The 57,671-nt window shown below is 39.1% G+C and carries 57 protein-coding genes, 1 tRNA gene and 1 pseudogene (1 of these 59 running past the window's edge); 8 read left to right on the top strand and 51 right to left on the bottom strand.

Annotation, left to right across the window (positions count from 1 at the left end):
* The 7 genes and pseudogenes from pnp to EUBDOL_RS05080 all read right to left on the bottom strand — a co-directional run.
* Window positions 1–1,481, bottom strand: partial view of a polyribonucleotide nucleotidyltransferase gene (gene pnp, locus EUBDOL_RS05105; protein ID WP_040463214.1) — the 5' portion only. 694 nt of this gene lie to the left of the window's left edge; 1,481 of the gene's 2,175 nt are visible here — the first part of the coding sequence; the start codon lies at window positions 1,479–1,481; its stop codon lies off the left edge, out of view.
* 281 nt (window positions 1,482–1,762) lie between these two features.
* The gene (gene rpsO, locus EUBDOL_RS05100) at window positions 1,763–2,029 is read right to left on the bottom strand and encodes a 30S ribosomal protein S15 (protein WP_004799265.1); all 267 of its coding nucleotides are present in this window, start codon (window positions 2,027–2,029) and stop codon (window positions 1,763–1,765) included.
* Between the two features lie 117 nt (window positions 2,030–2,146).
* The gene (locus EUBDOL_RS05095; protein ID WP_004799264.1) at window positions 2,147–3,301 is read right to left on the bottom strand and encodes an MFS transporter; all 1,155 of its coding nucleotides are present in this window, start codon (window positions 3,299–3,301) and stop codon (window positions 2,147–2,149) included.
* A gap of 79 nt (window positions 3,302–3,380) precedes the next feature.
* Window positions 3,381–3,992 (bottom strand): MBL fold metallo-hydrolase, encoded by a 612-nt coding sequence (locus EUBDOL_RS05090; RefSeq protein ID WP_004799263.1) that lies wholly within the window; start codon window positions 3,990–3,992, stop codon window positions 3,381–3,383.
* Window positions 3,993–4,028: 36 nt separating this feature from the next.
* Window positions 4,029–4,178, bottom strand: a complete 150-nt coding sequence (gene rpmG / locus EUBDOL_RS05085; RefSeq protein WP_002609076.1) for a 50S ribosomal protein L33 — start codon at window positions 4,176–4,178, stop codon at window positions 4,029–4,031.
* 53 nt (window positions 4,179–4,231) lie between these two features.
* A pseudogene (locus tag EUBDOL_RS11805) lies at window positions 4,232–4,462 on the bottom strand (penicillin-binding transpeptidase domain-containing protein); the annotation flags it as partial.
* A gap of 44 nt (window positions 4,463–4,506) precedes the next feature.
* Window positions 4,507–6,300, bottom strand: a complete 1,794-nt coding sequence (locus EUBDOL_RS05080; protein WP_004799252.1) for a penicillin-binding transpeptidase domain-containing protein — start codon at window positions 6,298–6,300, stop codon at window positions 4,507–4,509.
* A gap of 105 nt (window positions 6,301–6,405) precedes the next feature.
* On the opposite strand from EUBDOL_RS05080, the gene ispG reads away from it, so the two are divergent.
* The gene (gene ispG / locus EUBDOL_RS05075; protein WP_004799250.1) at window positions 6,406–7,473 is read left to right on the top strand and encodes a flavodoxin-dependent (E)-4-hydroxy-3-methylbut-2-enyl-diphosphate synthase; all 1,068 of its coding nucleotides are present in this window, start codon (window positions 6,406–6,408) and stop codon (window positions 7,471–7,473) included.
* A 44-nt stretch (window positions 7,474–7,517) separates the two neighbouring features.
* Here the strand turns inward: ispG and EUBDOL_RS05070 are convergent, their stop codons facing one another.
* The 3 genes from EUBDOL_RS05070 to EUBDOL_RS05060 all read right to left on the bottom strand — a co-directional run bounded on the left by EUBDOL_RS05070 (window position 7,518) and on the right by EUBDOL_RS05060 (window position 11,029).
* Window positions 7,518–8,585, bottom strand: a complete 1,068-nt coding sequence (locus EUBDOL_RS05070) for a hypothetical protein (protein WP_004799248.1) — start codon at window positions 8,583–8,585, stop codon at window positions 7,518–7,520.
* A gap of 201 nt (window positions 8,586–8,786) precedes the next feature.
* Window positions 8,787–9,668: a deoxyribonuclease IV gene (locus EUBDOL_RS05065; RefSeq protein WP_004799247.1), complete on the bottom strand. Its 882-nt coding sequence runs from the start codon at window positions 9,666–9,668 to the stop codon at window positions 8,787–8,789.
* Entirely contained in the window at window positions 9,665–11,029 is a 1,365-nt protein-coding gene (locus EUBDOL_RS05060; protein ID WP_040463210.1) for a DEAD/DEAH box helicase, read from the bottom strand. Before EUBDOL_RS05060 ends, EUBDOL_RS05065 begins: the two co-directional genes overlap by 4 nt.
* Window positions 11,030–11,178: 149 nt before the next feature.
* Between EUBDOL_RS05060 and ispH the strand changes: the two genes are divergently transcribed.
* Window positions 11,179–12,090: a 4-hydroxy-3-methylbut-2-enyl diphosphate reductase gene (gene ispH / locus EUBDOL_RS05055; RefSeq protein WP_004799240.1), complete on the top strand. Its 912-nt coding sequence runs from the start codon at window positions 11,179–11,181 to the stop codon at window positions 12,088–12,090.
* A 150-nt stretch (window positions 12,091–12,240) separates the two neighbouring features.
* Here ispH and EUBDOL_RS05050 read toward each other — a convergent pair whose 3' ends face one another.
* From EUBDOL_RS05050 to EUBDOL_RS04985, 14 genes are all read right to left on the bottom strand, one after another.
* Window positions 12,241–12,921, bottom strand: a complete 681-nt coding sequence (locus tag EUBDOL_RS05050) for a tRNA (adenine(22)-N(1))-methyltransferase (RefSeq protein WP_004799239.1) — start codon at window positions 12,919–12,921, stop codon at window positions 12,241–12,243.
* Window positions 12,921–14,117, bottom strand: a complete 1,197-nt coding sequence (rpoD, locus tag EUBDOL_RS05045; protein WP_004799238.1) for an RNA polymerase sigma factor RpoD — start codon at window positions 14,115–14,117, stop codon at window positions 12,921–12,923. Before rpoD ends, EUBDOL_RS05050 begins: the two co-directional genes overlap by 1 nt.
* Before the next feature lie 2 nt (window positions 14,118–14,119).
* Window positions 14,120–15,880, bottom strand: coding sequence for a DNA primase (gene dnaG, locus EUBDOL_RS05040; RefSeq protein WP_004799237.1), 1,761 nt, complete (start codon window positions 15,878–15,880; stop codon window positions 14,120–14,122).
* Window positions 15,881–15,902: 22 nt separating this feature from the next.
* Window positions 15,903–17,285 carry a glycine--tRNA ligase gene (locus EUBDOL_RS05035; RefSeq protein ID WP_022420649.1) on the bottom strand — a complete coding sequence of 461 codons (1,383 nt, stop codon included), beginning with the start codon at window positions 17,283–17,285 and terminating at the stop codon, window positions 15,903–15,905.
* A gap of 419 nt (window positions 17,286–17,704) precedes the next feature.
* Window positions 17,705–18,448, bottom strand: coding sequence for a DNA repair protein RecO (gene recO, locus EUBDOL_RS05030; RefSeq protein WP_004799229.1), 744 nt, complete (start codon window positions 18,446–18,448; stop codon window positions 17,705–17,707).
* Window positions 18,441–19,337: a GTPase Era gene (gene era, locus EUBDOL_RS05025; protein WP_004799227.1), complete on the bottom strand. Its 897-nt coding sequence runs from the start codon at window positions 19,335–19,337 to the stop codon at window positions 18,441–18,443. The genes recO and era overlap by 8 nt, the downstream gene beginning before the upstream one ends.
* On the bottom strand, window positions 19,334–19,732 hold the full coding sequence (gene cdd, locus EUBDOL_RS05020; RefSeq protein ID WP_040463205.1) for a cytidine deaminase: 399 nt from the start codon (window positions 19,730–19,732) through the stop codon (window positions 19,334–19,336). The genes era and cdd overlap by 4 nt, the downstream gene beginning before the upstream one ends.
* Window positions 19,714–20,085 (bottom strand): diacylglycerol kinase, encoded by a 372-nt coding sequence (locus tag EUBDOL_RS05015; RefSeq protein WP_004799224.1) that lies wholly within the window; start codon window positions 20,083–20,085, stop codon window positions 19,714–19,716. Before EUBDOL_RS05015 ends, cdd begins: the two co-directional genes overlap by 19 nt.
* Window positions 20,054–20,521 (bottom strand): rRNA maturation RNase YbeY, encoded by a 468-nt coding sequence (gene ybeY, locus EUBDOL_RS05010; protein ID WP_004799222.1) that lies wholly within the window; start codon window positions 20,519–20,521, stop codon window positions 20,054–20,056. Before ybeY ends, EUBDOL_RS05015 begins: the two co-directional genes overlap by 32 nt.
* 151 nt (window positions 20,522–20,672) lie before the next feature.
* A complete protein-coding gene (gene phoU, locus EUBDOL_RS05005; RefSeq protein ID WP_004799221.1) occupies window positions 20,673–21,305 on the bottom strand; it encodes a phosphate signaling complex protein PhoU in 633 nt (210 codons plus the stop codon).
* 11 nt (window positions 21,306–21,316) lie between these two features.
* Window positions 21,317–22,078, bottom strand: coding sequence for a phosphate ABC transporter ATP-binding protein PstB (gene pstB / locus EUBDOL_RS05000; protein WP_004799219.1), 762 nt, complete (start codon window positions 22,076–22,078; stop codon window positions 21,317–21,319).
* Between the two features lie 12 nt (window positions 22,079–22,090).
* Window positions 22,091–23,338, bottom strand: coding sequence for a phosphate ABC transporter permease PstA (gene pstA, locus EUBDOL_RS04995; RefSeq protein WP_004799218.1), 1,248 nt, complete (start codon window positions 23,336–23,338; stop codon window positions 22,091–22,093).
* Window positions 23,335–24,273 carry a phosphate ABC transporter permease subunit PstC gene (gene pstC / locus EUBDOL_RS04990; protein WP_004799216.1) on the bottom strand — a complete coding sequence of 313 codons (939 nt, stop codon included), beginning with the start codon at window positions 24,271–24,273 and terminating at the stop codon, window positions 23,335–23,337. The genes pstA and pstC overlap by 4 nt, the downstream gene beginning before the upstream one ends.
* A 64-nt stretch (window positions 24,274–24,337) precedes the next feature.
* Complete coding sequence (locus EUBDOL_RS04985; protein WP_004799215.1) at window positions 24,338–25,273, bottom strand: substrate-binding domain-containing protein; 936 nt, start codon at window positions 25,271–25,273, stop codon at window positions 24,338–24,340.
* A gap of 171 nt (window positions 25,274–25,444) precedes the next feature.
* On the opposite strand from EUBDOL_RS04985, the gene EUBDOL_RS04980 reads away from it, so the two are divergent.
* Complete coding sequence (locus EUBDOL_RS04980; protein WP_040463201.1) at window positions 25,445–26,644, top strand: M15 family metallopeptidase; 1,200 nt, start codon at window positions 25,445–25,447, stop codon at window positions 26,642–26,644.
* Between the two features lie 184 nt (window positions 26,645–26,828).
* On the opposite strand, the gene EUBDOL_RS04975 is transcribed toward EUBDOL_RS04980, so the two are convergent.
* The 22 genes from EUBDOL_RS04975 to EUBDOL_RS04870 form a co-directional block, all read right to left on the bottom strand.
* Window positions 26,829–26,903: transfer RNA gene (locus EUBDOL_RS04975), tRNA-Glu, on the bottom strand.
* Window positions 26,904–26,980: 77 nt separating this feature from the next.
* Complete coding sequence (locus tag EUBDOL_RS04970; RefSeq protein ID WP_004799210.1) at window positions 26,981–28,198, bottom strand: sensor histidine kinase; 1,218 nt, start codon at window positions 28,196–28,198, stop codon at window positions 26,981–26,983.
* Window positions 28,188–28,865, bottom strand: coding sequence for a response regulator transcription factor (locus tag EUBDOL_RS04965; protein WP_040463198.1), 678 nt, complete (start codon window positions 28,863–28,865; stop codon window positions 28,188–28,190). Before EUBDOL_RS04965 ends, EUBDOL_RS04970 begins: the two co-directional genes overlap by 11 nt.
* Window positions 28,843–29,829 (bottom strand): PhoH family protein, encoded by a 987-nt coding sequence (locus tag EUBDOL_RS04960; RefSeq protein ID WP_040463195.1) that lies wholly within the window; start codon window positions 29,827–29,829, stop codon window positions 28,843–28,845. Before EUBDOL_RS04960 ends, EUBDOL_RS04965 begins: the two co-directional genes overlap by 23 nt.
* Window positions 29,830–29,840: 11 nt before the next feature.
* Window positions 29,841–30,770: a sporulation protein YqfD gene (locus tag EUBDOL_RS04955; protein ID WP_004799203.1), complete on the bottom strand. Its 930-nt coding sequence runs from the start codon at window positions 30,768–30,770 to the stop codon at window positions 29,841–29,843.
* Window positions 30,760–31,014, bottom strand: a complete 255-nt coding sequence (locus tag EUBDOL_RS04950) for a YabP/YqfC family sporulation protein (RefSeq protein ID WP_004799200.1) — start codon at window positions 31,012–31,014, stop codon at window positions 30,760–30,762. Before EUBDOL_RS04950 ends, EUBDOL_RS04955 begins: the two co-directional genes overlap by 11 nt.
* Before the next feature lie 108 nt (window positions 31,015–31,122).
* The gene (gene rpsU / locus EUBDOL_RS04945; protein WP_002609166.1) at window positions 31,123–31,302 is read right to left on the bottom strand and encodes a 30S ribosomal protein S21; all 180 of its coding nucleotides are present in this window, start codon (window positions 31,300–31,302) and stop codon (window positions 31,123–31,125) included.
* 106 nt (window positions 31,303–31,408) lie between these two features.
* Complete coding sequence (locus EUBDOL_RS04940; RefSeq protein ID WP_040463186.1) at window positions 31,409–32,869, bottom strand: UDP-N-acetylmuramoyl-L-alanyl-D-glutamate--2,6-diaminopimelate ligase; 1,461 nt, start codon at window positions 32,867–32,869, stop codon at window positions 31,409–31,411.
* On the bottom strand, window positions 32,866–34,173 hold the full coding sequence (gene mtaB / locus EUBDOL_RS04935) for a tRNA (N(6)-L-threonylcarbamoyladenosine(37)-C(2))-methylthiotransferase MtaB (RefSeq protein ID WP_004799194.1): 1,308 nt from the start codon (window positions 34,171–34,173) through the stop codon (window positions 32,866–32,868). Before mtaB ends, EUBDOL_RS04940 begins: the two co-directional genes overlap by 4 nt.
* A 4-nt stretch (window positions 34,174–34,177) precedes the next feature.
* Window positions 34,178–34,966, bottom strand: coding sequence for a hypothetical protein (locus tag EUBDOL_RS04930; protein WP_004799193.1), 789 nt, complete (start codon window positions 34,964–34,966; stop codon window positions 34,178–34,180).
* Window positions 34,963–35,709, bottom strand: coding sequence for a 16S rRNA (uracil(1498)-N(3))-methyltransferase (locus EUBDOL_RS04925; RefSeq protein ID WP_040463328.1), 747 nt, complete (start codon window positions 35,707–35,709; stop codon window positions 34,963–34,965). The genes EUBDOL_RS04930 and EUBDOL_RS04925 overlap by 4 nt, the downstream gene beginning before the upstream one ends.
* 78 nt (window positions 35,710–35,787) lie before the next feature.
* Window positions 35,788–36,522: a pseudouridine synthase gene (locus EUBDOL_RS04920; protein WP_004799189.1), complete on the bottom strand. Its 735-nt coding sequence runs from the start codon at window positions 36,520–36,522 to the stop codon at window positions 35,788–35,790.
* 58 nt (window positions 36,523–36,580) lie between these two features.
* Entirely contained in the window at window positions 36,581–37,120 is a 540-nt protein-coding gene (locus EUBDOL_RS04915; protein WP_235713696.1) for a spore maturation protein, read from the bottom strand.
* Entirely contained in the window at window positions 37,089–37,661 is a 573-nt protein-coding gene (locus tag EUBDOL_RS04910) for a nucleoside recognition domain-containing protein (protein ID WP_004799186.1), read from the bottom strand. The genes EUBDOL_RS04915 and EUBDOL_RS04910 overlap by 32 nt, the downstream gene beginning before the upstream one ends.
* The gene (locus EUBDOL_RS04905; protein ID WP_004799184.1) at window positions 37,658–38,650 is read right to left on the bottom strand and encodes a D-alanyl-D-alanine carboxypeptidase family protein; all 993 of its coding nucleotides are present in this window, start codon (window positions 38,648–38,650) and stop codon (window positions 37,658–37,660) included. Before EUBDOL_RS04905 ends, EUBDOL_RS04910 begins: the two co-directional genes overlap by 4 nt.
* 93 nt (window positions 38,651–38,743) lie before the next feature.
* Window positions 38,744–39,325 carry an SMC-Scp complex subunit ScpB gene (gene scpB / locus EUBDOL_RS04900; RefSeq protein ID WP_004799181.1) on the bottom strand — a complete coding sequence of 194 codons (582 nt, stop codon included), beginning with the start codon at window positions 39,323–39,325 and terminating at the stop codon, window positions 38,744–38,746.
* Window positions 39,318–40,064, bottom strand: a complete 747-nt coding sequence (locus EUBDOL_RS04895; RefSeq protein ID WP_420482115.1) for a segregation and condensation protein A — start codon at window positions 40,062–40,064, stop codon at window positions 39,318–39,320. The genes scpB and EUBDOL_RS04895 overlap by 8 nt, the downstream gene beginning before the upstream one ends.
* A 254-nt stretch (window positions 40,065–40,318) precedes the next feature.
* Window positions 40,319–40,762, bottom strand: a complete 444-nt coding sequence (locus tag EUBDOL_RS04890) for a GNAT family N-acetyltransferase (RefSeq protein WP_004799177.1) — start codon at window positions 40,760–40,762, stop codon at window positions 40,319–40,321.
* 23 nt (window positions 40,763–40,785) lie between these two features.
* Window positions 40,786–42,132, bottom strand: a complete 1,347-nt coding sequence (locus EUBDOL_RS04885; protein ID WP_235713695.1) for a spore germination protein — start codon at window positions 42,130–42,132, stop codon at window positions 40,786–40,788.
* 8 nt (window positions 42,133–42,140) lie between these two features.
* Window positions 42,141–42,491, bottom strand: a complete 351-nt coding sequence (gene spoVAE, locus EUBDOL_RS04880; RefSeq protein ID WP_022420920.1) for a stage V sporulation protein AE — start codon at window positions 42,489–42,491, stop codon at window positions 42,141–42,143.
* 4 nt (window positions 42,492–42,495) lie between these two features.
* Entirely contained in the window at window positions 42,496–43,485 is a 990-nt protein-coding gene (locus tag EUBDOL_RS04875; protein ID WP_004799173.1) for a stage V sporulation protein AD, read from the bottom strand.
* Window positions 43,486–43,488: 3 nt separating this feature from the next.
* Window positions 43,489–43,929 (bottom strand): SpoVA/SpoVAEb family sporulation membrane protein, encoded by a 441-nt coding sequence (locus EUBDOL_RS04870; protein WP_040463180.1) that lies wholly within the window; start codon window positions 43,927–43,929, stop codon window positions 43,489–43,491.
* A gap of 113 nt (window positions 43,930–44,042) precedes the next feature.
* Between EUBDOL_RS04870 and EUBDOL_RS04865 the strand changes: the two genes are divergently transcribed.
* Window positions 44,043–44,597, top strand: coding sequence for an NUDIX hydrolase (locus EUBDOL_RS04865; RefSeq protein ID WP_004799169.1), 555 nt, complete (start codon window positions 44,043–44,045; stop codon window positions 44,595–44,597).
* Window positions 44,598–44,634: 37 nt separating this feature from the next.
* Here the strand turns inward: EUBDOL_RS04865 and EUBDOL_RS04860 are convergent, their stop codons facing one another.
* The 3 genes from EUBDOL_RS04860 to parE all read right to left on the bottom strand — a co-directional run bounded on the left by EUBDOL_RS04860 (window position 44,635) and on the right by parE (window position 49,999).
* A complete protein-coding gene (locus EUBDOL_RS04860) occupies window positions 44,635–45,315 on the bottom strand; it encodes a hypothetical protein (RefSeq protein WP_022420171.1) in 681 nt (226 codons plus the stop codon).
* A 248-nt stretch (window positions 45,316–45,563) separates the two neighbouring features.
* Window positions 45,564–48,071: a DNA topoisomerase IV subunit A gene (gene parC, locus EUBDOL_RS04855; RefSeq protein WP_004799163.1), complete on the bottom strand. Its 2,508-nt coding sequence runs from the start codon at window positions 48,069–48,071 to the stop codon at window positions 45,564–45,566.
* Window positions 48,068–49,999 (bottom strand): DNA topoisomerase IV subunit B, encoded by a 1,932-nt coding sequence (gene parE / locus EUBDOL_RS04850; RefSeq protein ID WP_004799162.1) that lies wholly within the window; start codon window positions 49,997–49,999, stop codon window positions 48,068–48,070. The genes parC and parE overlap by 4 nt, the downstream gene beginning before the upstream one ends.
* Window positions 50,000–50,193: 194 nt before the next feature.
* Between parE and plsY the strand changes: the two genes are divergently transcribed.
* Both plsY and EUBDOL_RS04840 read left to right on the top strand, forming a co-directional pair.
* Entirely contained in the window at window positions 50,194–50,805 is a 612-nt protein-coding gene (gene plsY / locus EUBDOL_RS04845; protein WP_004799158.1) for a glycerol-3-phosphate 1-O-acyltransferase PlsY, read from the top strand.
* Window positions 50,806–50,949: 144 nt separating this feature from the next.
* Window positions 50,950–52,134, top strand: coding sequence for a glycosyltransferase family 2 protein (locus EUBDOL_RS04840; RefSeq protein ID WP_004799156.1), 1,185 nt, complete (start codon window positions 50,950–50,952; stop codon window positions 52,132–52,134).
* A gap of 83 nt (window positions 52,135–52,217) precedes the next feature.
* Here EUBDOL_RS04840 and EUBDOL_RS04835 read toward each other — a convergent pair whose 3' ends face one another.
* The gene (locus tag EUBDOL_RS04835; RefSeq protein ID WP_004799155.1) at window positions 52,218–52,607 is read right to left on the bottom strand and encodes a hypothetical protein; all 390 of its coding nucleotides are present in this window, start codon (window positions 52,605–52,607) and stop codon (window positions 52,218–52,220) included.
* 225 nt (window positions 52,608–52,832) lie between these two features.
* Window positions 52,833–54,386: an ABC-F family ATP-binding cassette domain-containing protein gene (locus EUBDOL_RS04830; protein ID WP_040463175.1), complete on the bottom strand. Its 1,554-nt coding sequence runs from the start codon at window positions 54,384–54,386 to the stop codon at window positions 52,833–52,835.
* 148 nt (window positions 54,387–54,534) lie between these two features.
* Here EUBDOL_RS04830 and EUBDOL_RS04825 point away from each other — a divergent pair, with 148 nt between their 5' ends.
* Window positions 54,535–56,895: an HAD-IC family P-type ATPase gene (locus tag EUBDOL_RS04825; protein ID WP_004799152.1), complete on the top strand. Its 2,361-nt coding sequence runs from the start codon at window positions 54,535–54,537 to the stop codon at window positions 56,893–56,895.
* A gap of 86 nt (window positions 56,896–56,981) precedes the next feature.
* Window positions 56,982–57,590 (top strand): stage II sporulation protein M, encoded by a 609-nt coding sequence (locus EUBDOL_RS10950; protein WP_050750076.1) that lies wholly within the window; start codon window positions 56,982–56,984, stop codon window positions 57,588–57,590.
* Window positions 57,591–57,671 lie beyond the last annotated feature (81 nt).

Here is a 57,671-nt window from a genome sequence, read left to right as displayed (position 1 = left end):
TGATCTTCCATACCTTGAATATCTGTTAATACCGTATAGTTGCTGCTAGATTCGTCCATGATAAGTCCCATTGCAATACCTGCCACCGGAGCCTTAATCGGCACACCAGCTGCCATCAAAGACATCGTGCCGGCGCAAATAGATGCTTGAGAGCTAGAACCATTGGATTCCAACACTTCTGCTACGGTACGAATGGTATATGGGAATTCCTCTACACTAGGTAATACCTGTGCTAATGCTCTTTCACCTAATGCCCCATGACCGATTTCACGGCGACCCGGGCTTCCCATACGACCAGTTTCACCAACGGAATACGGTGGGAAATTGTAGTGATGCATGAAACGTTTGGATTCCACCTCGGTTACATCGTCAATAATTTGATTATCATTCATAGCACCGAGTGTAGTAACACTTAATACCTGTGTTTCTCCACGTGTAAACATTGCACTGCCATGAACACGAGGAAGTAAATCTACTTGTGAATCCAACGGACGAATTTCATCGATCTTACGTCCGTCCGGACGAACCTTATCCTCAATAATCAAGCGGCGAACCTCATCTGCCTCAATACCATGACAGATTTCTTTTACCTGCTTAATTGCTTTATTTTTATCTGCTTCGCTAGCGTATTCCTTCGCTTCGAATTGCGCTACCGCTGTCTCTGTCAGCTCATCGATTTTCCCATAGCGCTCCAGTTTCTTTTCAATCGAAACCGCTTCACGAATTGCCTTTTCGTAATCCTTACGTACCTCTGTATCAATTGCTTCATCAACAGTATACAGCTTTACTTCCATTTTTTCTTTTCCAACGGCAGCAGCAATTTCCTCTTGGAAAGCAACCAACTGTTTAATATGCTCATGACCAAACATGATAGCTCCCAGCATTGCTTCCTCGTTTACTTCTTTTGCGCCTGCTTCTACCATATTAACCGCATATTTGGTACCGGCAACAGTTAAATGAATATCACTTTCTTCCATCTGTGCAGGTGTTGGATTGATAACATATTCTCCGTTAATACGTCCGACGATTACACCGGCAATTGGTCCGTTAAATGGAATATCGGACACACATAAAGCAAGTGAAGCACCGAACATAGCTGCCATTTCCGTTGAACAGTCCTGATCTACGGAAAGTACGGTATTGACTACTTGTACTTCATTACGAAAACCATCAGCAAACAACGGACGAATCGGACGGTCAATCATACGCGCCGTCAAAGTCGCATGCTCACTTGGTCTACCTTCTCTTCTTAAAAAACCCCCGGGAATCTTTCCAACAGAATAAAGCTTTTCTTCAAAAGAAACTGTTAATGGAAAGAAATCAATTCCCTCCTTTGCCTGCTTACTGGCAGTTGCCGCAGACAATACAACGGTATCGCCATATCGAACAAGAACAGAGCCACCTGCCTGTTTAGCGATTTCACCGGTTTCTACTGTGATCCCACGACCACAGAAATCTAAACGAAATTCTTGTTTAGCCATTTTTTCACCTCTTATTTTTCTTCTATCTTTCAAATAATACCATATTTTCAAAAGTTATAAAAGAAAAATAACGCTTTTTACCCGTTATATCAAAATCTATTTGCTTAAAATTGATGTTCTCTTTATTTTTCGATATAGCAAGTCTTACTTTTTAAATGGATTACTCCTATTTTATTTTCATTTTGCTTTCGTGTATGCTATTTGTCTTTCTATTCATGTCCACAATCCCATAAATATTAAAAAAGCGCATGAATTATCATACGCTTTCCACAACAAGACGATTACTTTCTTAGACCTAAACGTTCAATTAGTGATTTATAACGATTAAGATCCTTATCCTTTAAGTAAGCAAGCAAATTTCTACGACGACCTACCATTTTCATAAGACCTCTTTGAGAATGATAATCATGCTTGTGTTCTTTGAAGTGTTCAGTCAACTGATTGATACGTGCAGTTAATACTGCAATCTGAACCTCAGGAGAACCTGTATCTCCTTCGAAACGAGCATACTCTTGCATAATTCTTGTTTTTTCTGATTTTAATAACATGTGTTTTCCTCCTAAATCTGTTATCCATTCTACACTGAGTAAATCGTTGAGGAAACGTATAAACCAAGTGTAAAACCTTGTTTATAATAGCATACCTAAGCCTATATGACAAGCTTTTTAGCCTTTTTTATCAGAGTTTTGGCGACGATGATAATATCCGATCAATACAAGTGGCAAGATACCAAAGGCAGCGGTAAGATATAGAGTCAGATCATACCCTACCCTGTTTGCGACATACGATGTAATAATCGGAGTAATTAGACCACTTCCGCCAACAAAAACAGCCATTGCAAACATTTGTGCGCTGTGAAATAACTGCTGCGGTGTTACCGCTTTGATGAAAAGCTTGCTTGTAAGCATCACTATTGGCAAGGTAACAAGCTGTAAAGCAGAGGTTAAAATCAACAGCAGCGGTTTGCTGAAATAGCCGTAAAGAACAAATTTTAGAATATACATACCTGTTCCGAAAACAAGCAGCTGATATATATTCCATTTTTTTAATATCCAATTCGCACCTAAAAACAAAGGAATCTCCATAAAAGATTGCACTGCCCATTTAATGCCTATCTGCGTATTGCTGGCATCTAAAGAAAGCAGCTTATCAACAACCACATATTGATCCGCTGTGCCAATCATATAAATAAACAGAAATATGCAAACAAGCAAACAATAGTCTTTATTTTTTATAAGCTTTGCTATATCGTTCTTATGAAAGGGTTGTGTATTCTTTTTATTTTTATCGTTTACAACATAAATAAGCACCAATGCCAAACCTCCGATGATACAAAATCCATATAGCAAGGAGCGGTAACCGAGCATTTTTATGAGCATACCGGTAAGAGGAGATCCTAAGGTAAAGCCGAGTGCTCCACAGGCTCGCAATTTTCCATAGCTATCCTCTTGTATTTCTAGCATCCATGTTTCTGTCAATCCCATAATCACCTTAACCATACCAAGAATAATACTAGCTGCTGAAAAATGATAGAAAAACAGCTTACCACTCTTTAAAAACATCATAATGCTCGCAATTAAGAGGCAGAGATAAGCAAGATAAAAAAACGGCTTTGTTTTTTTTAAACGATCACATAAATAGCCGAATAGAAATTGTCCCAAAATCGCTATAATGGCACTTCCTGCTAAAATATATCCGCGTTCTACCACATTATAATCCAACTTCTTTAGCAAGGGCAGCATTTGTGTATTTACAATTGAAATCGATAAAAATACAGTGAAGTTCAAAGCATATAAAAGCTTCGTCTGCATCTTTTTCATCAAATCACTTCCTTTGCTTTTAGTATGCTTAAGCTTCGATAAATTATGAATGAAAAAAAAGACAGCATGTGCTGTCGAATTAGAATTGTAAAAAAGGGTTGGTCAATAGCTCTTGTTTCCATGTCGTTGTCGGACCATGTCCCGGATAAAGCTTTAAATCACCATCTAAAGTTTCCTTCATCATCTTAAGGCTTTGCATCATCTTGGAATTGCTTCCCGTTGCCAAATCTGTACGCCCAATGCTGCCTTGGAAAACAACATCTCCGCAAAACAGGCAATCGTCCCATCGAATCATGCTGCTTCCCTCGCTATGACCGGGTGCATCAATCACAAAAAGATCAAAGGCTCCGATCGTTTGTTTTCCCGGTAGTAAGTCCAATGGCTTTGTTTGAACAATCACCGGCTCACCATAAGAAAAATTTAAAACGGGATCATTCAGCATTGCTTGATCGTTTGCATTGATATACAGTGAACAATGATAACGCTCCACCAACTTATCAACACCGCCGATATGATCAAAATGACCATGAGTTAAAACAATACCATCAACAATTGCTCCTGCTTCCTCAATTTTCTGCATTAGCTGTGCATTTGCAGTTCCCGGATCAACAATCAATACATGATTGTCATTCCACAAAACATAGGTATTTACTTGTACCATTCCCAAAACAAAAACATCTATCTTTTTCATTTTTCATACGAATAAAAAAGACCAAAACGGCCCTTTTTATTTTTTCTCCTTATGTAAAGTTTTCTTATTACAACGCGGGCAATATTTTTGAATTTGCATACGTTCTGGATTTTTACGTTTATTACGTGTTCCAATATAGTTTTCTTCTCCACATTCAGAACATTTAAATGTAATTCTATCTCTCATGCTAACCCTCCTTGTACTTGCTTAAGCATTATATCACACAACCTTCAAAAATGCTAATACTTTTTGAAAAACTCTGTCAAAACCTGCGGCATGACCGTTGAACTGCAAATGTTTACCTCTTGACTAAAGCTATCCGCTGCAGAGGTTGGCGCACTACACACAAAGGCCACCTTCGGATTATCGCCATAAGGTGCATATCCGACCAAAGATGCATTCGTATATGGAGGCACCTGTGCGGTACCTGTTTTTGCAGCTACCGGAACCGAGAAATTTCTTAAGCCGCAATGGCCATCTGTTACACAGGAACGAAATCCTTCTTGTACGGTTTTTAAGTTTTCTTTTTCTGTGGTGTCGAAATCGCACTTAAAACATTGGTTTTATTTTCCATAACACGATAATCGGAATTGATTTCCGTAGCATAATTGACCAACTTTGGTTGGATTCGCTTTCCGCCATTAGCAATCATGGATACATATTGTGCCAATTGAATCGGTGTATAGTTATCAAACTGACCGATGCTGTAATCCAATAATTGCCCACCCTGCGATAAAAAGCCTTTAAAGCCAACCGCTTCATTTGGAACATCTAGCAATGTCTTTGTGCCAAGACCAAACATCGAATAATAATTCCGCATAGTATGCAGCATTTCTTCTTGTCGTTCATTACTGATATTTAACGGCTGTCCCTCTTGATAGGTCGTACCTGCCATTTTCAAAACACCCTTCCACATATAAACATTACTGGAAACCTGCAATGCCTTTACTGCATCTACCGGTCCGTAGTTTTGATAACTAGAGCGTTCTTTATCATTGGCAATGCGCATAGGTGCATCAATTTCAATACTGGTTTTACTTTCTGCGCCTTCCTCTAACAGCATATAAACCGTAGCTCCCTTGACAACAGAACCACTTGCATAGGAATCTAAGTAGGCGGCACTGGAGAAGTTTTGAATCTTTCCGGCTTCATCTTTATATTTTCCACTCATTGCATAGATCTCACCGGTCATCGGATTCATTAGAATAACCGATAATTTATTAAATTTCTCACGCCCCGCAGTTCCGGCGTATGTTTCCAAAGTCTGATTTAAAATAGCATCTACTCGTTGTTGCAAATCGATATCAATGCTCATATGTAGATCATAACCTTTTTTACCACTGCTGATCGGAGTTAATAAAGCGATTCCATCTTCATCATACGCAATTTCACTTACACGCGGCGTTCCGGCTAACAGTTCTTCGTATTGCTGTTCAAGACCAGACTTTCCGACTCTTGAGGTTAAGGCATATCCTTTTGCTTCATAGTAAGCACGTAATTCTGAAGGAATTCCTTGCTTAGAGGTTGTTACACTGCCAAGTACATCACGCAAGGTATCCCCATACGGATATTCACGCTTCCATGAAGATAAATCAACGTTAAAGCCGGGAAATTCTTCCTTGTTTTCCGTTAGATAGGCAACATCATTCTCATTGGCATCTTCAATAACCACTTTTGTTTGCGTATCCGGCAGCTTTCGCATCGCCAAATAAACAACGAATGCTTTTTTGGTATTTTCATCTGCCAATTCATCAACCATTTCCTTTGTAATGCGATTGCGAATCAATTTTTCCTTCTCATCGGCGGAATAGTTTAATTCTTCTTCTTTCAACAGATTTTTGCCACCGTCTTTTTCACCGTTTTTATCGGTATGTAGAAACATATATAAATCCTGATAGTCTGAATTGGTCATCGCATCAATAGACACCTCAAAGCGTTTGGCAAATTTCTGAGCAAGCTCCCATTGTTCTTCACTGCTAACATCTTGCGGTGGAAAATAAACGATGTTATGACTAGAGACCGTTTTGGCAACAGCTTGGTTGTTGCGATCCAAAATCTGTCCGCGACTCGATGCATCTTTTTCGGTATTCGATGAGTAATTTTCCAATTTTCTTGCATAGTCCTCTTGGGCAATCAGCTGCAAATATCCCAAGCGAACAACGATCATGGCAAAGCAAACAGTGATAATAATCGAGAAAACAAAAATACGGCGATTAACAATTTTGAAATAATCATTTTGCGCCTTTAAAACATCTGAGCTGCGGCTCAGCTTTTTATGATCTAAATTACGAAATGGATTACGTAGCATAGCGTTCCTCCTGCCCCATATTATAATACATATACAGATAAAATATCTACTTTATTGTAAAAGAAATCAGATTTGTTATAATATTTTAAGAAAGAGGTGTTGGAAATGAAACGAAATGAAACCCGCAGCGTACAAGTCGGCAAATTAACGATTGGTGGACAAAATCGCGTAATCATGCAGTCTATGTGCAATACACGAACGAAGCATGTGAAAGAAACCGTCGCACAAATCTTGGCGTTGGAGCAAGTTGGCTGTGAACTGGTACGTTTGGCTGTGATTGATATGGAAGATGCCGAAGCCATTAAAGAAATTAAAAAGCAGGTCCATATTCCATTAGTCGCAGATATTCATTATGATTATCGTTTAGCTTTAGCTTGTGTCGCATCAGGTATTGATAAAATCCGCATCAATCCGGGAAATATCGGAGAACGAAAGAACGTAGAGGCAGTTGTGGAAGCCTGTAAAGAAAAGCATATTCCTATTCGTATTGGTATCAACTCCGGATCTTTGGAAAAAGATATCCATGAAGCTTATGGTAAACCGACCGCCGAGGGTATGATCGAAAGTGCCTATCGACATGTTCGTATTTTAGAAGATCTTGATTTTCATGATATTGTTTTATCTTTTAAATCAAGCGATCCTCTATTGTGCATCGAAGCCTATCGTCTTGCGGCAAAAACGTTCCCTTACCCACTCCACTTAGGCGTAACGGAGGCAGGTACCTACATCGGCAGTGCCATTAAATCCAGCATGGCATTGGGAACCCTATTAAATGAAGGAATCGGTGATACCATTCGCATTAGCGTCAATGGAGATCCTGTCGATGAGCTTACCATTGTGAAACAGCTTTTAAAATGCTGTAAGCTTCGAAACAATACCCCAAATCTTATTGCCTGCCCAACCTGCGGTCGTACAGCATGGGATATGCAGCCGGTAGTAAAAGAAATCGAACAATTCTTACAAACGATTGATTGCGATATCAATGTGGCAATCATGGGTTGTGCGGTAAATGGACCGGGAGAAGCTAAGCATGCAGACATTGCCATTGCCGGTGGTAACAAGGAAGGCTTACTGATTAAAAAAGGCAAGATTATCGAAAAGCTTCCACAGGATATGATGGTTTCTCGCTTAAAAGCAGAAATTCTAGCATTTGCAAAGCAACACGCATCATAAACATCGAACGGATAGAACACCTTACCTAGGCATTCTATCCGTTTTTAAGATATATCGAAAATATCCGTAAGTACGTACTTATCGACATACGGCTGTAAAGAATCATCAAATAAAATCTCTTTTTTATTCCCTTCACGATCCATAATATAGAAATTGAAATGATCCTGTCCTTTTTCACAGATAATCAAAAACATATCATCATGTATTTGGCTGATGCTGCGTAAATTGAGAATCGTTACCTTTCTTTGTATCACAAAGCTATGCTCCTGTCGCTTTAACTCATAAAGAATCGAATCCGTACGATCGTTAAAGGTACCGGGCTGTATAACAAGTGTAAGGTATCCATCTTCCACATAGACATCGGATAAAAAATCATTTTGCAATTTTTCTATGATTTCTTGCGGGAAGCAGATTTCTTCATCTGATGCTACATTCGCCAATCCATTTTCAGATACATAATACTGTCCATTTTCAAATGTTACAAAACGATAACCTTGACTTTTAATTGCTCTTTTCGTTTCTGTCTTGCTTGCTCGATGATAGCTTACCAAATAATGCGTAGGATCTTGGTTATTCAAATCATCGGCAATATAATAAATAAACTCATCTGTTAGTTTAACAGCAAAAACTTGAAGCTTGCTGTTCATTCGCTCAATGCGTTCGACCTCTTCGTTCTTTTGATTAAAAACCAAAATTCTGGAGTTATACCTATCCCAGCTTTTTTGATACCCGATATTTTGAACGATCGCATATTCATCATCAGCTAAATCAAGGTGATCCACCGATGGTTCCGGAAGCTTTATCGAATCCCATGTATTTTGATCTTTTCGATACTTTGCAATATAACCACTATCCTCATACAGCATCAAAATATTCTCATCTTCTACTTTATTGTTTGCCGCTGCATTGATCGTATATTCGTCAAGCATTTTCCCATCGTGCGTGTAGGTCAGTATCACGATTTCATCATCTGTTGTATAAATATGATCTTGTTTATTCAATATGACAGCGTATTTGGCAAGTGCTACATGATTTTCTGTTTCTTCTTGTGTACAGCCTGTTATAAATAAGAAAAAAACAGACACTACTAACAGCTTCCGAAGAACTCGCATATTCTCCCTCCTTGCTACTTTTGCATTATTTACTTAATCTTGAATAACGAAATATATTATCAAATATCGTCTCTTTGAATATCCTTTCTTTTATTATACTATAGTTTCTTTGTTTGTAAGTACCTTTAAATTGCTTTGCTATCACATTTACAATAAAAAACAACCGTTCCACTATGTAGCGAATCGATTGTCTTTTATCTTCTATTCTTGATTTTTAAGCTTTGTCATAATTTCTTGATCGAATATACCTGCTTTTAGCATTGCTATTTCATGTTTATAAGGAGCTACTCCATCTACCCATGGTGTTTCTAGTATCTTAACAACATGCTGTAGCTTTTCATGATGCACAATACGATTTAAAGCATCAAAGCCAATCTCACCGAAACCGATATTGGCATGACGATCCTTTCGTGCACCACGCACATTTTTGGAATCATTGACATGGATACAAACCAAACGTTCCAAAGAAATCACACGATCGAATGCTTCTAAAATCGCATCAAAATCCGATACATCAAAGCCGGCATCGTGTAAATGGCAGGTATCCATACATACACGCAAACGATCACCATGCTTTGCATGCTCCATGAGATAGCGGATTTGCTCGAAGTTATATCCCAATTCACTTCCCTTGCCTGCCATTGTTTCGATTGCGATTTCTACTTCACCGATATTTTCCATAGCCAAATCCAAACCTTCTACGATACGTGTCAATCCGGCTTCCTCACCGGCCTGCACATGACTTCCGGGGTGCAATACTAAATATTTTGCTCCCAACGCTTTTACACGTTCGATTTCCTTTCTTAAAAATTCAACACCCAATTCAAAAGTTTCCTGTTTCTGACAATTCGCCAAATTGATGATGTAAGGAGCATGAACGATAATATGCTCATGTGGAATATGATGTTCATCAAGAAGTGCTAAAGCTTCTTTAACCTTTAATTCCTCCATTGCTTTACGTCTTGTATTTTGCGGTGCACCGGTATAGAGCATCAACGCATTTGCTCCATAGGATAAGGCTTCCTTTACAGAGCCAAGGACATAATCAGGAGCCGACATGGATACATGAGATCCGATAATCATGAAAAATCACCTCGTTTTTCGATTTGCTTTGCTTTTGCACGTTCCTTTTTCTGTCGCTGAATATCCTCTTGAATCATTTTGCGACGGGCTTTGCGCTTCAGTTTTTCAACCTCTGCCTTACGCTTCACCTTATAGCCTGGCTTAACCTGTTTCTTTTTCTTAGATACGATCTTTGCAATTTCTTTTTCTAATGGATCGTCCTTTTTCACTTTTTTCTTATGCAATGCATCTAATTCTATCCATTTTCCATTTTTAAAGCTGCGGTGCTGAAATCCGATTCCTTTGATTTCAAGTGAACGAATCATAGCGTCATCTTGCTTCTTATATAAGGCATAGCAAATGCCATCATTCCCCGCACGACCCGTACGTCCACTGCGATGTATGTAATAATCCAATTCTTTTGGAAAGCCTAAGGAAATGACATGGGAGATTCCTTCGATATCAATACCACGTGCCGCAATATCCGTTGCGACAACATATGATTTTTCAATATTAACAAGCTCACGCATCGCTTTTGTACGCTCGCGCGGAGTAAGTCCTCCATGCAATTCAATAACTCCATATCCCGCATCTCGAAGAGCTTTGGCAGCTTCGCTAGCCTCCGTTCGTGTGTTTGCGAAAATCAAACAAACATAGGGTTTAAAAGATGGCAATAGTTCCATCATTTTGTCAATATAGCTTTTTTCCTGACATGGCACAAGTACATGCTCGATTTTCGGGTGAAATTGACTCTTCTCTTCAATTTGTATAATGCTCGGTGTCCCCACATATTTCTTCAAAAAAGGCTTAAGTCCTTGAGGAATCGTTGCACTGAATACCATCATTTGTAAATCCTTACGCATTCTTCCGGCAATATTATCAACATCTTCTAAAAAACCAAATTCCAATGTCATATCCGCTTCATCAATCACCAAAATATCTGCGGTATCGATTCGTAAGGTTTGCTCGCTTAAAAACAAGTCCTTAATGCGCCCCGGAGTTCCGATAACAATATGTGGCTGTACCTTCAGCTGTTCATTCATTCTGGTTTTTTCCATACCTCCGGTAATCAGACGAATAGCAAGCTTAGGGCAAGCCTCCTTCATGGTCAATGATCGCTGATAAATTTGCAAAGCCAATTCCCTTGTGGGTGCGGTAATCACTGCTTGAACTGCTTGCTTATCAATATTGATTTTCTCAAAAATCGGAATCAAAAAAGCATGCGTCTTGCCGGTTCCCGTATCGGAAATACCAACAATATTTTTTCCCTTGCAGGCTAGCGGCAACACCTCTTGCTGAATCGGTGTCGGTTCTATAAAGCCTTCCAACTTAAGAAACGCCTTGGTATGCTCTTTGAAATGATAATCACTAAATTTACGCATAGACAAACCTCCTTCATAGCTTTCTAAATTATACATGAATGTATTAAATTGTAAAGTAGCTAACAAAAATATATGCACGTATGGATATATTATATCAAAAAACTATCGTTTCTTGCGTATTTCCTTTATAATAAAAACGAGGTGATACCATGGAAATTATTAAGGTTGTACCAAGAGGCTATTGTAAAGGAGTTACACGCGCTATTAGCATTGCGAAAGAAACTGCACAAAAGTATCCCGATAAATCCATCTATGTGCTTGGCATGCTCGTACATAATCGTTATGTTATGCAGGCACTAAAAGCCTTAAATATACATGCTGTAGATGATCCCCATAAAAGTCGTTTACAGCTATTAGATGAGCTTCCTAAGGATTGTATCGTTATTTTTACTGCTCATGGCATTGCACCACAGGTAATCGAAAAAGCCAAGCAGATGGGATTGATCTGCATTGATGCCAGCTGCCCCGATGTTGTAAAAACCCAACAGCTTGTTTATGAAAAGCTTAATGAAGGCTATGATGTTTTTTATATCGGCAAGCGTTCTCACCCAGAAGCAGAGGCTGTGCTGTCGCTTAGTTCACACGTTCATTTAATAACCTCAAAAGAAGACATTGATACAATCACAAATGTAACAAATGTTTTTGTTACCAACCAAACAACCATGTCTATCTTTGATACTCAGGCATTGTTCAACTATATAAAGCAGAAATATCCAAACGCTGTTTTATGTGAAGAAATATGCAACGCAACACGCATTCGACAAGAAGCAGTTGCAAATTTAAAGAATCAAGCCATTGATGTGCTTTATGTTGTCGGAGATAAGCATTCCAACAATTCCAATCGTTTAGCTCAAATAGCTCAAGAAAATAAAATTGCAAATGTTTACCTCATTGATGATGTAAATGATATAGAAGAAGCACAGTTTGCCAAGGCAAAACGAATCGGAATTACTTCCGGTGCAAGTACCCCTACTTATCTTACTTCGCAGGTTATCCATTATTTAGAAGGCTATGAGCAAAACAAACAAAAGCCATGTATTGAAATAGAAAAAATTTTATAGCATAATTCTGATTATAGAAAGCGATATGTCTGATACATAAAACGAGTGCTCCTTAAGAACACTCGTTTTATATATTCCAATCATAAATAAAAGCAAGCATATTTCCCTACCATTGAATTATTTATAATTGAAGATTTCTTATGTTTATATCTACGTATGATCTTCTATCGAAGTACATTCCTTTAATTTTGCCGCAATACGCTTATAAAGCTGCGCAAATTGAGCATAAGAACTATCCTGTTTCGGTAATTGTGTTAAAATGCCTTCTATTTTCGCAAGCCGTTGTTTCCAATAAGGAACAAACAATGCGTGTTTTTGTTGTATACCAAACAAAACGGTATCCTCATCGTAAGCTTCATGCCATTGTGTTGAAAAACAAATCACTTCATAAAAATGATCTTCTTCGATAATATCTTCTTGCAGAATTGTAAAATGATGGTCACTGATCCAACGACGCAGTTCGTCAACATGGCGATTGGATTGAACGATAATTCTTTGAAAACTTGAAAGACGTGCAAAATCACGTTCTAAAATACCTTGTATCGTTTCAAATCCCATACCGGCAATAATAATGGTATCGCAATCCTGTGGAACTAGTTGCAAGCCATCACTGAGAATCGGTGTAATCTGTTCACTTAAGTTGGCACATTCGATTGCCTGTTTCGCTCTGTCAAGCGGGCCTTTGCGTAAATCACACGCATACACATGCGAGCAAATTCCTTCCTTGATTAAGGCAATTGATAACAAACCATGATCACAACCGATATCCGCAGCAACACTCCCCTTTTCTACCATAGAAAAAATGGCGAAAAGGCGCTTAGAGAGCGCCATTATGGTTTATCTACAAAATCCTTTAAGCGTTTGGATCTTGTAGGGTGCTTTAATTTGCGCAAAGCTTTGGCTTCAATCTGGCGGATACGTTCCCGAGTAACATTAAATTCCTTACCAACTTCCTCTAAAGTACGTGTTCGGCCATCATATAATCCAAAACGTAAACGTAATACCTTTTCCTCACGCTCTGTCAAGCCTTGAAGAACCGTGTTGATTTCGTCCTTCAATAGCTGATTATTTGCATATTCATCAGGCGACAAGGCTTCCTTATCTTCAATAAAATCACCTAAATGTGAATCATCTTCTTCGCCAATTGGAGTTTCCAATGAAACAGGCTCAAGGGCAATCTTTTGAATTTCACGTACCTTTTCCGGAGAGATATTTTCCATCTTTGCGGCAATTTCCTCTGCTGTTGGATCACGCCCTAGATCCTGTACCAGCTGACGTTGAATACGAGTTAGCTTGTTAATTGTTTCGACCATGTGTACGGGAATACGAATCGTACGTGCTTGATCGGCAATCGCACGTGTGATGGCTTGGCGAATCCACCATGTCGCATAGGTAGAGAACTTAAATCCCTTCGTATAGTCAAATTTTTCTACTGCTTTAACTAAACCCATATTTCCTTCTTGAATCAAATCTAGGAATAGCATGCCTCGACCGACATATTTTTTAGCAATCGAAACAACCAAACGCAAATTGGCAGAAATCAATTTTTTCTTTGCTTCTTCATCGCCGGCTTGAATACGACGGGCGATTTCCGGTTCCTCTTTTGGATCAAGCAATTCTACACGACCGATTTCCTTTAAATACATCTTAACCGGATCGTTGATCTTCGTATGAGATGAATTTGCAAAAGACTGTTCCAAATGCTCGATATCACTAGCTAACGTATCATCTCCGTCATCGTCATCATCAATAAAATCCAAATCATCATCTTCGCTCGCTAACGCATCATCGTCCAACAGATTCACATCATCGGCTTCATCGGATTTTACATCAATACCGTTTTCCGCAAACCAATCAAACAATTCATCTAAATCGCTGTCTGACATATCCAAATGCTCGATTGCGTCCATGACATCGCTTTGGGAAAGTTCTAATCCTTCCAAATGCGATTGTTCCAAGAAATCCACTTTGATTTCTTCAAGAGTTTTGTACTCAGTTAATTTTGTTTTTTTCTTCGTACTTTTCATAATTACTTCCTTCCCGCATTACGCCATTCTTCTTTTTCCTTAATCAATCCGTTTTTTTCAACTGCCAGCCTTGCTTTTTCCATAGGATCGTGAATCTTTGCGATTTGTTCATTCAGAATCCGAATACGATCATCTAAAAGACATTCCTTTACCTTATGGATAGCTTCATTCAATACTTTCAAATTAACTTCAGCCTTTCCAAGCTCCCAGCTTGAAACATCTAGCAACAGCTGCTTTACCGCTTCCTCTTTAATCTTATCAAAGAGATCCGCAACCTCTAGCTTCCTATGCGTACGGTAATAATCAATAATATAGAGTGCTAGTCTGTTACAGGTATCGTCCTGTAAAAAACCTAGTTCTTCTTTATAATGGTTGCTGGCTGCTACTCCATTCAGCATCTGTGATAAAATTTCAAATTCAGCATGATTTCGACCACTTTTTGGAAATGCCAAATAGCTTCGCTTTACATATTCCGTTTTAGCCTTTGGCTGTTTCTTAGCTTCTTCACCATGCATGTCGAAATCGGTAAGCTCACGCAACCGAATATAATAGCTTTCTTTTTCAAAATCATCTTTTAAAAGATAAATTTCTTCTGCCATTTCCATGGCAAATTCTTTCTTCTGTGTATAGTTTTCCAAATTGTATTTCGTCATTAGGAAGGTAAACAGAAAATCAATCCATGATATCGTTTTTTCGCTAATCTGTCGCAATTCTTCTTTTCCAAATTCCTCAATAATCTCATCAGGATCCAAGCCATATTTATTATCGACAATTTCAAAAGGTATTTGCGCCTCTCTCGCCAACTTGCCAAATGCATAGGTCGCACTTTGTCCAGCACGATCACCATCATAGCCAACAATGATTGGTACATGAAGCTGTTTCAGCAAACGCAGCTGCTCCTTCGTACAAGCTGTTCCTAAGGTTGCCAAGGCATTGCTCATACCAACCTTTTCAAATGCCAATACGTCCATTGCCCCTTCAACAAGAATGGCTTTTTTTGCCTTTCTTGCCTCACTTTTTGCACGATGGTAGTTAAAAATCAAATTTCCTTTAACATAAATATCCGTTTCCGATGTGTTGATGTATTTAGCATCGCTGTTTTCTACAAAACGACGGGCGCTGAAGCCTACCGGCTCACCAAATTCATTATGAATCGGAATCATGATACGCCCGGCAAAGACATCTTTCATTCCAACAGCCGTTAAGCGACAAAGCCCCGCTTTGATCAAAGTATCATCACTATGCTTTTTAGCATGCAAAAACTTATACAAACTGTCATTGGGAGGATTATACCCAAGAGAAAACTTCTTTATTATGGAATCATCGATCAAACGACTTGTTAAATATTTTTTTACATCACTTGCTTGTGGAGTATCCAACTGATAATGAGTAAATTCGATTGCTTCACCACAAGCTCTATGCAAAGGTGCAAGCTGTGGATCGACATTTCTTTGTGGCAGCTGCAAGGGTTGCTCAATTGAAATTCCCGTATAATCCGCAACCTTATAAACAGCTTCTATAAACGATATTTTTTCATAATTCGATACAAAAGTGAACACATTGCCACCGGCATTACAAACGAAACATTTATAAATTTGCTTATCGCTTGAAACGCTCATGCTCGGGTTATGATCATCATGAAAAGGACAAGTACAAACATAGTTCTTGCCTTTGCGCGTCAAAGGCAAATATCGACCGATAACATCAACGATATCCGCCTTCGCACGTATTTCATTGATTTCTTCCTCACGTAAACGTGCCAATGCACAACACCTCTATTTATATCTAAAGCTTAATTCTTTCTTCAATATAGCTTGCCAAATCCTCAATAGCAACACGCTCCTGCTCCATGCTATCACGATGGCGAACCGTAACACAACCATCATTTTCCGTTTCAAAGTCAATCGTTACACAGAACGGAGTACCGATAGCATCTTGACGGCGATAACGCTTCCCGATACTTCCGGCATCATCATAATCGCAATTTGCGACATGAGCAATCTTGCCATATACTTCCATTGCCTTATCACCAAGCTTTTTAGAAAGCGGCATCACGCAGGCTTTGATCGGTGCTAAATATGGGTGGAAGTGCATCACGATACGAGTATCATTTTCAAGCTGTTCCTCATCGTAAGCATCACACATAACTGCCAAAAGCATACGTTCAACGCCCACAGAAGGCTCAATACAATATGGTATGTATTTCTCATTGGTTGTCGGATCTAAATATTCCAACGATTTTTTACTTGTTTCCATGTGCTGTTTCAAGTCATAATCCGTACGATCGGCAATACCCCAAAGTTCGCCCCAACCGATTTGTGAATGGAAATTGTATTCGATATCGCAGGTTCCCTTAGAATAGAACGCAAGCTCTTCCGGTGTATGATCACGGAAACGCAAGTGTTCCCTTTGAATACCAAGATCTGTCAAAAATTTCATACAAAATTCTTTATAATAGTGATACCAATCCAAATCCGTTCCCGGCTCGCAGAAAAATTCCAACTCCATCTGTTCAAATTCTCTAGTGCGGAAAATGAAATTTCCAGGCGTAATTTCATTTCGGAAGCTTTTTCCGATCTGCCCGATACCAAATGGCAGCTTTTTACGCATGGTACGCTGTACGTTCTTAAAATTCACAAACATTCCCTGTGCTGTTTCCGGACGCAAATAGATGGCATTCTTTGCATCTTCCAAAACTCCTTGAAATGTCTTGAACATCAAATTAAATTGACGAATATCCGTAAAATTATGCGCACCGCATTTCGGACATTTCAAATCATGCTCATCAATAAACGCCTTCATTTGCTCATTGCTCCAACCTTCAACACTTACTTCACCACTAGTTGCATCTTCAATGAGCTGATCTGCACGATAACGTGTTTTACACTCCTTACAATCCATCAATGGATCACTAAAGCCTCCTACATGTCCGCTTGCCACCCAAACATTCGGATTCATTAAAATAGCGGACTGGATTCCGGTGTTATAAGGAGATTCTTGAATAAATCTTCTCCACCAAGCACGCTTAATATTATCTTTTAATTCAATACCTAAAGGACCAAAATCCCAAGTATTGGATAACCCTCCGTAAATTTCAGAACCTTGAAAAACAAAGCCGCTGTTTTTCGCATGTGCCGTAACTGTTTCAAATAGCTTTTCGATTTCCATCATCATTGGCTCCTTTCAAAATCGCATTTTATGCATAAAATAAATGCCTAAAAAGTTACAAGAATACACTTTAATATAGCATTTTTTCAAGTTCGTTGTCAATGCTATGCGGGCATTTTTACACAATTCCCGCATACGATCCCATTGATTCAAAAACAACCAAAAAGTTATCAGTTTTCAGATATGAAAGTAACCCTACCAACAGCATCATTTTTATATCTTGTTCATCAGTTTAAACAGTACAAGCGCTTTAAAGTTTATCGAAAAGAAAAAGTAAAACAAATACGACTAGGAACATTCCATCTTTTTAATACTTTATAAGCACATTATCTTTCACTGTATTATTCATCTAACATTTAAATTAACTAATAAACAAAAAAAAGCTCTCTTTCCTTCAAACAAAGGTATAGAAAGCTTTTTTACGTTTTATCAATATGCAACGCATATAAGTGTTTTAGAAAACGAATACTTTTAACCGAAACACCTGCATACTCAGCAAAAAAACAATATTGAATTAAAAAGTCATCAAAATCAAAACAAGCACTTTCTAAAACAAGGGAAATATGCTCTAGATGCGCTTTTACCAGCAAACGAAACTTCTTTAACCTTTCAACAGTATGTAACTGATCCTCCATACGCATACAGCTTTGACACAAAAAGCCACCCGCTTGTACGGAAATAGAGGCAATTCTTTTTGTGGTCCCGCAATGTACGCAGCCCTCCACACAAGGCTCGATCCCATGCATACGATTTACGATTGCTTGAAATAAGCACAAAACACCGAATGGCTGTTCCTTTTTTGAAAGATGCTCCAGCATGGTTTTCAATAGCGGAAAAGCATTTTCTTCAAAGTCGCTTTTTTCGATAACCTCGCACATGTATGATGCTATGCTTTGCATATATAAATCTTCACGAATATCACGATATGTCCGCAAGCATTCAGCACTGCATAAAGAATGCAGAACAGTCGATTGGCGCTCGTTTACAAAATAACGCCCATAGGTAAACTGTTGACAACCTGCGGCATTCTTACTGTTGATTTTCTGCACACCTCTGGCAATCAGCGAAGAAATCGTCCCGTTTTCATCTAAAAGCTTTATGATCGCATCATGTTCGCGATATTCCCGATAGCTGATCACAATAGCACAGTACTCGCTATTCATCAAATTTCTCACTATAGCCCAGCTGCTGCAATTTTCCTTCTCGATTACGCCAATTTTTTTCTACACGCACATAAAGCTCCAATTCAATCTTTTTATGTAGCTTTTCCTTCAGTTCCTTTTGCGCAGCTAAGCGAATCGCACGAATCATAGCCGCCTGTTTACCAATCAAAATTGCCTTTTGTGAGGTTCTTTCCACAACTATAACAGCCTGTAAATATACCTTTTTATCCGTTTCCTCCATATTTTCAACAACCACGGCTACGGAATGCGGTACCTCCTCGTTGGTCTTATATAAAACCTTTTCGCGAATGATTTCCGCTATTTGAAAGCTTAGACCATGATCGCTGATCATATCGTCCGGAAAATATTTCGGCCCTTCCGATAAATAACTTCGAGTGATTTCCAAAAGGTGCTCAATATTATCATTGGTAAGAGCAGAGATAGGAAAAATTTCCGCAAATTCCATACGCTCCTGCCACCTTGCAAGAACCTTAAGCAATTTTTCCTTTTCCAACAAATCAATCTTATTCAAAATCAAAAAAACCGGAATATGCGCACTCTTCATTTTTTCTAGCATAAATTCATCACCGCTGCCATACGGCTGTGTAGCATCAACAACCCAGAAATTGACATCGGCTTCGCTAATCGCAGTATAAGCATTCTTATTCAAGGTTCTTCCCAACTCATGCTTCGGCTTATGAATCCCCGGTGTATCAACAAAAACATATTGCGTATCTTCGGTTGTCAAAATACCGGAAATATTATTTCTCGTCGTCTGTGGCTTTGGGGTTGTAATCGCCACCTTTTCTTTTAAAATCGCATTCAACAGAGTACTCTTTCCTGCATTAGGACGCCCAACAATCGCTATAAATCCTGATCTATATTTCATAAAAACTCCTTTGCTGTAAATGCCATCGGCATCAGTTCTTCTATATTTGTTACAAGCTGTTTTTTTATACTTGCTAAAATAATCGGTGTATGCTGCTCCAACAGTTCCGCCATTACCTGACGACAAGCACCACAAGGCGGACACAGCTCATCTTGTTTGGCAGTAATCGCCATGCATTGAATATCCTGCTTGCGATATCCTTGAGAATATGCCGCAAACAAGGCATTGCGTTCTGCACAGCTGGTTAAGCCATAAGATGCATTCTCTACATTTGCCCCGCAAATATAGCTTCCATCTTTCATTTTTAAGCAAGCACCTACACAAAACCTTGAATATGGAGCATAGGCATGCTCACACGCCTGCAAGGCTTTTTCTATTACATCAGTATAATCCATAGCCGTCCTCCGAAAATAATAATACCGAAAAGCAAAGCCACAATTGATACTACCAACACCGCTGCGGCACTGTAATCCTTGATTTTTTTTGCACGCCGATCATAATTAGGAAATAACACATCGGTTAGCGTTTCGATCGCACTGTTTATATATTCCATTGCTATTACAAGTGCAACCAAGATGAGGACAATGCTCCATTCTATAAGCGACAAATGCAACAATAAGCCGGCAAGCAGCGTACAAACTCCCAATACAAACTGCAAGCGAATACTGGCATCATTGTGAATTCCATCAAGCAAGCCTGCAAAAGCATAAGAAAATTTACGTACTGCTTTTTTTAGGAACAATATCATATAGGATATCATCTTGCAGCGCAAACATCACGCGCTCCTCCTCCTGTTCCATGTGGTCATAGCCCAATAGATGCAATAAGCCATGCGTAAACAGAAAGCATACCTCTCTACGCATAGAATGACCATATTCACTTGCTTGCTTCACGATTGCTTCGATATTGATAAAGATATCACCCAGTTCAATGCTGTCCTCCATAATCTCATATTCATCTGCTTCATCTAACAATGCAAAGCTAATAACATCGGTAGGACGATCGATATGCCGATACTCACGGTTGATTTCATGAATTTTTTGCGGTGTTACAAAAATAACCGAAGCACAATACCTCTGTTTAAGCTTTAATAATTCTTCTGTCTTTTGCGCAATCGTAAGAAAATCCTTCTTGTAACGATTCCACCGCTTCTCCGCTGTTTGATTGATGATGTTAATTTCCATAGCCTACCTCTTTCATTACCATATTCGCATACACTTATAAAAACTTCCTTTTATTCCTAATCATTATAGCATATTTTTTGCTTTGTTCCTAAAAAAACATATCGTTAGCTCTTATAAAAAAAGGCGACAATTGCCACCTTTAAGCGAATGTTTATCCGAAATCGTAATGCTGTCCCTTCATCATATAAATAATATGTTCACAAATATTTTTCGTATGATCTCCGGCACGCTCCATATTGCGCATCATAGCACTGATTTCGAAAATATGCTGAAGAAGATCCTCTTGCTCCTTTAGTTTACTCTTTAATTTATAATACAGCTCCTTGATTGCCTTATCTCGCTCCGCTATCTCAAAAGCCATATCCACATCACGCTGTTCATAAGCTGTAATCGTATCCTTTAACATTTCCATAAGCTGCTCCTCCATCGCAATTCCATAGCTGCGAATCGTTGCATCTAAACTTTCGTTTTTAATTAAAAAGATAGCAATATTTTTCGCATAATCACCAATACGCTCCAGCTCACTGGCAATTTTAATATCGGCAATCACTTTACGTAAATCGCTAGCTACCGGCGATAATAGCGCCAAGGAACGAATTGCCTGATCGTTTATTTCTTCCTCTAAATGATTGATAACATCATCTGCCTGTACGATATCGAGTTCAATCTCTTTACTCGGTTGCTTTAACGCAGCCACCACCTTTTCGTGCATGGCAATCACTCGTTGTGCCATTTTTAAAAGATTTTGTTCCATTGCTGCCAATTCTGCATCTAGCTTTACCATATACCTGCCTCCTATCCAAACCTTCCGGTAATATAATCCTCTGTACGCTGATCTTTAGGCTGTTGAAAAATCGTACTTGTTTTATCAAATTCTACAACTTCACCCATCAAGAAAAATGCCGTGTAATCCGAAACACGTGATGCCTGCTGCATAGAATGCGTAACGATAATGATCGTATATTCATTTTTCAATTCTTCCATCAACGCTTCGATCTTTGCAGTTGCTATCGGATCTAAAGCGCTGGTCGGCTCGTCCATCAAAATAACCTCCGGTTCCATGGCAATCGCTCGTGCAATACACAAACGCTGCTGTTGTCCACCAGATAGTCCAAAGGCGCTATCCTTCAAACGATCCTTTACTTCCTCCCAAAGAGCTGCTTTTTCCAAAGACTGCTTCACAATCGCATCAAGAATCGTTTTATCCTTAATTCCCTGACAACGTGGTCCATAAGCAATATTGTCGTAAATAGACATTGGAAAAGGATTCGGCTTTTGAAATACCATTCCAACCCTTGTTCGTAAATCAACCACATTCATATCCCCTTTATAAATATCCGTATTTTCAAATAGAATATTACCTTCAATACGACAATCGTCGATTAAATCATTCATACGATTCAAGCAACGAAGGAAGGTAGATTTCCCACAACCGCTTGGCCCGATCAACGCCGTTACGCTGTTTTTTTGAATATTCATTTGAATTTGTTTTAAAGCTTGCTTTTCACCATAAAACAAATCTACGTTTTCAATATGAAAAATTGTGTTGTTTTGCATAATTCCTTCCTCCTATTGCATCGCCTTATGAAAACGACGTGAAATCCATTTGATACTAATATTCAAGATCAATACAAACACTAAAATAACAATTGAAATTGCACAAGCCAATTCAAAATTCGGCTGCTCACTGCTCATGATATTATAAATGTGAACAGCTAGGCTTGTCCCTTGCGATAAAAGCTGCGGTGCATCATTTACATACGTGCCCATGGTATAAATCAACGCTGCACTTTCGCCGATAACTCGTCCGATGCTTAACAATACACCGGTTAAAATACCCGGTATAGCATTGGGCAATACCACCTTAAAGATTGTTTGCGACCTAGAAGCACCTAAGGAAAGAGAAGCATCACGTAAAGATTGTGGTACAACAATTAAGGCTTCCTCGCTAGAACGGATAATGGTTGGCAGCAAAATGACAGCAAGGGTTAAACCACCTAACAAAATATTCGTTGTTGTTGCGCCAAATAGCTGTGTAATCGGAAAGAGTACGGTTACTCCCATTAAACCAAATATAATACTAGGAACACCACTTAACATTTCCACAGCACTGCGTATCCAACCGGTAAGCTTATTTTTCGAAGCGTATTCTCGCAAATAGATAGCTGCTGCGATTCCTAGTGGCAAAGAAACTAGCAAAGCCACTACAATTAGATATAAGGTTGCTAGAATCGATCCGCGAATTCCTCCCCCAGGAGTCTTAAAATACATTTCTTGAATGCTCTGTGCATTTTGATCCAAGGCTTGCGCAACCTGCTTCGCATCATTTGACATCAGATTCCCAACAATTTTTATATGTCCGTCTTTCCCCATATAATTGATTCGCTCTACCTGATAGCCAACCTCCGCCGATAACTTTGTTTCTCGATCATGCACGCTTTTGTCAATCAAACTTGCAAAAGGAGATGCCTCATCAATATATTCAATCAAAACAATCGGCTCTTTGTTTTCATCAAGCGCATCAACGAATCCTACGCCCCACGCTTCAGAAAATGCTACTTCCTCCCCTAATTCCTTCGGAACTTGAAAGCAATCGGGAGCATTTCTATCGGCTTCCACAGTTGTCAGATAATTATTTGCCCAATAATTTCCGGTTAATAAGTCAAGACTCAAACTAGAAAAGCCTTGTGTAAAAACAAAGATAAAAATGGCTGCCAACACCAATACGCTGATACCACTAGAAAGATAGGTTATCCCATTTAAAATAGTGTCTTTTATCCTTCGTTTTTTCAAATTTCCACTTGTGATTTTATTCATAGTTTTCCCACCCTTTTCTTCACATAATTCAAGATCAGGTTAGAAAGCAAAATCACTGCCATCAACACCAGTCCGACTGAAAAGCGAATATCGTAATCTAGACCACTAGTTTCCTTTAATCCGGAAAGCATGGTCGTGGTTAAGGTTCTTGTTGTATCAAATAGGTGGAAGGTTGGTCCAAACATCTTATTTCCGGCAACCATTGCCACTGCTGTCGCTTCTCCAAAAGCGCGTCCGATGCCTAATATCGCTCCAGCAAAAATACCGGATTTTGCACTTGCCAATACAACCTTAAAATTTGTTTGTGTCTTTGTTGCGCCAAGCGCCAAACTTCCTAGCTCCATTTCTGTATCCACTGCATTGATTGCCGTAATTGACAATGAAGTGATGGTTGGAAAAATCATAATTGCCAATAAGAGAATGACTGCCAAAAGACTTGCGCCACCAACCGTAGCAAAACCCAACATTGCCCCTAGCTCTTTTACTATGACGGTTATTGTCCCACATGCAAAGACACCATATACAACAGAGGGTACAGCTGCCAACAGCTCAACGATTGAAGTCATCATAGTTGCCAGTTTTTTAGGAGCAATCTTACAAATAAACAAGGCACTCAAGACCGCTAATGGAAATGCAATCAGCAATGCCGCAAAACTGGAAATCAAAGTGTTAATGATAATAAATCCAACCCCATAAATACCTTGATCCTTTCGCCACATGTTTCCAAATAGAAAATCAAATACATTTACTGCCTCATAGGTATCTGTACCAACAAAAGGTGTAATTCCTTTCAATGCAATAAAAATCACAATGACTGCCAGCATGCTGCTTGACAGCAAAGCTGCACTCATAAATACCTTTTTCATTGCTTTATCATGCTTTAGCTTCTTATTATTTTTTTTGCTGCTGGTATGCTTTCGCACATATAATTCCATAATACTCTCCAATCTTTTAGATAAATAACAGCCTGAGAACATCAGGCTGTTTCTACTTTAAAGCTTACTTATTTAAATCTTCCCAGTTTGTTATCTTCCCTGTAAAAATATCTTTTAGCTGCGCCTGTGTGATATCCTCCAAAGGATTATCCTTATGTACCACCGCTACGACAGCATCAATACAATACTGACCACTTACCATTGCCGAAGCAATATCTTCACTTCCATCTTCCTTGAAGGCTCTTGAAGCGAAGCCAATATCCGCTTTATTGGCACCGTCTTTTTCTTTTCCTAAAGTTCTAGGAACTGCATCACCGCTGCCATTTTGATTCATGACAAACTTTACATTTCCTGCCAATGGTGAAAATGCCTCCAATGCCGCCTTAAGTGTTTTTTCAACAGAGGTAGAGCCAGCGGTAGTAATCGTAATATCGGAATTATCTTGCTGAAGCACCGGATATTTACTTGCTAATTCTTCCCATGCAACGGCTTTTGAAAGGTCTACCTCACCGCCTGCCTTTTGAACTACTGCCATACCTTCCGCAGAATTTTGTAAATAATCTAAGAAAGCTGCTACTAACTGTTCTTTTTCCTCACTTTCAAAATCTCCGCTTGCTCTTGTTACAAACATAAACGGACGTTGAAGCCCATAGCTACCATCTAATACCGTTTCACTTGATGCCTCAACACCTTCATACTTCAAAGGCTTTACGTTGTTTTTTTCAAAATCCGTTGATAGAGAAGTATAACCGATTCCTCTTGCTTCACCGCCGACCTTCGCAGCCATATCGTCATTGCTTGTAACTTCTGTCGCATGCTTTGTAAGCTCCCCTTCAAAGCCAACTCCTTTTTCAAATGCTTCCCGCGTTCCACTAGATGAATCTCGTGTATAAACAGCGATTTCTCCGCTTACTCCATTACTACTTCCTTCATTTGATCCGCATGCCATTAAAGATACGCTCATCAAGCATGCCAAACCTAACATCAATGTTTTCTTCATTCCTACATTCCTCCTCGAACAGCTATCATGATACAGCAGGAATGTAAACTGTATATTTCATTTATGTTAAGAAAATGTAAATTTTTTATTCTGTAAAAGATAGCTTTCTACGCTATTTTCTTGTATCATTATACATACGGTAAAACAAAAGCTGTAAAGGAGGAGAAACCGATGAATTTACACTACTACCCCCGAGAAAACGATAAGAAGGAACGATGGATTACACTACTTTCTATACTGTTGATTTTGGCTGTTATTGCCATGCTTATTTTCTTAAATTGGACACGTATTCAATTGAGCATTAAGGGCTATAACAAAGAGGAACGAGCTTTTTTACTAACCCTAGATAAAGAAGAGCTTGCCGATTATCTCAACTATGATAGTGCGATTGATTTTTCTCGTTGGGATAGTTTAGAAAACAATCGGCATTACTATAATTATGAGTTGTTAAGTGATACAGAGTTAAAGGATAAGGAAATTGTTGATTATATTGATACATATTATGAAAATTATCACGAATGGTTTGTGGCACATGGCTATCAACCGAAACAAATCCAAATGCTTTTGCATCGCTATACAATTAAGGAGCTTGCTTTTCTAAAGGAGCATACCTTGACTTGGAAGCAAATTGCCCCTTATATTGAGATTAACGGCTGCATCATACAAGATCTTCCACAGTATCTACAAACAAAAAAAGAACCTCAAGAAGCAATTATGGAAATCTCCTATCCAAACATTATTTCACAAAATAAAACCTCTCGTATTTATTATTTAGAAAACCCCGAGCACCCAGTTCTCCTAATTAAAAACGGCTTTCAGGTTTCTACTGACTATGTACCGAAAAATCTTGTAGAAGTTGCCATACCTAATGCTCCCGACAACACCAACAACAAGATGCGAAAAGATGCTGCCGAAGCATTAGAGAACATGTATCAAGATGCTTTAAAGAAAGATCTGCATTTAGCAGTGAACAGTGCTTATCGAAGCGCAAAGGAGCAAAAAATTATCTATGATCAGATGTTTGCGATTTACGACAGCGTAACAGCCTCCGGTTTAGTTTCCCCACCTGGCTTTAGTGAACACCAACTCGGATTAAGTGTCGATTTAACAAGCCAAAGCGTTATCGATGAGGAAATTCCTGTTTTCGGTTATACTAAAGAATATGAATGGGTATCGAAACATGCTCATGAATATGGGTTTATTCTTCGCTATCCTTTAAATAAAACCCACATTACCGGAGCTTCTAATGAACCATGGCATTTTCGCTATGTCGGAGTGGAGGTTGCTACGGAAATCTATGAAAAAGGAATAACACTAGAGGAATATACTCAACAGCATGGCTTCGATTATCCGGTATCTCTTAAAAGCTAAAGTTGTTTATAATGATATATGATGTGTATGTTTATAGTTTATGTCGATATAAAACAAATAAAAAATGGTCGTAACAGTTAAGTGATTATAAACTATCACTTAGACTGTACGGCCTTTTTTCTGATCTGATTCTTCTTCTAAATATAAAAAAACGAACTAATGAGTAGTTCGTTCGAATACAATATGGTATCGCGTACGGGATTTGAACCCGTGGTACAGCCTTGAGAGGGCTGTGGCTTAACCGCTTGCCGAACGCGACATATTTACTTGCTTGATTATTATAGCACTCCTTCTTGCACAATGCAAGCTATAAAAAAGAAAAAGGCAGCAATGTGCCTAAAGAGGTATACGAACAATAAACTTAGTTCCCTTGTTTAATTCACTATCAACCTCAACATTGCCACCATGTGCTTCCACAGTAGATTTCACAATCGAAAGTCCTAAACCAGAACCACCCTTACTACGTGTACGGGCATCATCTACACGATAAAAGCGATGAAAAATTTTATCCAAATTTTCCTTTGCAATTCCCTGTCCCTCATCTGCTACCGTACACACAAAGAAATTATTTTCTCGATAAGTTTGTATCCGAATTGTACCTTGGTCGCTGTATTTGATTGCATTTGATAATAAATTGATAATAACCTGCGACATTTTCATCGCATCGCAACGAATCGGACTTTGATATTGATAATCACAAACAAGCTTTAGTCCTTTTTCGTTAATCTGCTTTTTAAAGGATTGAATTGCTTTGTTTATAATTTCATTCATATCGTTAAATTCTTTCGTTAGTAAAACATTGGATAAAGATAATCTCGATAATATCAACAAATCCTTCACCAATCCATCCAAACGATTGATTTCACTTTCAATCTGCGTCAAAAATTCTTTTTCCATTTGCGGATCATCAAAGTCATCACGATTTAAAATTTCTACCATGCCTTTAATAACCGCAATCGGTGTTTTCAATTCATGAGAAGCATCGGCAATAAAGCGCTTTTGCATTTTCTCTCCTTCCAAAGTTTTCGATACATCTTGAAACAGCAACAAGCACCCGCGATATTTTCCTTTTGCCGTAACCGGAACGCAGATAGACTGATACTCAATCCCTTGAATATGTAAAATCGTATCCATTGCGCGCTCCATAATAAAGCAATCCTTTATAAACTCCTGCACCGGATAAACAAAGCTGTTGTTTGCATAGGTCATGTTTTCCTGAATCTCACCTTCGCTAATCTCATCAACATTACTGCTCATAACAATGTTTCCAAAAGGATCCAGTAACAACAATGGGAAAGGAATACTACTTACAACAGTTAGTAGTTGCTTATAATTCAAGTGTGCATCTTTAGCAGAGGATTTTACCTTTTCCTGCAGCTCCTTATTTTCTTTACGCACCAATAGCTCACTTTTTTTATCAAAGTATTCCCAAAACACAAAAAAGACAATCGACATAACCAAAACCATTGTTAATGCACTTGCTTCCGTTGCTATTTGTACGCTTATCAGTACCAACACCAGCAAGGCGTAAGCCACATAGCGTCTACTCTTCATGCTTTTCCTCAATGACATAGCCAATGCCTCGCATAGATTTAATTTGAATATTGCTATTGGCTAGCTTACTTCTTAGCTTAAATACGTGAACATCGACAATTCGTGTATCTCCATCATAATCAAAGCCCCAAATTTCATTTAAAATATTATCACGCGAAAGAACAACCTCCTTATTGGAAATAAAATATTCCAATAAATCAAATTCCTTTTTTGTAAGCTCTAATTCCTGTTCCTTTAAAAGTATGCTGCGTCGCTTGAGATCCATGCAAATATCACCGAATACCAGTCTAGGTTCTTCCCTTCCTTTACGACGTTTTAAATGTGCATTGACTCTTGCAAGCAATTCCCGAGGGGAAAACGGTTTGGTGATATAATCATCAACTCCCTTTTCAAAAGCATGTAGGATATCTGTTTCATCATCACGAGCCGTCAGCATTATCATGATGCTGTCGTTTTTCCGTTCTCGTAATCGCTCTACTATTTCAATCCCGCTTACATGCGGAAGCATCCAATCAATAATCAAAACATCGAAATCATTGCTTCCGGCTAATTCGATTGCTTCTCTACCATCACCGGTTTCCACGATTTCATAATTTGCCTTTTTCAAATCATAAGCAATGATCTTACGAATATTTTCTTCATCTTCAATCAGAAGTATTTTTGCCATATCCTTCTTCCTCCCTTTCATATCGCTCGATAATTTTTTGAACGAGTGGATTACGCACAACATCTAGACTCGTTAGTTCCACAAAGGAAATACCCTCAATTCCGGATAGCAGCTGTTTGGCATTCAACAAACCGCTGTCTTGCTTGCGAATAAGATCAATCTGCGTAACATCACCGGTAATAACGATTTTCGATTGAAAGCCCATGCGCGTTAAAAACATTTTCATTTGTGAGCGAGTTGTATTTTGTGCCTCATCTAAAATAATAAAAGCATTATCCAACGTTCTGCCGCGCATATAAGCCAAAGGTGCGATTTCAATGATTCCTTTTTCTATCAGCTTTTCCACCTGCTCACTTCCTAAGGTATCATAAAGCGCATCATATAATGGACGTAAATAGGGATCGACCTTTTCTTTAAGATCACCCGGTAAAAACCCTAAATTTTCTCCGGCCTCCACAGCAGGACGTGTAAGAATAATTTTTCGAACCGCTCCGTTCTTCAATTGACTAACCGCATAAACCACCGCAAGATATGTTTTTCCGGTTCCTGCTACACCAGTCGCAAAAACAATATCCGAATGACTCATACATTGAAACAAATAACGCTGTCCGATCGTTTTCGGATAAATCAGCTTACCGCTTATGGCTTTCCCAATTGGACGTTGGTACATAGCTGCTAGTTGATCCAACTTATCGGTCTTTGCTAAGCGGCATAAATACATGATATCGCGTTCCTGCACATCAACATGATTCTCTAGCATTTCCATCACACTCGCAATCAGCTTTTCAATCCGATGAAATACTTTCTCATCTTCACACAGAACTCGCAGCTCATTATCACGTACAAGCAGCTGCACAGAAAACGCATCGCAAATCAGTGAAAAATGTTTGTCCTGTGGTCCGCATAACTTAACAATCCAATCCATTGGATACTCTTTTAGGTTTATCGTATATTGTTTACTCATAGAATCTCCTATCATCTGGGAGTTGTAATATCCTTATATAAGGTATAATGAACAACCATTTCTATTTTACCCATATCCGTAGAGAATTGCAAAATATTTTCTTTTGAAATCTTATCTCCTATACGAAAATCCAAAGAAGCAATACGTCTTGCCTCCATCAATAAATCAAAGAATTGAAAGCTTTTGGGAAGCCTATTGGAAGGCATCGTTACACGAACATCTTTCCACACATAAGCATATACCCTTCCTTCTACATCGGTTTTAGCTTCCTGTCCCTTGCTATCAAGAAGTACATTATCTACCAATATATCTCCTTTGTGCACAAATTCATTCACCCTACGACATTTCGAGCCATGGGAAACTTCAAATTGTGCAATCACTCCGTCCTCTTGGGCAATTAAAGCATCTTGTTTTAATACCTGTAACTTAGCAAATTCCTTAGGTGTGTATGTGATAACATAACGACTACCTTCTTGATAGGCTTCCAACCATGCTATATCATTTTCCAAGCGCTTTTTCAGCTTTGCTTTCATCTCTGCCAGATCCTTATCATAAAAGGGAGTACGATAGCCAAGCTCTTGCAAGGTAGATGCAATGAGCTGGCGGTGCTTCTCGCTTTCACCACGAATATCAATCGTTAATACGGTTTGTGAGCAGACGTACCAAAGCAGCATACTGATAAGCAAAGCAAGCAGACGATACGGCTTACGAAGGCTACGAAGTAGGTAAGCAATCGCTCCGGTTGTTGCGACAAGCTCAGCTTCCTTTAAAGCATGTACAATATTGCGTCTTTGCCATACATGAGCATAAAAGCAAATAGCAGTTTTTTGAAAGGAAATATCATACAGCTCCAAATCAAAAACTTTCACAATTCGTAAAAAAGTTTCTACCGGCATATCTACACGCCAAGCATCAAGCCCCATAGCCCTTCTATTGAACATGCTGAAACCTCACTTGAGAAAGTATACCCTCCATAAGCAGCTCATTCTTTTCTAAAGCCAAGACCTGAATATGCTCTCCCACAAATTCGATTTCCGCAGCATCGGTTACTACCTTCACTCGATTTGTAGAAATGAATAGAATCTGCTCATAATGTTCCAATAGGATTTTATTGTTATGAATAGACAGCACGCTTTCACCCCTATGTAACAGAATACGTTTTACCATAGCTGAATATGCTCGCATGCTCCATTCACTTGTTTATTATAAAACGAAAAAGAACAAGAAATGTTAATTTTATGTAAAGTTATTCCATACTCACAAATATATAAAAAAAGAAGTCAAATTGACTTCTTATTTCCCACGACGTGCTTTACGTGCAGCTTCTGATTTTAATTTACGACGAACGCCTGGCTTTACGTAAAACTCTCTTTTGCGAGCTTCAGCAAGGGTACCATTTCTTGACACCTGACGCTTAAATCTGCGTAGTGCGTCATCAAGAACTTCGTTTTCTTTAAGTACTACTTTCGGCATGTTGACCCTCCCTTCTGATGCAAGCACATTTATTATACTGAAAAGTTCATGAAAATGCAACAAATTTTGTATCATTTATGTATAAATCGCGTTAATTTACATATAATTAGTTATTTTCCTCGTGATTATCTAAGCAATAACGACGAATACACTCTCTGGCAACATTATGATCTCCCAACCAAGGCTCGCGACCGAACTCGCGATACATAAACACCTCATCACCTTTTCCTAAAATCAAAACGGTATCATAAGCACCGGCACTTTCAATCGCTTGGCGAATCGCATTGTAACGATCTTCAATAAAAATATTCTTGGTATCCTTAATACCCTCTTTAATCTCATTAGCAATTTCCCTTGCATCTTCATCACGAGGATCATCTTCCGTCAAAATGATGCTATCACAATATTTCGAAGCAATTTCACCGAATACCTTTCTTTTCTTCGTATCTCGCTTTCCTGCCGAACCAAAAACCGCAATAATACTGTGGCCCTCCTTGGTAATATCCTTTGCATATTCAAACACCTTTTCCAAGCCATCGGGCGTATGTGCAAAATCGACAATCACATTAAATAACTGGCCCTCATCAATTCGCTCCATGCGTCCTTCAATCTGTTTGATGCTTGCCAAATACGGCAACATATCCTCGATGGCAATACCAGCCTCACACATACCGGCAATCGCACCTAGCAAATTGTAAATATTATACATAGCAACCAAATTGGTTTTTATGGTATAGCTTTTTTCATGATGAAGCAACGTAAATTGCGAACCATCGGTTTGGATTTGAATGTCCATCGCTCGATAATCGGAATCATGCTTTATTCCATAGGTAACCAAACGTCCGTTCGTGCAATCCGCAAAAGCTTGATAATACGCATCATCACGATTCAAAACGGCAACTCCATCGGATTTCAAATTGGTAAACAGCTTTTTCTTTGCCTCTAAATAATTTTCAATCGTTCCATGAAAATCTAAGTGATCATATGTAAGGTTAGAGAAAATCGCAATATCAAAATCCACACTCATCACTCGTCCAAGCTCTAAGCCATGAGAGCTAACTTCTAAAGCACAAGCCTCCATGCCCGCTGCACGCATATCTGCCATAGATTTATGAATCAAGATCGGATCCGGTGTGGTTAAACTTGGTGGCAGTTCTACATCACCATAGCGAATTGCAATCGTACCGATATAACCGCAAGGGTGAAAATGTGAATAAACATCTTGAATAATACTGGTAATCGTACTTTTTCCATTCGTACCTGTAACACCAAATACCTTCATATACCGACTTGGGTGCTGATAAAATAAGGAAGCAATTCGATTCAATGTGCGATTTACATTTTCTACCTGAATATAAGCAACTCCCTTGTGCATGTGCTCAATCGGCTTTGCATGAACGATTGCTTTCACTCCCTTCGCAATAACATCTTCTACAAAATCATGACCATCAAACATAATGCCGCTCATACAGAAATAAATATCATTCGGCTTAGCTTGGCGGGAGTCAAGACAAAGGCCCTCGATTTCTATTTCCGGTGCCTGTTCAAACATTTCGGATAACTTCATAGCGTTTCCTCCTTTACACATACACCATAAAGAACATCATCTTTCAACTCGCTAATCAATACATCACACAAGGTGTGAAGAGCTCCGGCTTCTTTTTTCGCATAGACCTCAAGATACTCACTACTATGCCCAAAAAGCATTCCTTCAACCTCTTTTTCAAAAAGTACAGAAATTTTTTGTCCGATAAATCGCTGCTTATAAGAAGTATATAGTTCTTTGGAAAGCTGTGCAAGCTTGGCTCCACGCGCTTTCTTAGTTTTGCGATCCAAGTGTCCCGGCATTTTCGCAGCATCAGTAAAATCACGCTTTGAATATGGAAACACATGCAGAAAGCTTAGCTGCATTTCTTCTATATTACGGTATCCTTCCATAAATTCTTCTTCACTCTCTTGTGGAAAACCGGTAATTACATCACTGGAAATACTAATATCCGCAATCTGTGAGCGTATATAAGCAACGCGTTCCATAAACCACTCCACAGTATACGGCCTTCTCATACGCTGTAAAACCGTGTTGCTTGCGGCCTGCAAAGGAATATGTAGGTGTCGGGCAATGCGTGGCTCTTCCTTCATAAACGCAATCAGCTCATCACTTATTTCATTCATTTCAATGGAGGAAATACGAATACGACGCAGCTTAGGAACCTCGGCTACCAAACGCTTTAATAAATCCAAAAGATTCCGCCCCGTTCCATTCCCATAGCGGCCGGTATGAATACCGGTTAAAACAATTTCCAAATGCTGATTATTTACCAACTGTTTTGCACTCTCAATAACCTGATCCTCTGCTAAAGAGCGCTCTGCTCCTCTTGCGTAAGGTATGATACAATAGCTGCAAAATTGATTACAGCCATCTTGTATTTTCAAAAAGGCTCTGGTTTGATGCTCAAAACGCTCAACCTTTAACGCTTCAAATGCAGAAATCGAGCGAGCATCAATCCTTTCCTCACATACTGATTGTCCTTGTAAATAAGCTTCAATCTGATCCACAAGCATACTCTTCCCCTTGCTGCCTACTAGGATACTCACACCGTCAATATCAGCAACCTGATCATGATTGCTTTGCACATAGCAGCCAACAACCGCAATACAGGCAGTAGGATTTAAAGCATGCGCCTGATGTATTTTCTGTCTGGATTTACTAGCAGCGGTATTGGTTACGGCACAGGTATTGATAATATAAATATCCGCTTTTTCCTTAAAAGAAACCTCTGTATAGCCTCTTTCCAGCAAAGCCGCTTCATAGCCCTGTGATTCATACGTATTTACTTTACAGCCCAATGTGGCAATCGCAAATGTTTTCATCTTCTCACTCCTGCTTTTGTTTCTTTTTTTCTACTCGTTTCGCTTGCTTTTTTCTAAGCTTTATCAGTTTTCGCTGCATGCGCTTAGATAGCAGTTCACTTTGTAATAGGATTTCACCTAACCTACCTTCATCATCTTGTAAAAAAGCATTTGCCAAGCTTTGCTTCAAATCCTGTGTAAGCTTTTGCTTAAGCGGTAAGGACAGACATTTCTCATACCCCTTATCCGTATAGCGATAAAAGCGATGGTTGCTTTCATGATATAAGACAAAGCAATGTTCATCTTTCGCAATACAAGCAGCGCTTGTCCAGCCTAGCTCGTATGGTAAGCAGCCATACAAATCACCTTTAAGCTGATCTTGATAGCTGCGAATAAAGGTGTGATACTGCTTCAAATCCAATAGAATAATCTCATCGGTATATAAATGATTGAATTTTGCTTGAAAACATGGCATATAGATCTCTTGTGTATCCCACACAAAACATGTCAGCTCCTGCTTTAGGCGCATAATATCCAAATTCATTTGTTTCTTACGTTCTTGATAGGTCAAATCATACCAATAATCATACATGCGTACATAGGTATCGAAAAAAACTTCTTCAAAACGCTCTTTAACATCAATCGAATACGCTACCAGTTCATAATAAAGCATCGCAACATCATCAAGATCCTTTACTTCAACCCCACATGCTTCTAAGCGCTGCTTTCTTTTTTTCCATGCTTTGCGATATTCTTTATCTTCTACCAGCTTTTTATCATATTTTTTATTCAACAGCTCATATAAATGCTTCATTGCTTATCACCAGCCATATCATAATAAAAAGACGTTCCATGAATTGCCGCAAGAGCAGCTGTTTCCGCTCGCAAAATACGCGCACCTAAACTTACTCTGTGATATCCCATTTCCATCAGCATAGAAACCTCCTCTTTCGAAAAGCCTCCTTCTGAACCGATTGCAATCGTTACAGAGCTTATCTTTGGATACTTTGCCAATAAACGATGCAGCTTTTCACTTGTTGCATCGGCATCTTCATAAGCGATGATATTCAATTCGCTTTTATAACGCGCCGCATCTTTTAACAAGCATGGTTCCTTCAAATCTACAAGCGTAGAACGCTTGCATTGCTCACATGCCTCCAACAATATTTTATTCCAACGCAAAAGCTTTTTATCCATGCGCTCCTCCTTTGCTTTTACAACGGTTCGCGAACTGGTAAAAGGAACGATGCAATCTACACCGAGCTCTGCGCTTTTCTGTAATACATAATCCCATTTTTCTTTTTTGATCATTCCCTGCAGCAATGTAATACGTACAGCATTTCGCGTATGATCTTCGATTTTTTGATCCAAATGAGCTATTACTTTTTTTCCTTCAAATAAAAGATGTGCAAAAAACATCGTATTCTCTTTATCGACGATACGCACAACATCGTTTTCGCGCATTCGCAGCACATGGGAAACATGATGTGCCTGCTCATCATTTAAAACAATATAATCATTGATCTGCGCACGTTTTGAATAAAAATACTGTTGCATAAAATCACCTCGATAATCATACATCATTTTATAGGGAACTGCAATATGAAGCATAAAAGAGCAGACCCTCGTCTGCCTTTATTCAATATGCTTGCCTTGTGTTGCCAAGGTACGCAGCTTTTTTACCTCAAAAGGCTTCAGCGTACGATATTCTCCCTGTCGTAAATCACTACAGCCTAAAAAGGCAATCTGCTTACGATGAAGCCTTCGCACCTCATAGCCAAGTGCTTCCATCATTCGCTTAATCTGTCGGTTGCGCCCCTCATAAATCGTTAAATCAAAGCTGCATTGATTTTTTTTCAAATCCTTTTCCGTAATCTTGAATTTTGCCGGCATGGTCTTATAGCCATCGTCTAAAACGATTCCGTTTTTTAGTTTTCGCATATCCTCCGGCTTTAAAATACCATTGATGGTTAAATTGTAAACCTTTGGCAAATGATAACGCGGGTGAATGATCTCATTGGCAAAATCGCCGTCATTGGTTAATAAAAGCACACCACTTGTATCATAATCCAAACGCCCTACTGTGAATATTCGCTCCGTTCCTTCCACTAGCTCAATAACGGTCTTACGCCCGAATTCATCGTTGCTGGTACACATTGATTTCTTCGGCTTATTCATCAGATAATAGACCTTTCCTTCCTTTTCGATCATCTTACCATCAACGGCAATTTGATCTCCCTTTTTCACTTTATATCCCAGCTCACTTACGAGCTGACCATTGACACTGACACGACCCTGCACGATCAATTCCTCGCATTTTCTACGAGAAGCAATTCCGGCAGCTGCCATCACTTTTTGTAATCGTTCCATATTTTACAACTCCTCATGAGTATTTTACATGAAGATAGAGAGTTTGTAAAAGCTTTTTTCAAGAGCTTAAAAAAACAAGTGCCAACAAAACCGCCATACCTATCCCCGCAGCATCGGCAATTAAGCCAATGGATAGCGCATTTTTGATTTTCTTAATTCCTACACTGGAAAAATACAACGTGATGACATATAACGTTGTATCCGTTGAACCTTGAATGATACTTGCCATTTGACCGGCAAGAGAATCGACACCGACATTTTGAAATATGTCTACCAATACTGCTAAGGAGGCACTTCCGGAAATCGGACGAAAAAAGACCATCGGCCAAATAGAAGCCGGAAGAACTTGTATATAGCGTGCAATATAGCCGCATAGCAAATCCATCAATCCACTTTCTCTTAAAAGCGATATTGCCAGCATCATCGCAAGCAAGGCCGGATAAACATCTAAAAAAAGCAACACCCCATCACGTACTCCTTGTAAAAATGCTTGATAGGCATTCACTCGTCGAAGCATTGCTGTTATTACTACGACCAATACGATAAGCGGAAGGATATACATTGTTTTACTTACGATAATTCCACCACCGATCCACAAGTAAGCCGATCAAACTTGCAAATGTCGTAGCCAATATGGCATACGGCATAAATCCTGTAACATTTTGCGAATGAAAGGAGGCACGCAAGGCAATCAGGGTTGTTGAAAATAAGGTTACACCCGCCGTATTCAATACTAAAAACGTAATCATAGAGCGACTTGCCGTATCCTTATTGGGGTTATGCTTTTGCATTCCTTCCATTGCCTTTAAACCTGCCGGAGTGGCTGCTGAGCCTAGTCCGACCATATTGACAACGATATTGGTCGCAATTAAACCCAGGGTTTCTTTATCTTCTCGCAAATCCGGGAATAAGCGTTTTAAAAAAGGGTGAAACATCTGTCCCAAAAAATGTAAAATGCCGGCTTCTTTCGCAACATATAAAATTCCATTCCAAAAAGCCATTGCACACAATAACGGTATAACAAAATCGAAAGTTTCCTTGCCGACTTCCAGCAATACGGTATTTACTGCCTCCACTTGATTTGTAACCAAACAATAGCTAAGAGCAAGCAAAATAAGAAGCAGCCAAATCAGGTTCATAATCGCTCTCCTGTTGTTTTCTTTGATGCTGCTAAAGGAAAGCGATACAGTAGGCTTTGTTCATGATGCTGTAGTTCATAAACCATCTCTCCCTGTTCAATATGTGAATGTACACGAAGATTTGCACCTGTTCCCTTTTTATGTGCAACATAAAGCTTACGCTCCACAGCAAATTGTTTCTCTTGAACCCGATAGCTTCCCTTATCCAACCATACCAATGCCTCATATTCCTCGCTTACCCTTTGATGTGCTTGTTCATGAAAGCGAAAGTCATCATGCATATCCAAGGTTACGACAATGCTTTCCAACTGCTTGTTCTTGGCACTTGTTACTAAAGTTCTTCCTGCCTGCTTAGTAAAACCGGTTTTCCCGGCTGTGCTTTTATCATAGGAAAACAACAGCCTATTTTTATTTTTCCAACGATAATTCCATTCGCTCGTGTAATACTTCGTACCGGCAATTTTACGGAAGGTACGATTTTTCAAGGCATAGCTCATAAGCAATGCCATATCGTAGGCAGTCGATACATTTCCTCCATCTTTTTCGTCTAAACCGGTCGGATTTCGAAACAGGGTTCTACTCATTCCGATTTCTTTTGCCTTTTCATTCATCATCGCTACAAAATTCTCTTCATTTCCGCCAACGTGTTCGGCAATCTCCACTGCAGCATCATTTCCGCTTCTAAGCATCAGCCCATACAGCAGACTTTCCAAAGAAACCATTTGGTCTTTCTGTAAATAGATCATCGATCCATCAACCGTTTCGATTGCCTCACTGCATTGCCATCGATCTTGCAAATTTCCTTTTTCAATAGCAATCATCGCTGTCATGATTTTTGAAATACTCGCAACACTTTGTTGCTTATGCATATCCTTTTCTTCCAATACCTGCTGATCCTCACCGCTCATTACACAATAGCTTTCAGCTTTAATCGGCAGTATTTGAAGGGTTAGCAAAAGCAAACAGCATATAATCTTTTTCAATTCCATCACCTAATGAAGTATATGCCGCAAAGCCGTAAATATGAAAGTAGGTATTTGTCAAAAAGAAAAAGCAACTCGATAGCTGCTTTACGATAAATATTATTTTGTATCGGTTTCGCTGTTGATGATTTCCTCATCAAACAATTCTTCATCAACCTGTTCCTTAAAGTCCGGCAAATCCGGTAGTTCCTTTAAGCTTTCCAGCTGAAAGGTATCCATAAACTCTTTCGTAACTTCATAAAGAAAGGGACGCCCAGGTGCATCGCTTCTTCCACATTCCTTAATCAAACTTCTTGCCAATAGCTTACGAATCATCATATCACAGCCGACTCCGCGGATTTCTTCGATTTCCACACGTGTGATCGGCTGCTTATATGCGATGATTGCAAGGGTTTCCAAGGCGGCGTTGGATAAGGTGGCCATCTTAGTAGCGGCAAATAACTTTTCGGCATACGGGTGCAGCATTTCCTTAGATACAAATTTATAGTTTCCGCCATAACAAACAAGTTCGATTCCGTGATCCGCTTGCAAATATTCCTCCATCATAGCATCTAAAGCTTTCAACAGTTCTTCCTCATTGACAGCTTCTGTTTCAAAGCAGCTCAATAACTGTTTTATGCTTAATCCTTCATCACCGCTTAAATATAACAATCCTTCTAAAATCGCATGCAGGCTAGGCATATTCCTCACTCCCTTTTATAATCCAAATCATTTCTTCTTCATCTATATGATACGTAATTTCCCGATGCTTAATCAAATCAAGCAGTGAAAGAAAGGTAACGATCACCATGTGCAAATCTATACAATCATCACATAATTCCACAAAACTCATTTTTCCAACCCAATGATTTAAACGTTGCTTTATTTGTAAAACTCGTTCATCTAGGGAAAGTTCCTTTACTGTCATCTTGGTTTCATAAGGGTGCGTCAAAGCAACACGCCGCAAAACCTTATGCATCGCCTTAAACAAATCATAGGGACTTCCCTTTAATTCGGTTTCTATGGTCGTTTGTCTCCATGCTTGCGTAATCTCACTGATTGGCTTTTCCAAACACAAGGCACGTTTTTTTTGTGCTTCATCAAAAGCAGCACTGATTTCTTTAAAGCGCTGATACTCCAACAAACGCTTCACTAGGCGTTCTCGCTGATCCTCTTCAAATTCCTCTGTGATGACTACCTTCTCACGCGGTAAAAGTTTCTTGCTTTTATATTCCAACAGACCGGCAAGCTCACTTAAATATTCACTGGCAACCTCCAAATGCAGCGATTCCATGGCATTCAGATATTGCAAATACTGATCGGTTAGTATATTCATATCCAAATCAAATAAATCCAATTTATTATCCTTGATTAAATGCAGCATTAAATCCAAAGGACCTTCGAATTGATCAATTGTTACCGTAAATGCCAACTTCCTCACCTCAAATATTCGCTTATCATTATAACAAAAAATCCACTTGCTTACACTATACAATCTAGATAAATAGCCAAAATTATGTAAAAACTCTACAAAATCAAGGCACTCTTTGTTACATTTCAAACTGAAAATCTATTTTCATCAAAAAAAGAGCCCTTCTTATTACAAGTTCAATCGAAAAGGACTCCCTTCATTCACATTATATCATTTTCTGCACTGCACGATTTCTTTTGCTAAGCAATGCTTTCATAAGTCCACTACGTCTTTTTTCCAATATCCAACGTAAACTTATAATGTCGCATCGTCATTTCATGCTTACGATAAAAAACATGTGCTTGTGTACGCGTATCTTTGCTTGAAAGCTCCAATAGCTGTGCTTTGCAAGCTTGGGCAATACTTATAAGCTGAGAAAACATATAGCTGCCGATTCCCTGATGACGAAATTCCTCTTTTACAATAAACTCCTCGATTTCCGCAACCGGAAAGCTGTGATGCAATGGATAGCGAATAGAAAGACTTGCGAAAGCACAGGGAACGCCTCGGTAATATACAAGATAGCACTGCTTATCTACACCTTGCCTATTAACAAGCCAAACCTTATGAAAATAGGCTCTGGCAAGCAGCTCTTGTTGTAGTTCACTTACCAACTCATACACCACTTGTTCATCTTCAATCTGACATTTTTTCATTTCTATATCCATGCTGCATTACCTCTTTTCATATATCATGATTTTTTATGAATACGGATAGGATCGCCTAACCATATTCGTTTAAACTCCTTCCATGAAAACGGGATAAACGGATATAGGTACGGATACTTAATCGTTTTGGTTGATAGCAATATAGAAATATGAACCAAGACCGCAAAGCAAAAACCACTTGTTCCAAAGTACAATGCACAAAGTCCTATCAAGATACGAAACAGTTTGTTTGCCAACGAAAGCTCATAGGAAGGAGTAAGCAGATTTCCGATATTACATAGTGCGATCATAATCAAAATTTCCTTCGTATAGGCACCAAGTTCTACTGCCATATCCCCTAATACAAATACAGCAACAAAGCTCATGATCCCCGATAATACCGTCGGTGTGTGAATCAAGGACTGCCGCAGCCATTCTACAACAACATCGGCAAATATGATCTGAAAGCCAAATTCGTATAGGCGAATATCATGCATCGGCAGCTGTAACATCGTTGGATTTTGATCGACAACCAGTGCAATCCACAGTGGTAACAGATACAAAGAAAAGGCAATGCCAATCAAACGAAGCATACGTGTAAATAATGCTACAAGCGTAGTTTGTGTATATTCCTCCATTTGCTTGGTCTGTTCAAAAAAGGTTGTAGGTAAGATCATGGCACTTGGTGAATTATCACATAGCACAATAACATAGCCCTGTAAAAGATGGATTGCACAAATATCCGGACGCTCACTGTATCGAACATGTGGATAGGGATTCCACGTTTTCCCATACAAAGCCTCACACAGATTGCGTTCATTGATGATTTCACATTCCTGCATATCTCGTAAACGATGCTCAAAATCTTCTAGCACATCAACGTCGACCAGCTTCTCTAAATACAAATAGGCTATGTCCGTCTTTGTCTTACTTCCCTTTTTTGCGATTTTAACACATAATTGCGGATCACGAATTCGCCTGCGAATAAGTCCAACATTGAAAATAATATTTTCAACAAAGCCATCATGAGCACCACGTACACTTTTTTCTACACTTGGTTCGCCATTTTGCCTGGAAGGATAGCTTCTTGTTTCAATGCAATAATACGCCTCGCTCTCCTCCAACAAAACCAAACATTGCCCACTAAGCATATTCACAAGTGCTTCCTGCCGATCATATACCGTTGTAACCGCTCCTGGATAAAAGGTAATCGCTAAACCGTTGGAAGCAGTAATCACAAAACCCTCAACCAAATCGGATAATAGACTTGGATCGCTTAAAGAGGACAAAAAGATCAAATAGGCATGTTTCCCCTCAATGGTAATGCTGCGATATACAACATCAAAGGAAGAAGCTAGTTGTGCTTTCATTTCCTGACAGCGCCGATCCATAGATGCCTTCATGATTTCGGCTTACACACAAGAGCAGTCAGGAAAGCAAATAAAATCGCACTGGTAATACCGGCAGCTGTCAAATCAAAGATACCAAGTAAAATTCCGATGATGCCATCGCTTTCCGCCTTTGCCAATGCCCCATGAATAAGTGAGTGTCCGAAACTGGTTATGGGGATACTTGCCCCCATTTGCGCAAATTCAATAAGTTTATCATATAGACCGAAGCTATCCAATGCAGCACCGATTACAACAAACAAAGAGGTAATATGACCGGCTGTCCACTTCGTATTATCATAAATCAGCTGACCGATAGCACAAATACTTCCGCAAACCAAAAAGGCTTTAAAAAATATCATTGTTTCAGCTCCTTTCATATACGATCGCATGAGCGATACAAGGGATACTCTCTTTTTGTTGAATGGCTATTGGCGACAGCAAAGCACCGGTTGCAAGTACCATGATTCGTCTTGCTTCCTGCTGTTCCAACAAATCCAAAAGCTTGGTCATAGATACGCACATACTGCAAGCACACCCACTTCCGCCACAAAATACATTTTGCTTAACAATGTCATAAATCATCAATCCGCAATCCTGCAGCTTTTCCTCACAGCAATAGCCGTTTTGTAACAGCAAATCCCGCAAAAAAGCGAATCCCAGCTTGGAAAGATCGCCGGTTACAATCAAATCGAAATCTTGAAAACTTTGATTTGTATCTTTAAAATAAGTGGTTAAGGTATCATAAGCAGCCGGAGCCATGGCGACTCCCATATCATTGGCATCATTATATTGCCAATCCACCACCTTACCAACCGTAAAGGAAGCTACCTTAAGTTTACTTTTTTTACGTGATAACAGCACTGCTCCCGCACCTGTAACCGTACAAGTGGTTGTTTCTTTTTTCTGAATTCCATATTCATTAGGAAAGCGAAATTGTCGCTCTGCTGTTGCTACATGAGAGCTGGTAAATGCCAAAGCGGTTTTTGCCAGTTGATGCTCTACCCATAGCGCCGCCTGTCCGATGACCAAACTTGAGCTTGCACATGCTGCATACATACCTAAAAAGGATATAGGAAACTCTTTTGCAAAATAATGTGAGCTTGTCAGCTGATTGATCAAATCGCCGCCAATCATGACTTCGATATCCTTAATAGAATAATCCGATTTTCGTATCGTCGCATCGACCGCCTCCTGCAACATATAGCGTTCTGCTTTTTCAAAGCTATCCTGCTGACAGGTGTTATCCTCATGGGTGTAATCAAAGCGATTCCCCAATGGCCCCTGCTTTTCCAACAAGCCGACACTTGTTCCTCGTGAGGCTACATACACATTATGAAAATGAATCGTTGTCATAGGCTACCCTCCCATTACCAAATAGCGTAACATCCCGAATAAAACCGCCGCACAGATTCCATAAGTAAGCACTGAGCCGGCAAGTTTAAACATATTGCTGCCGATACCGAAAATCAAGCCCTCGCTTTTTCCCTCCATAGCGCATGAGGTTAGAGCATTCGCAAAACCGGAAATCGGCACAAACAAGCCTGCCCCACAATACTGTGCAAGCTTGTCGAAAACACCAAGACCGGTCAAAACCGCACTCAAAACAACGATACTGACAACGGAAATTGAAATTGCCATATCTTTTTCCATTTCAAAAATCCGCATATACAGCTCAAATAAGCCCTGTGCCAAAATTCCCATACCACCACCACTCAAAAACGCCATTGCCACATTGCGAAACTTCTTCGATTGCGGTACATGTCGTTTGCTTGTTTCCTTTAACATTCGTATGTCCATAATATCACTCCTTGCTTGTAGTATGCACAAGCCCTCCATGCTTATGAGGAAATCTTTTATTTTCATACTCATACAAACAAAAGCCATGTATAATAGAGTTAGAGGTGAAGGATATGGAAACCAAATTAACAAGTGAAACCATCTACGAAGGAAAGATTTTTCGCGTCAACAAGGATCAAGTCATCTTGGACGATCAAATGGTTGTTCAACGGGACATCGTACATCATCATGGCGGCGTCGGTGTCTTAGCCATTTCAGATAACAAGCTTTTATTCGTCAAGCAATATCGCTATGCCATCGCACAAACCACCTTGGAAATTCCTGCCGGTAAGCTTGAAAAGGGCGAAAACCCCTACGATAGTGCCTTACGTGAATTGGAAGAAGAAAGCGGCTATACATGCAAACAGCTTCATCGCTTATGCGAAATATATTCCACTCCCGGCTTTTGCAGTGAAAAGCTTTATATTTATTATACCAATGAGCTTATCCCAGTAGAGCAGCCTCGTGCAATGGACTGTGATGAACGTATTGAGCTTGTTTGGTATACACTTGATGAAGCATTAAGTAAGATTCAAACAACAGAAATCACCGATGCCAAAACGATCATTGCGATTCAATTTGCTAAACTTCATGAAACAGAGTTATGTCAAAAAGAGCCTAAACAGTGAACTTCACTTTTAGACTCTTTTTTATTTTGAGAATTGCCTACTTTATATGCTCGTTTCTATATGCAGCCAGATCCTCATTTATATTCGTTGTATTATTTTTTATTTTAAGCTTTTCTAGACTTGAAATATCTTGTGTATTTCTATCTAACCCTATAACTTCTCGCAAGCCGTTTCCAAGTCCAATAACTTCATACCTATTCATATCATCACTAAATTTCAAATATATTAAATACGATTTTCCTGCTTCCACATGAATATCATTTTCAAGCAAGATATCTACATAGGCAGGTGCTTGCTCATTGTTTTTATCTAATAAATACGCACGTTTCTCTTGATCTGCTTGCGGCTGTGCAGCATTCCATTTACTATATTCGATTACTCCACCCGGCTTTGCATATTCGATTTCTTCCTCAACAGAAAGGTTACCACTCAGTACATGTAAAACTGTTAATCGACCATACGTATAACCTACAACATCATTATATTTCATATCCGCATCACGAATGGTATCAATTCTTCCGATAACTCTGGAATCCGAAATACTTTGCATATATTCAGGAGTATATTCATAAACAAACTCGGCACTTACCTCAACCTTTTGTATCTGTTCGGAAGATATTTTATCTGTATAAGCGTAAAATTGTTCATCATCGACAGCGGCTTGACTACAACCTACCAAACAAAACACAGCAACTACACTAACAAATGCTTTTTTCATTTTCATTCGCTCCTTTCTTGAATCCTATTTCATCATCAATCCTAAATATACCGTATTTCTACCGTTCTTTATTCATTTATATTATAACAATTATAACTTGAAAATGATACTATCTTCTAAGCGCACAATTGCGTTTCTTATAAGAAAGCTTGCATTATTAGAAATGAATGAGCGATATATATGACTATTAAAACAATCGTTTATGTGTTCATAAAACACGCCACTTTTCTAAGTAGCGTGTTATTGGGTTATTCAAATAAAGTAAATTCTTTGATATGCTCTGCTTCTGCTTCCTTATCTGCTTCTTCTTTTTTCAACAATTCGATTTCTTCTACATGCAGAGTCGGTGTAAATAAGTAATATTCTTCATCACGAACAAGAGGAGCTGAGAATGTCGCTTCCTTGTTCATCAATGCAATATCCTTTGATACAACACTGCAAATATCTTTGCCCATGATATATACTTCATCATTCAGATCATACATCTGTAAATGAGCAATCTTATAAGGTTTAGATTTGACCTTTTTACAAAGCATATTTCCTTTCGCAGGTCGTCCGGTAATCTCGATTTCAGAAAGCTTCATACGCTTCACTGCACCGTTCTTGCTAAAGACAACCAACTGCTTGTTATCTTGATGATAGATGCAGGCATCACCAATCACATCATCGACTAATTTCATGGCTTTAACGCCCTTACTACGTGGTGAGGTCAGCGGTACCATATCCAATGGGTAACGCACTGCAAAGCCCGTTTCACTAGCTATAAAAATTTCATCTCCGTCATAAGCAATAAAGCTGCGTATCACTTCATCACCATCTAAAAGTTTCATGTTGCTCATCGTCTTATTATTACGTGATACCTCATATTCACTTAAGGCGGATTTTTTTATCAAGCCCATGCGTGTAACAGATACGACGTATGCTTGGCTTTGAAAGCTTTTCACAACAAAGGCATCGGTAATCTTTTCTTCTCCGCGCATGCGAATACCGGCATTCAGGTGCGTTCCGACATCTTTCCATTTTGCTTCTTCTAGTTCATACACCGGCACATAGCCATACGTCCCCATATTTGTGAAAAATAAAATCTTATCCAAGGTACTGACCTCTCCACAACCAATCAGACGATCGCCTTCCTTCAAGCCACATAAGGAATCACTGGAAGCATTGTAGCTGCGCAAGGAAACACGCTTGGCATAACCATCACGAGAAAGCGTAAACATAACTTGCTCCTCATTGATCATCGCAAGCTTATCAATCACAATTTCTTCGATCGTTTCTTCGATCTTGGTAAGTCGCGGTGTCGGGAAAGCCGTATTTACTGCCTTCAGCTCTTGAATCATGACCTTGCGAAGCACCTTTGGATCATCGAGAATACAATGCAGATGGGCAATTTCTTTTTGCAGCTGTTCGCTTTCCTCCTGCAACAAGGTTATATCAGTGCTGGATAAGCGATATAGACGCATCGTAACGATTGCTTCCGCTTGCTCCTCACTAAACGAGAAGGCTTCGATGATTTTACGTTTGGAATCGGCCTTATCCTTTGAAGATCGAATGAGCGCAATGATTTCGTCCAATACGGAAATTGCTCGAATCAAGCCTTCCAAAATATGACAACGCTTTTCTTTTTTATCCAAATCATAGCGACTGCGCTTTTCAATCACTTCCACACGATGAGCAATAAACGCATCTAACATGGCAACTAAGCCCATCTGTACAGGACGCTTATTCACAATGGCAACTACATTATAATTATAAGAAACCTGTAAATCGGTATTCTTATACAAATAGTTTAAAATCAGCTGTGCATCGGCATCTTTTTTAATGTCGATAACAACTCTTAAGCCATTGCGATCACTTTCATCACGTACATCTAAGATACCTTCGATTTTTTTATTTAAACGAACCTCATCAATCTTTTTGACCATATTACTTTTCACGACTTCATAAGGTATCTCATGAACGATGATCTGCTGTATGGTTTTGGTTTGTTCAATAGAAACCTTGCTGCGAATCATGATTCTTCCCTTACCGGTTCGAAAAGCATCTTTAATACCATCAATCCCCTGTACGATCGCACCGGTTGGAAAATCCGGTCCGTGCATATACTCCATCAATTCTTCTAAGGAGCATTTCGGATTTCGAATACGATAAATAGTTGCTTGAATAGCCTCATTCAAATTATGCGGAGGAATATTGGTCGCATATCCGGCAGCAATTCCGGTAATTCCATTTACAAGCAAGTTTGGATAGCTTGCCGGCAAAACAGTTGGCTCATACGCTGTATCATCAAAATTCAAAGACCAAGTAACGGTATCCTTTTCAATATCTTTTAATAAATACTCACTGATCTTTCCAAGTCTTGCTTCGGTGTAACGCATTGCCGCTGCCGGATCATCATCAATCGAACCGTTATTTCCCTGCATATCAATTTGCGGGTGTCGGATTTTCCATTCCTGCGACATACGTACCATCGCATCATAAACGCTGCTGTCTCCATGAGGGTGATAATTACCGATAACCAAACCAACGGTTTTTGCTGATTTGCGATACGCCTTATCCCATAAATTTCCATCTTCATACATAGCATATAGAATACGACGTTGCACCGGTTTTAACCCATCTCGTGCATCTGGCAAAGCTCGATCTTGAATAATGTACTTTGAATAGCTGCCAAAACGAGAACCCATAATTTCTTCTAATGGCGTTGCGATGATAGTGGAATTATCATGTTCGAAAATATCGTCCTTTTTTTTCATCGTTTCGCCTCCGTTTCATAAGTATCTTCCATCGTAAAGGATACATTATCTTCGATCCATGTACGACGTACATCTGCCTTATCTCCCATCAATACCGATACCCTCTTTTCCGCAAGGAAGGCATCGTCAATGGTAACCTGAATCAAGGTGCGTGTTGCCGGCGACATGGTCGTTTCCCATAGCTGATCGGCATTCATTTCACCAAGACCTTTATAGCGCTGTAAGGTATAGCCCTTTGGAAAGGTTTTACGAATACGATCCAATTCCTCATCGCTCCATGCATATTGAATCTCCTTGCCCTTTTGTAATTTATACAATGGCGGCAAAGCGATATACACCATACCCTTTTCGATCAGCTCCTTCATATAGCGATAAAAGAAGGTTAATAATAGGGTTTGAATATGCGCGCCATCGGTATCGGCATCGGTCATAATAATAACTTTGTGATAACTAGCATCTTCTGCATGAAAGTTAGCGCCAACTCCTGCCCCCAACGCATGAATGATCGTATTTAATTCTTCATTTTTTTCAATATTGGCAATGCTTGCCTTTTCAGTATTTAATACCTTTCCACGCAAAGGCAAAATGGCTTGATAGCGAGAGTCTCTTCCTTGTTTTGCACTGCCACCGGCAGAATCTCCCTCGACCAAGTATAATTCCTTTTTCCGTGCATCTTTGGATTGCGCACTGGCAAGCTTCCCGGATAAAATCTTTTCGCTTTTTCCTTTCGCTTTTCCTTTTCTGGCATCTTCACGTGCTTTGCGAGCTGCCTCACGTGCCTGAGAAGCGCGCTGCATCTTTTTAATCAGCGTAAGTGCCAACTCCTTATTTTCCTCCAACCAAAAGCTCAGCTTCTCACTCACTAGCTGATCGACTGCGTTTTTAGCTTCGGGAGTACCCAATTTCCCTTTTGTTTGCCCTTCAAACTGCAATAAATTTTCGGGTATGCCTAACGATAAAATGATCGTTAAGCCTTCTCGCACATCACTGCCTTCAAAGTTTTTATCCTTATCCTTTAAAATCCCATTTCTTCGCGCATACTCATTAAACACTTTGGTAAAAGCGTTTTTCGCTCCTGTTTCATGTGTTCCTCCGTCCTTAGTACGCACAATATTCACAAAGGAAAAGATATTTTCCTGATATTCATCGGTATATTGAAAAGCACAATCAACCTTAATATCATTCACCATACCGCTAAATGCTACCGGCTGATGAAAGGTTTGCTTATCCTCATGCAAATAATCCATAAAGGCTGTTAAACCATTTGCATAATGATAACGAACCTCACGTTCCTTTCCTACTCGCTCATCACGCACCTCTAAACAAAGCCCCTCTAATAAAAAGGCATCTTCCTGTGCACGTTCTGCAATTTGTGAAAAAGAATATTTGGTCGTTGAAAAAATATGCTTATCTGCTTTAAAGCGCACGATACTTCCTGTTTTATTGGTTTTTCCAAGAACCTTTAGCTTACCGACCTTACTGCCGCCATCTTCAAAACGAATTTGATGAATTTTGCCATCTCGATGAATCGTTACCTCTACCCATTCACTCAAAGCATTGACAACACTGGCACCCACACCATGTAAACCACCGCTGGTTTTATATCCACCCTCACTGGTGAACTTTCCTCCGGCATGAAGCACCGTATAAATAACCTGCACAGCAGGTACACCGCTGGCATGCATATCCACCGGCATTCCTCGCCCATGATCCTCTACACAAATGACATCACCTTCTTCAAGGGTAATACGAATCGTATCTCCATAGCCATTTAAAGCCTCGTCAATGGAATTATCAACGATTTCCCAAACCAAATGATGCAGACCTCTGCGATCTGTTGAACCTATATACATTCCCGGTCGTTTACGTACAGCTTCCAGTCCGTCAAGAATTTGTATGCTGCTGCCATCATACACCTTTTCTGCCATACTGCCACCTCTTTCTGTTATCTTCGTGCATAAACCTTGTCTAAGTTTATCAAATATCAGCTAAAAGCGCAACCGCAAGAAAACACACTGCTGTTTGATAAGAAAAACCTAAAAAATGCATTTCCTTTATTTTTCTTTGCTATATTTAATTATTTAGTGATAAAATAAGATCGTTAAAGAAATGAGGTCTCAAAATGAATTGGTATTGGATTTTGTATATTGGTTTAGGATATGTATTAGGCTCTATTCCTTTTGCACTTGTTATCGGTAAGTTTTTTTACCATACTGATGTAAGAAATTACGGAAGTGGAAATTTAGGAGGTACCAATGCCGGACGAGTGCTTGGTAAAAAAGCCGGTATTTCCGTTATTGTCTGTGATATTTTAAAGGTCGTAGTCGCAGTCGGCATAGTATCCCTATACGATCAGGAGGCAAGTATTTGGGCAGGCTTTGCGGCATGCCTAGGACATTGTTATCCGCTTTTCGCCCATTTCCACGGTGGCAAAGCAGTCGCAACCATGTTTGGTTTCTTGGTATCCACGTCCCTTTTTACCTTTCAAAATGCTTGGTATGTCGTTATTCCTCTAATCGCATTTTTGATTGTATTGTATATTGGAAAAATGGTATCCTTGGCAAGTATGTGTGCAGCAGTTGTTTCTACCTTGTATATTACTTTTATGCAGGCCAGCATAAGTATGGAGGTTGTTATAGCCAGTTGGCTATTAACCATTTTGGTTATTTATCGACATCGTTCCAACATTGTGAAGATCAAAAACGGAAACGAGAATAAAATCACTTGGCTCTAATATCAAAAAGTGGCACTTGCCGCTTTTTTCATGATAGCTATTCATAAAGCAATGTATTCTTTTGCATTTTTTACGAAATACTTGACAATCCTACAGTGTTTGTTATATTTAATAAAGTTTTAAAGTGTATGGAGGTAATAAACTATGGGATATTTTCTTTTTGTGATAGCATTATTCTTACTTTTCTTATCCTCAATTTATCTCCTTTATCTTAGCTTGTTTTATGTTCTTCATCAAAAACGGTATGCTTCAAAAAACCATGCGCCTACCTATGAGGACCAACGCTTTGCGATCTTAATTCCCGCTCGCAATGAAGCAAATGTTATCGAGGCATCTTTAAAGGCACTGCATCAGCTAGACTATCCAAAAAATCAATATGATATTTATGTTCTTATTAACAATACATGCGATGATACCTTAGAGCGTGTGGAGCACTTTGGAGATCATGCTTATTTATGCCAAAATACTATCCGCTGTAAGGGTGATGTATTAGAGGAGTTTTTTTCCAAAACAGCAATTTTAGAAAGCTATGATGCCTTTGTCATCTTAGATGCCGATAATCGCATTGATAAAGACTTTCTGCATGCCTGTGCAAGCTCCATTCATAATGGCTATCGCGTAGCACAAGGTATGAAAACCGCTTATAACCCATATCAAAGCTGGGTAGCCGGCGCATCAAGCTTGTATTTCTCTTTAGCCAATCATTTTATCAATATCCCTCGTGGTACGAAAACCTATTCCGGAATGATTTTCGGCTCCGGCTTTTATATAACCTCCGACTTCTTGAAAAAGCATGGCGGTTGGCATACAACCTCTGTTACCGAAGATATTGATATGACCTTTCTATGCCTTAGTGAAGAAGAAACGATCGGTGTTATGAACGATGCCATTACCTATGACGTACAGCCTCTTCACTTTGCAGATGCGTGGAAGCAACGCAAGCGATGGATCAGCGGAGATATGCAGGTGCGCAAAAAATTCCAAAAGCAATTATGGAAAACCTTTTGCAAACGTCCAAACATTGCCAACTTCGATCATCTCATGCTTCTGTATGTCGGTGATATGGCGAGCATTGCCGGCTTGCTGATGCTTTTGTTGATTGTATTGTTGGCAATCTATGCACCGACTTTATTGCTACTCATCTTTTTCTTACAGTGGATATTTTCCATCTTGCTTGGCTTATATTATGCACATAAAGCTCACTTTGCCGTAAGCAAGATGTGGAACAGCTTTCTGTGGCTTTGGGTATATATGTTAAGCTTCTATATCATCGGCTTATTATCTTTCTTTCATAAGGAAACCGATTGGAAAGAAATCAAGCATATATAAAGGACGTAGGAACTACATCAAGTAGTTTCTATGTCCTTTTTTATTCTTTACAAAGCTGTTTCTTTTATTGAGTCTTAATATATTTAAGCATCAAAGACCTTGCTCGTTTTTCGACATATCTTCATTGTCGGCAGTCTTTCTATGATATCCATTTGAAATTCAATATTAAAAAGCTGTGATTGATTACGACTTGGCAGCATTGCTTCAAAAAGCATGTCAAATGAAATCATAGTTCCCCTAACACATACATCATGATTGCTTATATCAGCTATTGTTTCTTTGGTTCCATTTCCTAAATACTTCACAATTTCTTCAGGTGATAGCTGTTTATATTCCTCTATAAATTCTTTAAATAAGTATGCTAAAATTTGTTTGTTACAGAGAAGTCTTTTACAGCTTCTTGCATAGGCCATACGTTCACTTAACTGCTGCGCTTTTGTAGGTATATCTTCTTGTATTTTAGATTTCTCCATTGTTTTCCTCCTTTTTCATTGCTTTTTTCACAAAGTATATACAATTTCTTATACAGCTATCATGTCATACTGCATCACCTCCGATTTGCTCAAAGACAAATATATTCTTGAGTCTTACAATAGGTAATACGATAAGTTTAGATAAAAACAGAAAAGTATTTTAAACTTTTTATATCAAGCAGATTTAAAAATAAAAAAGAAGCTTATCATTCGCTTCTTTCTTAATTACAATATTTTGGTTGTCCATTGCTCCAAATCCCATACATCATCGACAATATCCATATAAAAGCTTGGATCATGGGATACCAACAACACCGTCCCTTTATATTCCTTCAACGCTCGTTTCAGTTCTTCTTTTGCGTCAATATCCAAATGATTGGTCGGTTCATCTAAAACCAACACATTACAAGGACGATTCATAATTACCGCTAAGCGCACTTTGGCTTGTTCCCCTCCGGATAGCACACAGATTGCCGATTCGATGTGATCACTTGTCAATGCACATTTCGCAAGCGCCGCTCGTACCTCTTGATTCATATAGCTTGGAAACTGTTCCCAAAAATATTCCAATGCAGTCTTAGATGATGCAGCACTTTCCTGTTCGAAAAAACCGACTTCCGCATAGGGATCAACCTCAACCATTCCATGAAACGGAGGTAAAAGACCCAATAGCGTTTTTAACAGCGTCGTTTTCCCTAAACCGTTCACACCTTTGATTGCGACCTTGTGATTGCGTTCTAAAGTTAAATTCATAGGTGAGGTTAATGCTTCTTCATACCCGATTACAAGATCCTTTGCCTCAAAGATCACACGTCCCGGAGTTCTGGCAGATATAAATTGAAATTCGGGCTTTATCTTTTCCTTTGGCTTACTGATAAGCTCCATCTTATCTAGCTTTTTCTGACGCGAATGTGCCATGTTACGTGTAGCAACTCTTGCCTTATTGCGAGCAATAAAATCCTCCAAATCGTTGATTTCTCTTTGTTGGCGCTCATAAGCCGCAAGCTGCTGTCGCTGCTTCATTGCATATTGTTCCTCAAAATACGCATAATCTCCTGCATAACGTGTCAATTCTTTGTTTTCGATATGATAGATCAAATTGATTACATTATTTAAAAACGGAATATCATGCGAAACCAACAAAAACGCATTTTCATAGTTTTGTAAGAAAGTGGTAAGCCAGCGTATATGCTCCTCATCTAAATAATTCGTCGGTTCATCTAAAATCAAGATCATCGGATTTTCCAATAACAGCTTGGCAAGTAACACCTTCATACGTTGCCCGCCGGATAGCATTGTAACGTCCTTATCCAAACCTAGATCCAATAAGCCTAAGCCGCTTGCGACCTCATTGATTTTTGTATCAATCATATAAAAGCCGCTATGCTCTAAAATATCCTGTATTTCTCCTACGTCCTGCATAAGTATGTTCATTTCATCTTCGCTGCAATTACACATTTTCTCATACATCTGCAGCAGCTCTTTTTCTAATTCAAATAAGTGCGCAAAGGCTGTTTCCAACACCTGATGAATGCTCATGCCTTTGCTAAGTACGGTATACTGATCCAAATAACCGGTCGTAATATGCCGACACCATTCCACCTTTCCGCTTTCCGGCGCCAGCTTGCCGCAAATAATATTTAAAAAGGTACTTTTTCCCTCACCATTTGCACCAATCAGACCGACATGCTCTCCCTTCAGCAAACGAAAGGAAACATCTTCTAAAATGGAACGACCTCCAAAGCTATGAGAAACATGCTCTACATTTAAAATACTCACTAACATTCCTCCAAACAATATGGTTAGTATACCATGCTTATTTACTTCTTAAAAGCTTTCTTGCCTGAAAAAAATACAAAAAATTACAATAACGTAAGACTATAAGCTCACATGATTTGATATAATAGATACACGAGGTGAACGCAACATGGCACGAAACATCGACAACCATACAAGCATTACGTATGGACTCTCTGCAAAAGAAGTAAATCAACGTATAGAAGCCGGTTTCAGCAATCAACAAAGCAATCAGGAAACCAAAAGCTACCAAGATATTTTTCGCGATAATATTTTTACTTTATTTAATCTTATCAATGCAATTTTAGCCGGTCTGATCATTTTTATCGGTTCTTTTAAAAACCTGCTGTTTTTAGGAGTCGTAGTATCCAATTTAGTCATTGGCATCGTTCAGGAGCTACGTGCAAAAAAAGTATTGGATCGTTTACGTCTGATTACACAGCCATACGTGCAAGTGCTTCGTGATGGAAACATCGTAGAGCTTACAACCCAAGAATTGGTGCTTGATGATATTATGCTGCTGGCAAGCGGTTCTCAAATCTGTGCCGATGCTTTTGTTTGCGAAGGCCGCTTAGAAGTAAATGAATCTCTAGTAACCGGCGAGTCCGATATCATTATCAAACAGGTTGGCGATACACTGTATTCCGGAAGCTTTGTGGTAAGCGGCAATGCAAAGGTACAGGTTTACCATGTCGGCGATGATAATTATGCCCAAACCATCGTCAAAGATGCCAAAGTCTTTCGTAAGCATAAATCGCAGTTACGCGACAGCATTAACTTTATTATTAAAACAATCGGTATTATCATCATACCCATGGGTATTCTATTATTCAGCAAGCAAATGTTTTTAACTCAATCCGGCTTAGAAGATAGCATCGTTTCAACCGTTGCTGCTTTGATTGGCATGATTCCGGAAGGACTTGTATTGCTGACAAGTATCGCTTTGGCTGTTGGTTCTGTCAACTTAGCTCGCCGCAAAACTTTGGTGCAGGAACTGTATTGCATTGAAACTTTGGCTAGAGTAGATGTTTTATGCTTGGATAAAACCGGTACGATTACCGAAGGAAATATGCGTGTAGAAAATATGATTCTCTATGATGAGCGTTGGGATATGCCGGATATTTTAAGTAACATGATGAAGGTATTAACCGATGATAATGCTACGGCACTTGCGATTCGACAATTTGCTAAGCAGCCAAAAACAAATAAGATCGCTGTTCACTCGATTCCCTTCTCCAGTGCTCGTAAGCTAAGTGCAGTCAGTTTTCAAGAGGAAGGCACCTATACATTAGGCGCTTATGAATTTGTATGCAATCAAGAAGATCCAACTATTCGCAAACAGATTGACGAACAAACCAAGCTTGGCAATCGCGTTCTTGTATTAGCCCATAGCGATGACGATATTCTTGAAGAAACGCTCCCTCATAAGCAAAAGGTTCTTGGTTTGCTGATTCTCAGCGATCCTATCCGAAAAGAAGCTCCTCAAACATTGGATTATTTTTTAGCGCAGGGAGTAGATGTTAAGATTATCAGCGGTGATGATCCGAAAACAGTACATGCTATCGCACGGAAAGCACATTTAAAAAGCTATGATCGCTATATTGATATGTCAACTGTAGAAGATTCGCAAATTTCCGAGGTCGTTGAACAATATACTGTTTTCGGTAGAGTGTCTCCGCAACAAAAGAAAATGATGCTTCATGCCTTAAAGGAAAACGGACATATCACTGCTATGATAGGTGATGGTGTAAATGATGTCATGGCCTTAAAGGAAGCGGATTGCAGCATCTCCGTTGCTCAAGGAAGTGAGGCTGCCAAGAATATCGCAAATCTTGTTTTATTAAATAATAATTTTGCAAATATGCCTCACATTGTTAAAGAGGGACGCCGTGTCATCAATAACATTCAACGCTCTGCTTCTCTTTTCTTGGTAAAAACAACCTTTTCTACTCTGCTTAGCTTTTTAACCTTATTTTTCATGCGGAATTATCCTTTTGAGCCGATTCAATTAACCTTAATTTCTACTTTGACAATCGGTATCCCCTCCTTCTTTTTAGCCTTAGAAGCCAATTATGCACGGGTAGAAGGAAACTTCCTTATCAATGTATTCAGTAAAGCGCTTCCCGGAGCTCTATGTGTGGTATTAAGCATTCTCTATGTTAATATGCTTTCTCTAGTCCTACCACTTAGTAAAGATGTCATATCTACCATGTGTGTAATAATGACCGCTGCTACGCTCATTGTTGTCTTATATCGCGTCTGCACTCCCTTTTCAAAAAAACGCTTTCTCTTGTTTTCCATTATGACAAGTGCCTTTCTTCTAGCAATTCTATGTATTCCCAGCTTTTTCAATCTTGTACGACTTCCGCTTTACGCATTTATCTTGACACTTATCGGAATTTTTGCAATTCCGTTTGTTATGAATGCATTACGTCAAATCGGACATTTCTTTCATTTAAAAGAACGAATTTTACGCATAGCAAAATCATAACCTTGTATTTTTCTTGATTTTCCTTTATACTTATAAAACATAGGCCGTTAAAAACGGCTTTATTCATGTTAAAGGAGTTTTCAATCATGCAAAAATTAAAATATTATGGGTGGCAGCATTTTCGCAGCTTTTATAAAGATCACATACAAATGACCGTCTTGCTATGTACCGCTCTTTTTATCGGAAGTATTTTACTTTTTTCCGTTCTGCTCGGAAATAATGCCGGCTTAGCAACTAAACTGCTTATTCGTATTGATCCTAACATTTCAACACTGCTAAGCTTCCATGGAATCTTACCGACACTGATTAAAAATCTATTTACCGGTTTTTATCTTATTGCCTTAGGAATAATTCCATTTTTGTATATACCTGCAATCTTCACTGTTTTTAACGGTAGTTTGATCGGTATTTTATTTGGTGCTACCTCTTATACCAATATTTCTCACAGCATGATTCTGGTAAACATACTGCCCCATGGCATCGTTTTTATTCCTACCATTATCTTATCCGCAGCTTGTGGTATTTATGTATGCAAAACGATCTCCAATCGTATTTTACACAAACAACACATTTACCTTTACAAAGACTTACTCCCTCTTATGCTTCGTACCTATTTTTTAATCATTGCCCCACTCATGATTGTTTCCACGCTTATTGAAGTTTTTATTACTCCTCTTATCATCGCTTTGATATAAAAAGCTTAGCTTGCCAATTGCTTTTTAATAATCACTATTCTTTTGATTTTAATACTCATATATAGATAAAAACGCACGTAT

Origin of the sequence: Amedibacillus dolichus DSM 3991, from assembly GCF_000154285.1 — a bacterium.
Lineage (GTDB): Bacteria > Bacillota_I > Bacilli_A > Erysipelotrichales > Erysipelotrichaceae > Amedibacillus > Amedibacillus dolichus.
The sequence above is the reverse complement of the archived record's forward strand: the minus strand, read 5'-3'. Positions and strand labels throughout refer to the sequence as shown.

What these genes read in the sequence shown, in the direction of transcription:
- rpsO (WP_004799265.1), bottom strand. Translation starts at nt 2,029, where the DNA reads ATGTTATTAAAATCAGAAAAAACAAGAATTATGCAAGAGTATGCTCGT.
- EUBDOL_RS05095 (WP_004799264.1), bottom strand. Translation starts at nt 3,301, where the DNA reads ATGAAAAAGATGCAGACGAAGCTTTTATATGCTTTGAACTTCACTGTA.
- EUBDOL_RS05090 (WP_004799263.1), bottom strand. Translation starts at nt 3,992, where the DNA reads ATGAAAAAGATAGATGTTTTTGTTTTGGGAATGGTACAAGTAAATACC.
- rpmG (WP_002609076.1), bottom strand. Translation starts at nt 4,178, where the DNA reads ATGAGAGATAGAATTACATTTAAATGTTCTGAATGTGGAGAAGAAAAC.
- EUBDOL_RS05080 (WP_004799252.1), bottom strand. Translation starts at nt 6,300, where the DNA reads ATGCTACGTAATCCATTTCGTAATTTAGATCATAAAAAGCTGAGCCGC.
- ispG (WP_004799250.1), top strand. Translation starts at nt 6,406, where the DNA reads ATGAAACGAAATGAAACCCGCAGCGTACAAGTCGGCAAATTAACGATT.
- EUBDOL_RS05070 (WP_004799248.1), bottom strand. Translation starts at nt 8,585, where the DNA reads ATGCGAGTTCTTCGGAAGCTGTTAGTAGTGTCTGTTTTTTTCTTATTT.
- EUBDOL_RS05065 (WP_004799247.1), bottom strand. Translation starts at nt 9,668, where the DNA reads ATGATTATCGGATCTCATGTATCCATGTCGGCTCCTGATTATGTCCTT.
- EUBDOL_RS05060 (WP_040463210.1), bottom strand. Translation starts at nt 11,029, where the DNA reads ATGCGTAAATTTAGTGATTATCATTTCAAAGAGCATACCAAGGCGTTT.
- ispH (WP_004799240.1), top strand. Translation starts at nt 11,179, where the DNA reads ATGGAAATTATTAAGGTTGTACCAAGAGGCTATTGTAAAGGAGTTACA.
- EUBDOL_RS05050 (WP_004799239.1), bottom strand. Translation starts at nt 12,921, where the DNA reads ATGGCGCTCTCTAAGCGCCTTTTCGCCATTTTTTCTATGGTAGAAAAG.
- rpoD (WP_004799238.1), bottom strand. Translation starts at nt 14,117, where the DNA reads ATGAAAAGTACGAAGAAAAAAACAAAATTAACTGAGTACAAAACTCTT.
- EUBDOL_RS05035 (WP_022420649.1), bottom strand. Translation starts at nt 17,285, where the DNA reads ATGGAAATCGAAAAGCTATTTGAAACAGTTACGGCACATGCGAAAAAC.
- recO (WP_004799229.1), bottom strand. Translation starts at nt 18,448, where the DNA reads ATGAATAGCGAGTACTGTGCTATTGTGATCAGCTATCGGGAATATCGC.
- era (WP_004799227.1), bottom strand. Translation starts at nt 19,337, where the DNA reads ATGAAATATAGATCAGGATTTATAGCGATTGTTGGGCGTCCTAATGCA.
- cdd (WP_040463205.1), bottom strand. Translation starts at nt 19,732, where the DNA reads ATGGATTATACTGATGTAATAGAAAAAGCCTTGCAGGCGTGTGAGCAT.
- EUBDOL_RS05015 (WP_004799224.1), bottom strand. Translation starts at nt 20,085, where the DNA reads ATGATATTGTTCCTAAAAAAAGCAGTACGTAAATTTTCTTATGCTTTT.
- ybeY (WP_004799222.1), bottom strand. Translation starts at nt 20,521, where the DNA reads ATGGAAATTAACATCATCAATCAAACAGCGGAGAAGCGGTGGAATCGT.
- phoU (WP_004799221.1), bottom strand. Translation starts at nt 21,305, where the DNA reads ATGGTAAAGCTAGATGCAGAATTGGCAGCAATGGAACAAAATCTTTTA.
- pstB (WP_004799219.1), bottom strand. Translation starts at nt 22,078, where the DNA reads ATGCAAAACAACACAATTTTTCATATTGAAAACGTAGATTTGTTTTAT.
- pstA (WP_004799218.1), bottom strand. Translation starts at nt 23,338, where the DNA reads ATGAATAAAATCACAAGTGGAAATTTGAAAAAACGAAGGATAAAAGAC.
- pstC (WP_004799216.1), bottom strand. Translation starts at nt 24,273, where the DNA reads ATGGAATTATATGTGCGAAAGCATACCAGCAGCAAAAAAAATAATAAG.
- EUBDOL_RS04985 (WP_004799215.1), bottom strand. Translation starts at nt 25,273, where the DNA reads ATGAAGAAAACATTGATGTTAGGTTTGGCATGCTTGATGAGCGTATCT.
- EUBDOL_RS04980 (WP_040463201.1), top strand. Translation starts at nt 25,445, where the DNA reads ATGAATTTACACTACTACCCCCGAGAAAACGATAAGAAGGAACGATGG.
- EUBDOL_RS04970 (WP_004799210.1), bottom strand. Translation starts at nt 28,198, where the DNA reads ATGAAGAGTAGACGCTATGTGGCTTACGCCTTGCTGGTGTTGGTACTG.
- EUBDOL_RS04965 (WP_040463198.1), bottom strand. Translation starts at nt 28,865, where the DNA reads ATGGCAAAAATACTTCTGATTGAAGATGAAGAAAATATTCGTAAGATC.
- EUBDOL_RS04960 (WP_040463195.1), bottom strand. Translation starts at nt 29,829, where the DNA reads ATGAGTAAACAATATACGATAAACCTAAAAGAGTATCCAATGGATTGG.
- EUBDOL_RS04955 (WP_004799203.1), bottom strand. Translation starts at nt 30,770, where the DNA reads ATGTTCAATAGAAGGGCTATGGGGCTTGATGCTTGGCGTGTAGATATG.
- EUBDOL_RS04950 (WP_004799200.1), bottom strand. Translation starts at nt 31,014, where the DNA reads ATGCGAGCATATTCAGCTATGGTAAAACGTATTCTGTTACATAGGGGT.
- rpsU (WP_002609166.1), bottom strand. Translation starts at nt 31,302, where the DNA reads ATGCCGAAAGTAGTACTTAAAGAAAACGAAGTTCTTGATGACGCACTA.
- EUBDOL_RS04940 (WP_040463186.1), bottom strand. Translation starts at nt 32,869, where the DNA reads ATGAAGTTATCCGAAATGTTTGAACAGGCACCGGAAATAGAAATCGAG.
- mtaB (WP_004799194.1), bottom strand. Translation starts at nt 34,173, where the DNA reads ATGAAAACATTTGCGATTGCCACATTGGGCTGTAAAGTAAATACGTAT.
- EUBDOL_RS04930 (WP_004799193.1), bottom strand. Translation starts at nt 34,966, where the DNA reads ATGAAGCATTTATATGAGCTGTTGAATAAAAAATATGATAAAAAGCTG.
- EUBDOL_RS04925 (WP_040463328.1), bottom strand. Translation starts at nt 35,709, where the DNA reads ATGCAACAGTATTTTTATTCAAAACGTGCGCAGATCAATGATTATATT.
- EUBDOL_RS04920 (WP_004799189.1), bottom strand. Translation starts at nt 36,522, where the DNA reads ATGGAACGATTACAAAAAGTGATGGCAGCTGCCGGAATTGCTTCTCGT.
- EUBDOL_RS04910 (WP_004799186.1), bottom strand. Translation starts at nt 37,661, where the DNA reads ATGAACCTGATTTGGCTGCTTCTTATTTTGCTTGCTCTTAGCTATTGT.
- EUBDOL_RS04905 (WP_004799184.1), bottom strand. Translation starts at nt 38,650, where the DNA reads ATGGAATTGAAAAAGATTATATGCTGTTTGCTTTTGCTAACCCTTCAA.
- scpB (WP_004799181.1), bottom strand. Translation starts at nt 39,325, where the DNA reads ATGCCTAGCCTGCATGCGATTTTAGAAGGATTGTTATATTTAAGCGGT.
- EUBDOL_RS04890 (WP_004799177.1), bottom strand. Translation starts at nt 40,762, where the DNA reads ATGGATATAGAAATGAAAAAATGTCAGATTGAAGATGAACAAGTGGTG.
- EUBDOL_RS04885 (WP_235713695.1), bottom strand. Translation starts at nt 42,132, where the DNA reads ATGGATCGGCGCTGTCAGGAAATGAAAGCACAACTAGCTTCTTCCTTT.
- spoVAE (WP_022420920.1), bottom strand. Translation starts at nt 42,491, where the DNA reads ATGATATTTTTTAAAGCCTTTTTGGTTTGCGGAAGTATTTGTGCTATC.
- EUBDOL_RS04875 (WP_004799173.1), bottom strand. Translation starts at nt 43,485, where the DNA reads ATGACAACGATTCATTTTCATAATGTGTATGTAGCCTCACGAGGAACA.
- EUBDOL_RS04870 (WP_040463180.1), bottom strand. Translation starts at nt 43,929, where the DNA reads ATGGACATACGAATGTTAAAGGAAACAAGCAAACGACATGTACCGCAA.
- EUBDOL_RS04865 (WP_004799169.1), top strand. Translation starts at nt 44,043, where the DNA reads ATGGAAACCAAATTAACAAGTGAAACCATCTACGAAGGAAAGATTTTT.
- EUBDOL_RS04860 (WP_022420171.1), bottom strand. Translation starts at nt 45,315, where the DNA reads ATGAAAAAAGCATTTGTTAGTGTAGTTGCTGTGTTTTGTTTGGTAGGT.
- parC (WP_004799163.1), bottom strand. Translation starts at nt 48,071, where the DNA reads ATGAAAAAAAAGGACGATATTTTCGAACATGATAATTCCACTATCATC.
- parE (WP_004799162.1), bottom strand. Translation starts at nt 49,999, where the DNA reads ATGGCAGAAAAGGTGTATGATGGCAGCAGCATACAAATTCTTGACGGA.
- plsY (WP_004799158.1), top strand. Translation starts at nt 50,194, where the DNA reads ATGAATTGGTATTGGATTTTGTATATTGGTTTAGGATATGTATTAGGC.
- EUBDOL_RS04840 (WP_004799156.1), top strand. Translation starts at nt 50,950, where the DNA reads ATGGGATATTTTCTTTTTGTGATAGCATTATTCTTACTTTTCTTATCC.
- EUBDOL_RS04835 (WP_004799155.1), bottom strand. Translation starts at nt 52,607, where the DNA reads ATGGAGAAATCTAAAATACAAGAAGATATACCTACAAAAGCGCAGCAG.
- EUBDOL_RS04825 (WP_004799152.1), top strand. Translation starts at nt 54,535, where the DNA reads ATGGCACGAAACATCGACAACCATACAAGCATTACGTATGGACTCTCT.
- EUBDOL_RS10950 (WP_050750076.1), top strand. Translation starts at nt 56,982, where the DNA reads ATGCAAAAATTAAAATATTATGGGTGGCAGCATTTTCGCAGCTTTTAT.